The organism is Streptomyces marincola, from assembly GCF_020410765.1.
In the GTDB taxonomy this organism is placed as follows: Bacteria; Actinomycetota; Actinomycetes; order Streptomycetales; family Streptomycetaceae; genus Streptomyces; species Streptomyces marincola.
Genome location: NZ_CP084541.1, coordinates 6,131,558 through 6,187,958, shown reverse-complemented (window position 1 = coordinate 6,187,958; position 56,401 = coordinate 6,131,558). Strand labels below are relative to the sequence as shown.

Genomic DNA, 56,401 nt, shown 5'->3' with positions numbered 1-56,401 from the left:
TCCGGACCGCCTCGATCTGGACCGGCCGCCCGCACCGCACATGACGTTCGGCTGGGGCGCCCACCACTGCATCGGCGCGCCCCTGGCCCTGATGGAGCTCCAGCTCGCCATCGGGAGTCTGCTCGCCCGCTTCCCGGGACTCGCGCTCGCCGTCCCGGCCGCCGACATCCGCTGGAACGACGAGTCGATCTGGCGCTATCCGTACGAGCTTCCGGTCACCTGGTGACCGGATGCGCCCACTGACACAGCCATCGGTACCGCGCGGGTCACGGACGTGGCCCCGCGGAAGGGGAGGGGATCATGGCAACTCTGTGCAGGCCGGCCATCGCCGTGCCCGAGCACGTGCTCACGCTGGAGCAGACCCTGGAGCTGGCGCGCACGCTGCACGCCGACCATCCGCAACTGGCGCTGGCCCTGCGGCTCATCGAGAACACCGGGGTCCGCACCCGGCACATCGTGCAGCCCGTCGAGGAGACGCTGCGGCACCCCGGCTTCGAGAAGCGCAACCAGGTGTACGAGGCCGAGGCCAAACGACGCGTGCCGCAGGTGGTCTTCAAGGCCCTCGACCACGCAGGGCTCGGCCCGCGCGACATCGACCTGATCGTCTACGTGTCGTGCACCGGCTTCATGATGCCGTCGCTGACGGCCTGGCTCATCAACACCCTCGGCTTCGACGACGACACCAGACAGCTCCCGATCGCGCAGCTGGGCTGCGCAGCCGGCGGGGCCGCGATCAACCGCGCCCACGACTTCTGCCTGGCCTACCCCGAGGCCAACGCGCTGATCGTGGCCTGCGAGTTCTGCTCCCTGTGCTACCAGCCGACGGACCTGGGCGTCGGCTCACTGCTGTCCAACGGCCTGTTCGGTGACGCGGTGGCCGCGGCCGTGGTGCGCGGCAGGGGCGGCACCGGGGTACGCCTCGAACGCAACGGCTCGCACCTGGTCCCGGACACCGAGGACTGGATCTCCTACGCGGTGAGGAACACGGGATTCCACTTCCAGCTCGACAAGCGGGTCCCCACCACCATGGAACTGCTCGCGCCCGCCCTGCGCACCCTGGCGAGAGCACACCAGTGGGACGTCTCGGGCCTGGACTTCCACATCGTGCACGCGGGCGGCCCCCGCATCCTGGACGACCTGTGCCGCTACCTCGGCGTCGCCCCGGAGATGTACCGCTACAGCCGGGCCACGCTCGCCGAGCGCGGCAACATCGCCAGCTGCGTGGTCTTCGACGCCCTTGAGCGGCTGTTCGCCGACGGCGGCGCCGGGGATTCCGCCCGCGGCCTGATCGCCGGGTTCGGACCCGGCATCACCGCCGAGATCTCGCTCGGCAGGTGGTCCTCGGGCGAGTCGGTGCCGAGACCGGGGCGGAGCCGGGCGGAGGCGGGGCCGCGCGCCGCGGTCGGCTGACCGGCCGCGGGCGGCCCGGCGCCCGGGGCGAGGGCCCGGTCAGCGACCGGCGAACCAGGTCTCGACCACGGCGGTGTGGGTGGGGAAGGCGAGCGGCGCGGGCGCCGTCAGCACGAGCCATTCCGTGGCCTCCGGGGTGGCGGCCGGCGGCGGCAGGGTCCCGGCCGCCACCGGCGGCAGCAGGGCGAACACGTTCAGCGTGTGGTCACCGGTCCGCACGTCGAAGAGCGTGACCTCCGCCGGGGAAGCCGTCAGCCCGGTCTCCTCCCCCAGCTCGCGGACGGCGGCCTGCTCCCAGGTCTCGCCCAGTTCCATGTAGCCGCCGGGCAGGGCCAGTTCGCCGCGGCACGGCTCGATGTCGCGGCGGACGACCACGAGACCGCGACGTTCCCCCTCCAGCACCGGCAGCAGCGCGACGGCCACGGGGAGCGGGTTGGCCCAATGGGTCTCCCCGCACCCCGGGCAGTCCCGGGGCCACGCGGCGTCGGCCGCGTAGCCGACCCCGCAGAACGGGCAGTGTGTGACGGTACGTCCGTACGTGTAGGCCATCAGCGGCTGGCACCCACCTTTCGAGTCGTGCGAGCTTAGCGAAAGCGCACCGGCGCGGAACGGGACCGCTCAGGGCTTGCGGCCCACGCCGCCGAACACGTCGAGGTCACCCGTGGCCGCCGGGTCGCCGTCCGGCCCCGGGCGCCAGCGGGGGCAGGAGACGACGCCGGGATCGATCAGGTCGAGGCCGGTGAAGAAGCCCGCGATCTCCTCACGGGTGCGCAGGTGATAGGGCGCGGCGCCGCTGTCGTTGTACGCCCGCTGGGCGGCCTCGAACCGGCCGCATCCCGCGCCCGCGCCCCCGTCGTTGAGGGTCAGATGGCTGCCCGCGGGCAGCCCGGCCAGCAGGCGGCCGACGATGGACCTGGCCTCCTCGTAGGTGCCGACGTGGCCGAGCACGCCGCTGAGCACGAGCGCGACCGGCCGGGACAGGTCGAGGGTGCGGGCCGCGCCGCGCAGGATGGCGTCGGGGTCGTGCAGGTCGGCGCGCAGGAAGTCGGTGACGCCCGGCGGGCCGACGGCGAGGAGCGCGCGGGCGTGCGCGATCACCAGCGGGTCGTTGTCGACGTAGACGACGCGCGTGTCGGGGGCGATGTCCTGGGCCGTGTCGTGGATGTTCTCCGCCCCGGGCAGTCCGGTGCCGATGTCGAGGAACTGGCGGATGCCCACGGGCCCGGCGAGATGGCGGACCGTTCTGAGCAGGAAGCCGCGCGAGGCGCGTGCCACCTCCACGACGCCGGGGAAGACACTGCGGTACCGCTCGCCCGCCACCCGGTCGACCTCGTAGTTGTCCCGCCCGCCGAGCCAGTAGTTCCAGATCCGCGCCGAGTGGGGCACCGTCGTGTCGATCAGGGGTGCTTCGTCGGTCACGTGGTGAGTCTCCTGTTGCTGCTGTGCGGGGAGGTGGCCTGGGGCGATGAGGACGCGTCCGGGGGCGGGGAAGGGCGCGCCGCGCCGCGGGGCGGCTCAGCGGCGGGATAAGGCGCGCGGGGCCCGGCGCGGCGGGCGGCCGGGACCTGCCGCTGGCCTCCGGGTCCTGTGCTCGGCCCTGGCTGCGACCGGCTCGGGCGGGGTGGCCGCGCAGACCGGGTGACACAGCTCGCGGAGGTTCATAACAGCACCGCATCATAGACGCCACCTATCGTTTCGTCGACAAAGTGTCGTCAGGGAGTGAAGACGGGGCGCCGTTCGCCGGGAACCGGCATGCCCGGCAGCGCGCACACCTCCAGGACGGCGGCGCGCCCCGCGCGGTTGGCGCCGATGGTGCTCGCGGAGGGCCCGTACCCGACGAGGTGCACGCGGGGGTCGCGCGCCGCGCGCGTGCCCTCAAGCCGGATGCCGCCCCCGGGCTCCCGCAGCCCGAGCGGGGCGAGGTGGGTGATCGCGGGTCTGAAGCCGGTCGCCCACAGGATGGTGTCGGCGGCCACGGTCCGTCCTCCGTCCCAGACCACGCCGTCCGGGGCGACGCGGTCGAACATCGGCTGCCGGCGCAGCACGCCCTCCTCCCTCGCCCGGCGCAGCGCCTCGGTCATGGGCAGCCCGGTGACGGACACGACGCTGCGCGGCGGCAGGCCGTCCCGCACCCGCTCCTCGACCATGGCGACCGCGGCCCGGCCCTCGACCTCGCCGAAGCCGCCCTCCCTGAAGACGGGCGGGCGGCGGGTCACCCAGGTGGTGGCCGCGGCGACCGGCGCGATCTCCAGCAGGTGCTGCACGGCGGACGTGCCGCCGCCGACGACGACCACCGAGCGGCCCGCGAACGCGTCCGGCCCCGGGTATCCGGCCGTGTGCAGCTGCCACCCGCGGAAGGCCTCCTGCCCCGGCACGCGCGGCCAGAACGGGCGGTCCCACGTGCCGGTCGCGTTGATCAGGGCGCGGGCCCGCCACGTGCCGGCCGAGGTGGTGGCCAGGAGGAACCCACCGCCGTCGTCGCGCACCGCGCGCACCTCGACCGGCCTGAGCACCGGCAGCCGGAAGGCCCGTTCGTAGTCCGCGAAGTACGCGCCGATCACCTCGGCGGACGGGCGTTCCGGGTCGGCGCCGGTCAGTTCCATGCCGGGCAGGGCGTGCATGCCGTGCAGGCGGCCGTAGGTGAGGGTGGGCCAGCGGTGCTGCCAGGCCCCGCCGGGGCGCGGCGCGCGGTCCAGCACGACGAAGTCGGCGCCGGGGCGCAGACCGCGGCGGGCGAGGTGGTGCGCGGCGGACAGCCCGGCCTGCCCCGCTCCGATGACGAGAACGGCCACGTGATTCATGCCCTGGTCAACCACACGGTCCGCCCGGGGCTTCCCTCGGCAGGACCCGGGCTCTGCGCCCGGGACGCGGACCGCTCCCCGGCCTCGTCTCATGAAGTCCGCCGGATCTCGTCGAACGCGTCGCCGTACGTCCGTACCTGACGGCCGCGGGCCGGTCCGGGCGACCGGCAGGCCGGAACGTTGTTGACTGGCGGCTGTGAGTGGACCGGAGACGTGTGTGTTCTGTTCGATCGTGGACGGTGCGGCGGACGCGCACCGGGTGTACGAGGACGAGGAGGTGATGGCGTTCCTCGACGTGCGGCCGGTCTTCCCCGGCCACGTTCTCGTGGTGCCCAGGCGGCATGTGGAGACGCTGACGGACCTGCCGGGCGAGGCGGTGGGCCCGTTCTTCCTGCGGGTGCGGCTCGCGGCCGGGGCCGTGGAGCGCGGGATGGGGGCCGAGGGGACGTTCGTCGCGGCGAACAACCGGGTCAGCCAGTCCGTGCCGCACTTCCACGTGCACGTGGTGCCGCGCCGCCGCCGGGACGGGCTGCGGGGGTTCTTCTGGCCGCGGACCCGGTACGAGGACGCCGCCGCGGCGGCCGAGGTGGCGGACCGGGTGCGGGCGGCGTTCACCGATCCGGCGGGCGGTCGGTGAGGACGTCGCCGAGGTCGAAGCCGACCGGCTCCTCCAACTGGGCGTAGGTGCAGTCGCGCGGTTCGCGGTCGGGCCGCCAGCGGCGGAACCTGGCGGTGTGCCGGAACCGGTCGCCCTGCATGTGGTCGTAGGCGACCTCCACGACGCGCTCGGGACGCAGCGGCTGCCAGGACTGGTCCTTGCCCGCGTTCCAGCGGCTCGGCCCGCCGGGCACGCGCGCGTCCTCGCCCGCCGCCTCGCGCGCCCCGCCCGTCCAGGGGTGGTCGGCCGCGGGGTCGAGGAAGAGCGGGCGGAGTTCCGCCATCAGCTCCCGCCTGCGCCGCATGGTGAACGACGCGCAGACCCCGACGTGCTGGAGCCGCCCGGCGTCGTCGTGGAGGCCGAGCAGCAGCGACCCGACGACATCGCCCGAGGCGTGCCTGCGCAGCCCGGCGAGCACGCAGTCGGCGGTGCGTTCGTGCTTGACCTTCACCATGGCCCGTTCGCCCGGCCGGTAGGGCAGGTCGAGCGGTTTGGCCACCACGCCGTCGAGGCCGGCGCCCTCGTAGGCGTCGTACCACTCCTTCGCCACGTCGAGGTCACGGGTGGCGGGGGTGACGAACAGCGGCGGGCGGCCGTCGCGCAGTGCCGCGAGCAGTGCGGCGCGCCGCTCGTGGAACGGCGCGGCGAGCAGCGCGTCCTCGCCCAGGGCGAGCGCGTCGAAGGCGACGAAGCCGGCCGGGGTGGCCGCGGCGAGGGTGCGCACCCGTGACGCGGCGGGGTGGATGCGTTCCAGCAGGGCGTCGAAGTCGAGCCGCCCGCCCCGGGCGACGATGATCTCGCCGTCGATGACGCAGCGGCGCGGGAGCGTGGCGCGCAGCCCGTCGACGAGTTCGGGGAAGTAGCGGGTGAGGGGCTTGGTGGTGCGGCTGTGGATCTCCACCTCGTCGCCGTCCCGGAAGACCAGGGCGCGGAAGCCGTCCCACTTGGCCTCGTAGTGCATGCCGGGCGGGATGCGGGCCACGGCCTTGGCGAGCATGGGTTTCACGGGCGGCATCACCGGCAGATCCATGCCCGGATTGTCCGCTTCCGGGCCCGTCCGGCGCCTGCCGGCGGGCGCGTTCGGGTGCCGCGTCCTACGGTGGCCCCATGGGCGCCAAGGCCGGGAAGAACGTGCTCGAACTCGACGTCGGGGGCCGCACGGTACGGCTGTCGAACCCCGACCGGGTCTACTTCCCCGAGCGCGGTTTCACCAAGCTGGACGTGGCCCGCTACTACATGGCGGTCGGCGAGGGCGTGGTGCGCGCGCTGCGGGACCGGCCCACCACCATGGAGCGCTACCCGCGCGGTGTGACGGGCGAGTCGTTCTTCCAGAAACGCGCCCCGAAGAACCTGCCGGACTGGATTCCGACCGGCAGGATCGCGTTCCCCAGCGGCCGGTACGCGGACGAGATCTGCCCGAACGAACCGGCCGCCGTGGTGTGGGCGGCGAACCTGGGCTGCCTGACGTTCCACCCGTGGCCGGTGCGCCGCGACGACACCGAGCACCCGGACGAACTGCGCATCGACCTCGACCCGCAGCCCGGCACCGACTACGCGGACGCGGTGCGCGCCGCCGGGGAGCTGCGCGGGCTGCTCGACGAGCTCGGCCTGCGCGGCTGGCCGAAGACGTCCGGGGGCCGCGGGGTGCACGTGTTCGTGCCGATCGAGCCCGCGTGGACGTTCCCGCAGGTGCGGCGGGCGGCGATCGCGATCGGCCGGGAGCTGGAACGCCGCGCGCCGGACCGGGTCACCACCTCGTGGTGGAAGGAGGAGCGGGGGCGGCGGATCTTCGTGGACTACAACCAGACCGCGCGGGACCGCACGATCGCCGGCGCCTACTCGGTGCGGCCCCGGCCGCGGGCCCCGGTGTCGGCGCCGCTGCGGTGGGACGAGCTGGCGGAGGCCAGGCCGGAGGACTTCGACCTGGTCACGATGCCCCGCCGGTTCGCCGAGGTCGGGGACGTGCACGCGGACATGCGCGAGCGGCTGTGCCGGCTGGACGCCGCGCTCGAACTGGCGGAGCGGGACGAGCGGGAGCACGGTCTGGGCGACCTGCCCTACCCGCCCGACCACCCGAAGGCCGAGGGCGAGCCGAAGCGGGTGCGGCCGAGCCGCGCCAGGGGGCGCGGCGGGCCGGGCGCCGCGGGGCCCTGACCCGGCCCCGGCCGCGGCGCCGGGTCAGGGCTTGCGGGCGACCCCGCCGGCCTGGCCGATGCCGGGCCGGTCGCCCGGTTCGGTGAAGTCGGGCCGCCACCGCGTGACCGGCACGACCCCGGGTTCGAGCAGGTCGAGGCCGTCGAAGTACTCGGCGATGCGCTCCACCGGGCGCAGGTGGTAGGGGACCGCGCCGGACGCGTTGTAGGCGGCCTGGGCGCGCGTATAGGTCTCGTCGGTGTCCGTGCCCTCGTTGAGCGACAGGTAGCTGCCCGACGGCAGTCCTTCCATCAGCCGGCGCACGATCTCCTTGGCCCGTTCGTGCGTGGGGACGTGCCCGAGGATGCCGCTCAGCACCAGGCCGACCGGCTGCGACAGGTCGAGCGTCCCGGCCGCGGCGGCCAGGATCGCGGCCGGGTCGCGCAGGTCCGCCTCGCGGTAGTCCGTGGCGCCCTCGGGCGTGGAGGTGAGCAGCGCGTGGGCGTGCATCAGGACCAGCGGGTCGTTGTCGACGTAGACCACGCGGCTCTCGGGCGCCACCCGCTGCGCGATCTGGTGCGTGTTGTCCGCGGTGGGCAGCCCTGTGCCCACGTCGAGGAACTGCCGGACGCCGGCTCGCAGGACCAGCGTCCGCACGCTGCGGGCCAGGAACGCGCGGGAGGCGCGGGCGATGTCGACGATGCCGGGGAACGCCTCCCGGTACTGGTCCCCGGCCATCCGGTCGACCTCGTAGTTGTCCGTGCCGCCGAGCCAGTAGTTCCAGATGCGCGCCGAGTGCGGCACGGATGTGTCGATCTTCGAGACCGGCTCGTCGCCCGGTCCCTGCGGGCCCGAATCCGGCGGGGTGGGGTCGTCGGTCACCTTCGGCCTCCTGTCGTCCGCGGTCGACGGCCGTTCCTCAACGTAGCGGCCCGGCGCTCGCGCCGCGCGCCGTGGCCGTCCGTCCGGCGCCCACCGCCGCGCGCGGCGATCACCGGCCTGTCGTGACGGAGCGTGGTGCTCATAGGCAAGCATCACCTCAGGGGCGGGAGGGCGCGGCGCCGCCCCGGGCCGGCTCGCACACCTGACGGCCGGCCCGCACCTGCCGGGTGCGGCAGCGGGAGCCGGTCCGCGCCGTTCGCCGCCGCGCGCGGGCGGGCCCGGTCGACCGCCGGACGGGGCGCGGCTACCGGTCGGCGGGTGCGGCGCCCGCGATGCGCCGCACCGCGTCCTCCACCTGTTCCGCCGTCAGGTCCGCGCGCGCGGTGAGCCGCAGCCGCGAGACGCCGTCGGGCACCGACGGCGGCCGGAAGCAGCCGGCCAGGACGCCCGCCGCCCGGCAGTCCGCCGCCCACCGCACGGCGGCCTCGGCCGAGGGGGCCCGCACGGACACCACGGCCGCGTCCGGCCTGGTCGCGTCGAGACCGGCGGCCGTGAGGCACCGGTACAGCAGGGCGGCGTTCGCGCGCACCCGCCCGGCCAGCCCCGGATCGCCGCGCAGCAGCCGCAGGGCGGCGAGCGCGGCGCCGGCCGCCGGCGGCGCGAGACCGGTGTCGAAGATGAACGGTCTGGCCTCGTTGACCAGGTGGTCGATCACCCGGGCCGGGCCGAGCACGGCGCCGCCCTGGCTGCCGAGGGACTTGGAGAGGGTGACGGTCGCGACCACGTCCCGGTCCCCGGCCAGTCCTGCGGCGGCCGGGGCGCCGCGGCCCCCGGCGCCGAGCACGCCGAGGCCGTGCGCGTCGTCGACGACGAGCGCCGCCCCGGCCGCCCGGCACGCGCGCGCCAGCGCGCCCAGCGGCGCGGCGTCTCCGTCCACGGAGAACACCGAGTCGGTGACGGCGAACGCGGGACCCGCGCTGCCGTCGAGTGCCTTGGCGAACGCCGCGACGTCGCGGTGCGGGACGACCTCGACCTCGGCCCTGGCCAGGCGGCAGCCGTCGATGAGCGAGGCGTGGTTGCCCGCGTCGGAGACGATCACCGAGCCCGGGCCGCCGAGCGCGGTGAGGGCGGCCAGGTTCGCGGCGTAGCCGGAGGCCAGGACGAGGGCCGACTCGAACCCGCAGAAGTCGGCGAGCGCGGCTTCGAGGTCCGCGTGCAGCGCGGTGCTGCCGGTGACCAGCCGGGAGCCGGTCGCGCCGGCCCCCCAGGTGCGCGCCGCTGCCGCCGCCGCGGCGGTCACCTCCGGGTGGCGCGCCATCCCGAGGTAGTCGTTGCCCGCCAGGTCGAGCGGCGCGTCGGGGCCGGCGGCGGACGGAGCGGGGCGCGGGCGCAGGGTGCGGACCAGCCCGGCGGCGCGGCGGCGCCGCGCGGCGGCCTCCAGCCGGCCGAAGGCGCGGACGCCGTCGTCGTCGTGCACGGGTACGCCTTTCCTGGCGGCGGGCCGCGGCCCCGGAGAAATCGGAGAAAGGGGCCGCGATTGTGGGCTGCGCACGAAGGTAGTGGCCCGCGGGGCGTCGCGACAGTGGCGATGACGACACCGGGCCCCTGGGGCTGTTGTAGCTTTCTGCCTCGACCGGGTCGCTCGCGCTGGGTCAGGATCGCAGACATGGATCTGCTGAACGCCCTGGTGGACAAGGGCATCCGCCGCGAAGTGCCCACCCGCGAGGAGGCGCTGGCAGTGCTGGCCACCTCCGACGACGAACTGCTCGACGTGGTCGCCGCGGCCGGCAAGGTGCGCCGCCAGTGGTTCGGGCGACGGGTGAAGCTGAACTACCTGGTGAACCTGAAGTCCGGGCTGTGCCCCGAGGACTGCTCCTACTGCTCCCAGCGCCTCGGGTCCCGGGCCGACGTGCTGAAGTACACGTGGCTGCGTCCCGGCGAGGCCGCCGAGGCGGCGAGCGCCGGAGTCGCCGGCGGCGCCAAGCGCGTCTGCCTGGTGGCCAGCGGCCGGGGGCCGACGGACCGGGACGTGGACCGGGTGGCCGAGACGATCTCCGCGATCAGGGAGCGGCACGCCGACGTCGAGGTGTGCGCGTGCCTCGGGCTGCTGGGGCAGGGGCAGGCGGAGCGGCTGCGCGCGGCCGGCGCCGACGCCTACAACCACAACCTCAACACCTCGGAGGCCACCTACCGCGACATCTGCACCACGCACGGCTTCTCCGACCGGGTGGACACGGTGCGGCAGGCGCAGGCGGCCGGCCTGTCCGCGTGCTCGGGCCTGATCGCCGGCATGGGTGAGAGCGACGAGGACCTGGTGGACGTGGTGTTCGCGCTGCGCGACCTGGACCCCGACTCGGTGCCCGTGAACTTCCTGATCCCGATGGAGGGCACACCGCTGGCCGGCGAGTGGAACCTGACGCCGCAGCGCGCGCTGCGCATCCTCGCGATGGTGCGCTTCGTGTGCCCCGACGCGGAGGTGCGCCTGGCGGGCGGGCGCGAGGTCCACCTGCGGACGCTCCAGCCGCTGGCCCTGCACCTGGTCAACTCGATCTTTTTGGGCGACTACCTCACCAGCGAGGGCCAGGCCGGGCAGGCCGACCTGGAGATGATCGCCGACGCCGGGTTCGAGGTGGAGGGCGCCGGGACCAGCACGCTGCCCGAGCACCGCACCGACCTGGTCGCCGTGCGCCGCCGGGGAGCGGGCACCGACCTGCCGCCGAATGCGTGACGGCATGAGCGAGCGCACACCGACGCACCGGGGGCCCGCGCCGCACGCCGGCGGGCCGCCGGGCGGCGGGCTCCCGACCGACGAGCTGCTGGCGCTGGACCGCGAGCACGTCTGGCACCCGTACGGGCCGATGCCGGGCCGCCAGGCGCCCCTGGTGGTCGACTCGGCGGCGGGCGTTCGGCTGCGGCTGGCCGAACCGGCCTTCGGTAACGACGAGTTGGTCGACGGCATGGCCTCGTGGTGGTCAGCGGTGCACGGCTACAACCATCCGGTGCTCAACGCGGCGGCGCGCGGCCAGCTGGACCGGATGAGCCACGTCATGTTCGGCGGTCTGACGCACGAGCCCGGGGTGCGGCTGGCCAAGCGCCTGGTGGACGTGACGCCCGAGCCGCTGCGGCACGTGTTCCTCTCGGACTCCGGTTCCGTCTCGGTCGAGGTGGCCGTCAAGATGTGCCTCCAGTACTGGCGCTCGGTCGGCCGCCCGGGCAAGCGGCGCCTGCTGACCTGGCGCGGCGGCTACCACGGCGACACCTGGCACCCGATGTCGGTGTGCGACCCGGACGGCGGGATGCACCACATCTGGTCGGGCGCCCTGCCGCGGCAGGTCTTCGCGGACGCGCCGCCCGCCGGCTTCGACGCCGAGCCCGACCCGCGCTACGCGGCGGGCCTGCGCGCGCTGATCGGGCGGCACGCCGCCGAGGTGGCCGCGGTGATCGTGGAGCCGGTCGTGCAGAACGCGGGCGGCATGCGGTTCCACTCCCCCGGCTACCTGCGGGTGCTGCGCGAGGCGTGCGACGAGCACGACGTGCTGCTCGTCTTCGACGAGATCGCGACCGGGTTCGGCCGCACCGGCGCGCTGTTCGGCGCCGACCACGCGGGCGTCGCGCCCGATGTGATGTGCGTGGGCAAGGCGTTGACGGGCGGCTACGTCTCGATGGCCGCCACCCTGTGCACGCCGCGCGTGGCCCGGGGCATCTCGGGCGGCGAGGTCCCGGTGCTCGCGCACGGGCCGACGTTCATGGGGAACCCGCTGGCCGCCGCGATCGCCGACGCCTCGGTCGAGCTGCTGCTCGCCGGGGACTGGGCGGGACGGGTGGCGCGGATCGAGACCGGGCTGCGCGAGGGCCTGGCCGGCGCGGAACGGCTGCCCGGCGTGCTGGGGACCCGCGTGCTCGGCGCGATCGGCGTGATCGAGCTGGACCATCCCGTCGACATGGCGGCGGCGACGGAGGCGGCGGTGCGGACGGGCGTGTGGCTGCGGCCGTTCGGGCGGCTGGTCTACACGATGCCGCCGTACGTCACCGACGACGCCGACCTGGCGCTGATCTGCCGCGCGATGCGCGCGGCGGCGGAAGCGGGCTGAGCGCCGTGCGGAGGGAAGGCGACATCCTCGTGGTGTCGGGCACCGGCACCGAGGTGGGCAAGACCGTGGTGACGGCGGCGGTCGCGGCACTCGCCGCCGCCGCGGGCCGCTCCGTCGCGGTGCTGAAGCCCGCGCAGACCGGGCTCGGTCCTGGCGAGAGCGGCGACGCGGCGACCGCGGCCCGGCTGGCCGGACCCGTGACGGTCCGTGAACTGGCCCGCTATCCGGAGCCGTTGGCGCCCGCGACGGCCGCGCGCCGGGCCGGGCTGCCGCCGGTGCGCCCGGCCGACGCGGCCAAGGCCGCGCAGGAGCTGGCGCACGGCCACGACCTGGTGCTGGTCGAGGGGGCGGGCGGGCTGCTGGTCCGGTTCGACGACATGGGCGGGACGCTCGCGGACACGGCCGCGCTGCTGGACGCCCCGGTGCTGCTGGTCGTGGCCGCGGGCCTCGGAACGCTCAACGCCACGGCCCTGACGGCGGAGGCCCTGGCCCACCGGGGGCTGCGCTGCCAGGGCGTCGTCATCGGCAGCAGCCCGGCCGTGCCCGACCTGGCGGCCCGGTGCAATCTCACGGACCTGCCCGAGGTGGCCGGCGCGCCCCTGCTCGGCGCGGTCCCCGCCGGGGCGGGCGCGCTGGCGCCCGCGGCGTTCCGCGACCGCGCGCCCGGCTGGCTCGCCCCGGTGCTCGGCGGGCGCTGGGCCGGCCCGGGCGGCTGACCGCGAGGAGGCGCCTCGGCGCCTCCGGCGGCGCACCCCCGATCCGTCACGCAGGGTGACGGAGGCGGACGGAAAACGACTCTTGTCGGGATCGCCCGCCTGTGCATACCATTCCGTCGAATCGATTCGACGAAGCGCTTCGACACCGCGCGTTCGCCGGACGTTTTCCACAGAAGCCGCAGCACACAGGGCCATCCGGCCGGGTGCGCGCCCCCGGGCGCGGGCACCGGCACGGCCCACCGCGAAGGAGCGGGCATGGTGACCATCAAGGACGTCGCGGAACGGGCGGGCGTCGCGCCGAGCACCGTGTCCTACGTCCTGAGCGGCTCCCGCAAGATCTCCGCGGAGACCGCGGAGGCGGTCCGCGCCGCCATAGCCGAACTCGGCTACCACCCGCGCGCGAGCGCCCGCACGCTGCGCAGCGCGCGCAGCGAGGTGCTGGTGCTCGCCGTGCCGAGGGACCCGGGCAAGTACCGCGCGATGGACGGCAGGTTCGCGATCGAGATCAGCGACGCGGCCCGGGTCCACGGCTACGACGTGCTCCTGATGACGGAGCCGGGCGGCGTCGACGGCCTGCTGCGCGTGGCCCGCAGCGGCCTGGCCGACGCGGCCGTCCTCATGGCCGTGGCCGAGGCCGACCCGAGGCTCGCGGCCCTGCGCGCGCTCGACTTCCCCGTGGTGCTCCTCGGACACGGCGACGACCGCGAGGAGGCCGGGGTGTCCTGGGTCGACCTCGACTGGGCCGCGGCCGTGGCCCTCGCCGTGCGGGAGACGGCCGCCGCCGGTCATCGCCGCATGGTGTTCTGGGCCTCGGCCGACCACGAGATCGCGGCCCGCCGCGGCTACGCGATGCACGGCCTCGCCGGCGCGCGCGCCGCAGCGGCAGAGACGGGCGCGGACGTCCGCGTCCAGCCGTCCACCTCGGACCCGCGCGAGCTGCGGGCCCGGCTGCGCGCGGCGCTGACCGCCGAGCCCCGGCCCACCGCGCTCGTGATCCAGCACCTCATCCCGCTGCCGCTGCTGCTCGCGGAGGTGTCCGCGCTCGGTCTGCGCCTGCCGCGGGACCTCCAGGTGGTGCTCGTCGGCAGCCTGCCCGACGAGCCGGGCGGTCCCGAGGTGCCCCGCATCGACCTGCCCGTGGGGCAGATGTCGGCCGCCGTGGCCGGGCTCGCGGCCGAGGCCATCGGCGGCGCCGCCCCCCGGCACGAGTTGATCGCGCCGCGGCTCGCCACCGCCCCCGGCATCCTGCCGCCGGCGGACGTCGACGGCGGGGACGCCGGCGCTCGGGACGCCCGGCGCCACACCCCGCGATTGGAGAACACGAACCGATGCGACTGAGAACCGGGCGGATACCGAAGTCCGCCACCGTAGTGGCCCTCGCGGGGACGGTGGGCGCGATCGGCCTGACGGGCTGCGCCGCCGAGCCTGACCCGGGGACCGTCACGGTGCTGAACTCGGCGACGGACACCGCCGAGCACGAGGCCAACCAGGACTTCTTCGACCGCTGCGCCGCGCCGCTCGGCCTTGAGGTCGAGCAGATCAGCGTGCCGGCCGACCAGGTCGCGTCCAAGGCGCTGCGCATGGCGTCCTCCGACTCGCTGACCGACATCCTGGAGCTGGACGGCTCGGAGCTGCCGCAGTTCGCCGGGACGGACGGCCTGCGGCCCATCGAGGAGGCCGGCGTGGACACCTCGGAGTTCTCCGAGAGCGCGAACACGCTCGGCTCCTACGACGGCGTCCAGTACGGCGTGGCCCGCTCGGTGAACTCGCTCGCGCTGATCTACAACACCGAACTGCTCGCCGAGGCCGGTCTCGAACCGCCGGCCACGTGGGACGAGCTGAAGGAGACAGCGGCGGCCCTGACGGCAGGCGACACCTACGGCATGGCGTTCAGCGCCTCGCCCAACGCCGACGGCGTCTACCAGTTCCTGCCGTTCTTCTGGTCCGCCGGCGGGGACGAGGCGGAGCTGGACGCGGGCGAGGGCGGCGCGGCCGCCCTCCAGCTGTGGAAGGACCTCGTGGACGCGGGGTCGGCCTCGCGTTCCGTCGTGAACTGGAACCAGCAGGACGTCAACGACCAGTTCATCTCCGGCCGCGCCGCCATGATGATCAACGGTCCGTGGCAGGTGCCGGTGCTCAGCGAGCAGGACGCCGTGGACTGGGCCGTGGCCACCATCCCCGTGCCCGAGGCGGGGCAGGACGCGATCCCGCCGATCGGCGGGACGGTGATGACCGTGCCGAAGAACGAGGACGACCGCGAGCGCGAGGAGAACGCCGCGCGCATCCTCCAGTGCCTGAACTCCGAGGAGAACCAGCTCGCCTGGGGCGAGCGGGTCAACAACGTGCCGACGCGCGAGGCCGCGGCGCAGACCTACCGCGAGCAGAACCCGCGGCTGGCGCCGTTCGCCGACCTGGTGGCCACCGCGCGGTCGCGCACCGCCGAGGTCGGCACCCGGTGGCCGGTGATCGGTGACGCGCTCGCGGGCGCGTTCCAGTCGGTGCTGACCGGCCAGTCTTCCCCGCAGGAGGCGCTGGCGAACGCGCAGCGCCAGGCCGCGGCGGGCGAGTGAGGTGAGCGGGATGAGTGAGACGACCACGAGAACCGAGCCGGCGGCGGCGACAGCCGAACGGGCGCCGCGCGAGCGGAAGGGCGTGGGGCGCAGGCGCCTGTACCAGTGGCTTTTCGTCGCGCCCGCGCTGGTCTACATGCTGGCGTTCTTCGGCTATCCGCTGGTGCGCAACGTGCTGATGAGCTTTCAGGAGTTCACCCCGCGCACGTACTTCACGGGCGAGTCGCCGTTCAACGGCCTCGACAACTGGCGCGGCGTGTTCGACAACGAGCTGTTCGGCGACGCCCTGTGGCAGACGATCCTGTTCACCATCGGGTCGCTGGTGGGGCAGTTCACCATCGGGCTCGCGCTCGCGGTGTTCTTCTCCCGCAGGTTCCACCTGTCGGGGTTCGTCCGGGCGGTGCTGCTGCTGCCGTGGCTGGTGCCGATGGTGGTCTCGGCCGTGGTGTGGCGCCGGATCATGGACGAGGACCACGGCATCCTGAACAGCTTCCTCGGCACCATCGGGCTGTCGGGGGACGGGGTGCCGTGGCTGAGCAGCCCGAGCGTGGCGCTGCTTTCGGCGATCCTGGTGAACATCTGGATCGGCATCCCGTTCAACATGGTGATCCTGTACGGCGGCCTCCAGGAGATCCCCCGCGAGCTGTACGAGGCGGCGTCGCTCGACGGGGCCGGGCCGTGGCGGACGTTCCGCAGCGTCACGCTGCCGATGCTGCGGCCGGTCGTGACGGTGGTGCTCGTGCTCGGCTTCATGTCGACGATCAAGATCCTCGACCTGATCCTCGCGCTCACCGGGGGCGGGCCCGCCGACTCCACCCAGACGCTCGGCACGCTGACGTACCAGCTGTCGTTCCTCCAGCTCGACTTCGGCCAGGGCGCCGTGGTGGGCAACGTCCTCATTCTGATCAGTGCCGCCTTCGCGGTGCTGTACCTGCGCGTCAACCGCGCCGACTCGCCGGGGAAGTGACGAGATGAACCGCACGGAAGGCCGCTCCCGCGCGCGCGGCGCGTGGAACACCGCGGCGGCGCTGCTGATCCTCGCCGTGATGCTGTTCCCTGTGTACTGGATGATCAGCACGGCGCTCCAGCCGCACACCAGCATCGCCTCGACCGATCTGATCCCGTCGGCGCCGAGCTTCGACAACTTCAGCAACGCGCTGGACACCCAGGGCGGCTCGCTGGTCACCAGTCTGATCGTTTCGATCGGCGCGGTGATCGTGTGCCTGACACTCGCCGCGCCGGCCGCCTACGGGCTTGCGCAGTTCGGCCTGAAGGGCGGCCGGGCGATCGTGTTCGGCACGCTGATCACGCAGATGGTGCCGGGCATCGTGATCGCGAACGCCCTGTACAGCGCGTACGCGGAGCTGAACCTGGTCAACTCCTACATCGGGCTGATCCTCGCCGACGCCTCGCTCGGCCTGCCGTTCGCGATCGTGCTGCTGCGGGCGTTCATGGTGTCGATCCCCACGGAGGTCGTGGAGGCGGCGATGGTCGACGGCGCCAACCGGTTCACGGCGTTCGTCCGGATCGTCCTGCCGATGAGCCGGAACGCGCTGATCACCTCGGGGCTGTTCGCCTTCCTCTTCGCGTGGGCGGACTTCATCTTCGCGCTGACGCTGAACACCACAGATGATGTGAAGCCGGTCACTCTCGGCATTTATCAGTTCATCGGCGCGCATGTCAGTGACTGGGGCGCGGTGATGGCCACCGCGGTGCTCTCCGCGATCCCCGCGGCGATCCTGCTGGTCGTCGCCCAGAAGTACATCGCCGCCGGAATCGCCGGCGGGTCCATCAAGTAAGGCACAGGCACCACATATGACTGCCACCGAAACGACCGGCTTCCCCCGGTTCCCGCGCGGCTTCTTCTTCGGCGCCGCCACTGCCAGCTACCAGATCGAGGGCGCCTTCGACGAGGGCGGCCGGGGCCCGTCGATCTGGGACACCTACTGCCGCGAGCCCGGCCGGGTGGCCGACGGCGCGACGGGGGACGTCGCGTGCGACCACTACCACCGCTACCAGGAGGACGTGGGGCTGCTGCGCGACCTCGGCGTGGACAGCTACCGGTTCTCCATCGCGTGGCCGCGCGTCCAGCCCCAGGGCAGCGGCAAGGCGAACGCCGAGGGGCTCGACTTCTACGACCGCCTGGTGGACGAGCTGCTGGCCAACGGCATCGCCCCGGCCGCCACCCTGTACCACTGGGACCTGCCGCAGGCCCTTGAGGACCGCGGCGGCTGGCGGGTGCGGGAGACGGCCGAGCGGTTCGCCGAGTACACCCGGCTGGTCGTGGACCGGCTCGGCGACCGGGTGCCGCGCTGGATCACGCTCAACGAGCCGTTCTGCTCGGCGTTCGTCGGCTACGCCATCGGCCGGCACGCGCCCGGGGCCCGCGAGGGCCGCGGCGCGCTGGCCGCCGCGCACCACCTGCTGGTCGGCCACGGGCTCGCGGTGCGGGTGCTGCGGGAGGCGGGCGCCACGGACGTCGGCATCACGCTCAACCCGGACCGGCTGCTGCCCGCCACGCAGTCCCCCGCCGACCTGGCGGCGGTGCGGCGTGCGGAGACCCTGCACAACGACGTGTGGCTCGACCCGCTGTTCGCGGGCCACTACCCGCGGGACGAGGCGGACACCTGGGGCGGGATGGCGGACGGCTCCTACCGCGAGGAGGGCGACCTGGAGCTGATCGGCGCGCCGCTGGACTTCGTCGGCATCAACTACTACCGCCCCATCACCGTGGCCGCCGCGCCGTACCAGGAGGAGGACCCCGCGGCGCGGACCGCGGTGGACATCCGCGTGCGCGAGACCTGGCGGGAGGACGTGCGGCACACCACGATGGGCTGGCCCGTCGTGCCGCATACGTTCACCGACCTGCTGGTCGACCTGAAGCGCCGCTATCCGGAGCTGCCGCCCGTGGTCATCACGGAGAACGGCTCGGCCGAGGACGACACGGTCGCCGAGGACGGCCAGGTCCACGACGCCGACCGGGTCGACTACCTGCGCGACCACCTGCACGCGCTGGCCGACGCCATCGAGGCCGGGGTCGACGTCCGGGGCTACTACGTGTGGTCCCTGATGGACAACTTCGAGTGGGCGTTCGGCTACGCGAAGCGGTTCGGCATCGTCCGCGTCGACTACGACACGCTCCAGCGCCTGCCCAAGGACAGCTACCGCTGGTACCGGGACCTGCTCACCGACCACCGGCAGGCCCACGCGTAACGGCCCACAGGCCGCCCGGCCCACCGGGCCGGCACCCCCGCCCCCACCGACCCGCGACCGCACGCGACTGCACCGTCCGCGCGGCGCAGGGAAATCTGGAGTAACTGTGAAGTTCACCGACGGCTACTGGCTGATGCGCGACGGCGTCACCGCGTCCTTCGCGAAGCAGGTCGCCGACACACAGGTGTCCGACGACCGCCTCACCTTCCACGCGGCGGTGCGGCCCGTCGAACGCCGCGGCCACACGCTCAACAGCGCCCTGCTGACCGTGGAGTGCTTCTCCCCGGCCGAGGGCGTCATCGGCGTGCGGACCACGCACCACGCGGGCGGGGAGGAGCGCGGCCCCGGCTTCGCGCTGCGCGAGGAGCCGGGGCACACCGCCAAGACCAGGCTCGACGGCACCGTCGCCGAGCTGAGCAGCGGCGCGCTCACGCTGCGCGTGGACACCGCGGAACCCTGGCGGATGGACTTCGCCGCCGAGGGCAGGACCCTCACCTCCGCGGGCAAGCGCGGCAACGGCTTCGTCACGGACGGCGAGGGGCGGCACTTCACCCTCGGGCAGCTGTCCCTCGGCGTGGGCGAGCTGGTGTACGGGCTGGGCGAGCGGTTCACCCCGTTCGTCAAGAACGGCCAGGTCGTGGACATCTGGCAGGCCGACGGCGGTACGGCCAGCGAACAGGCGTACAAGAACGTCCCGTTCTACCTGACCAACCGCGGCTACGGCGTGTTCGTGAACCACCCGGGCGCCGTGTCCTTCGAGATCGCCTCGGAGGCCGTCGGCCAGGTGCAGTTCAGCGTCGAGGGCCAGTCCGTCGAGTACCTGGTCATCCACGGCCCCACGCCCAAGGAGATCCTCGACCGCTACACGGCCCTCACCGGGCGGCCCGCGCTGCCGCCGGCGTGGTCGTTCGGCCTGTGGCTGTCGACGTCGTTCACCACGGACTACGACGAGGCCACGGTCAACCGCTTCGTCCGCGGCATGGCTGAACGCGACATCCCGCTCAGCGTCTTCCACTTCGACTGCTTCTGGATGCGCGAGTACCAGTGGTGCGACTTCACCTGGGACCCGGCGGTCTTCCCCGACCCCGAGGGCATGCTGACCCGGCTGAAGGACCAGGACCTGCGGATATCGGTCTGGATCAACCCCTACATCGGGCAGAAGTCGCCGCTGTTCGCCGAGGCCAGGGAGCAGGGCTACCTGGTGCGCAAGGCCAACGGCGACGTGTGGCAGTGGGACCTGTGGCAGGCCGGCATGGCGCTGGTCGACTTCACCAACCCGGGCGCCCGCGCCTGGTTCGCCGGCAAGCTGCGCGAGCTGACCCGCCAGGGCGTGGACTGCTTCAAGACCGACTTCGGCGAGCGGGTGCCCACCGACGTCGTGTGGCACGACGGCTCCGACCCGGAGCGCATGCACAACTACTACACGCAGCTGTACAACCAGACGGTGTTCGATGTGCTCACCGAGGAGCGCGGCGAGGGCGAGGCGGTCCTCTTCGCCCGTTCCGCGACCGCGGGCGGGCAGCAGTTCCCCGTGCACTGGGGCGGCGACTGCGAGTCGACGTTCGAGGCGATGGCCGAGTCGTTGCGCGGCGGCCTCTCCCTGGGCCTGTCCGGCTTCGGCTTCTGGAGCCACGACATCGGCGGCTTCGAGGGCACCCCGACGCCCGCGGTGTTCAAGCGGTGGGTGCAGTTCGGGCTGCTGTCGTCCCACAGCAGGCTGCACGGCAGCAACTCCTACCGCGTGCCGTGGGACTACGACGACGAGGCCGTCGAGGTCACCCGCGACTTCACCCGGCTCAAGCACCGCCTCATGCCCTACCTGTTCCGGGCCGCGGAACAGGCCCGTGAGCACGGCACCCCCGTGATGCGCGCCATGGTCCTGGACTTCCCCGACGACCCGGCGGCCCACGGTCTCGACCGCCAGTACATGCTGGGCGACGACATCCTCGTGGCCCCCGTCCTGTCCGAGGACGGCGTCGCCGAGTACTACGTGCCCGAGGGCACCTGGACCCACCTGCTGTCCGGCGAGCAGGTGCGGGGCCCGGGCTGGCGCCGCGAGCGGTTCGGGTTCGACAGCCTGCCGCTGCTCGCCCGCCCCGGCTCGGTGATCCCGTTCGGCGCCGAGGACGACCGGCCGGCGTACGCGTGGGCGCACGGGGTGACCCTGCGGGTGCACGCCCCGGCCGAGGGCGCGGAGACCGTCACCCGCGTACCGGCCTCCGACGGCGGGCAGGCCGCGGTCTTCCGCACCACCCGGCGCGGTGACGTGGTGACCGTCGAGGCCACCGGGGCCCAGGGCCCGTGGCAGGTCGTCGTGGCGGGCCCCGGCGGGTACGGCGACCCGGTGGGCGTCGCGGACGGCGCCTCGTCGGTGACCGTCACCCTGCCCGCCGGCCAGGACGGCTGACGCCTTTGCGGTGCGGTGGCCGCCCGTGCGGCGGCCACCGCACCGCGGACCCCTGCCGGGGACGTTTCGCCCGGGGCCGGTGGGGAACCCGGCGGCGCGAGGTGATAAGGATGCCTGAACCGGGCAGCAAGAAGTACGACATTCACCGCGCACACCTGCGCAAGGACGCCGAGAACCACGGCGTCCCCGACCGGCACGCCGGGGCACGCGCCAACGAGGAGTTGCAGCGCGACCCCCACTGGCAGTCCCGGGGACCGCGCACCGAGCGCGGTCTCGGCCCGGAGTCGGAACGCGGCGGCTTCGAGGAGCAGCGCCCCGAGACCGACTGAACCGGGCGCACGGGAAGGCGGGTGCATCCGCATGAGCAAGCAGACCGAGAAGACCGCCCGGGTCCTGCTGGACCGCTGCGGGCAGACGTACGCGGAACAGGCCGGCATCCGGCTGCGGAACACCCCGGGCCCGCTCTACCGGCTGCTGGTCCTCTCCCACCTGCTGTCCGCCCGGATCCGGGCGGACGTCGCCGTCGCCGCCGCGCGGGCGCTGTCGGAAGCGGGCCTGCGCGACGCGCGGCGCATGTGCGAGGCCACCTGGCAGCAGCGCGTGGACGCGCTCGGCGCGGGCGGCTACCGCAGGTACGACGAGCGGACGGCCACCCAGCTCGGCGACGGCGCGCGGCTGGCCCTCGACCGCTACGGGGGCGACCTGCGGCGGCTGCGCGGCCCCGACGCGGCGCGCCGGCTCCGGGAGTTCCCCGGCATCGGCCCCCTGGGCGCCGACATCTTCCTGCGCGAGGCGCAGGCCGTGTGGCCCGAGTACGCCCCCTACATCGACGGCAAGGCCAGGGCCGGCGCCGAGCGGGTCGGCCTGCCCCGTTCCCCCAGGACGCTGGGCGGGCTCGTCGGCGGCGGTGACGTGCCGCGGCTGACCGCCGGGCTGGTCAGGGTCGCGCTCGACAAAGGGCTGGCGCGGGACGTGCGGGCCCGCGCGGGGGCGTGAGCGCCCTCGCCCCGTGACGCGAAGGAACCATCCCATCCCCACCAGGGAGACCCACGATGACCGACTCCGACGCCCTCGAACTGGACGCGTTGTGGGCGCAGTTCCACTCCGTCGTCAACATGACCTCCCAGGAGCTGGCCGCGTGGCTGCGCACCAGCAGCGCCGGCGAGGAAACGGAGGAGCCGCCCGAGGAGTCGGGCCCGGAACAGGGCCGCGGCGTCCTCGCGATCCTCAGGAAGCGGCAGACGGACCTCACGCGGGACGACATCGGCCTGATGTACGACGTCGTGGAGATGGTGCGCAACGAACGGGCCGCGGGCCCGCGCGCCACCGTCCCGGAACCGGCGTGGCGGCACCAGCTGATGAGCCTGGGCCACGACCCGCTGCGCGCGGAGGGCGAGGACGTCTGAGGCCTCAGAGCCCGCGGCGGCCCGCGTCCGCCGCGGCCCCGGAACGCCCGCGGGCGTTCCGGGGCGCCCTGCCGCCCGGGGCCTCCCCCGCCGGGCGCGGTCCTGGGGGAGGTCAGCGGGCCAGCAGGTCCCGGATCACCCCGACGATCTCGCCGGGTGCCTCCTCCGCCATGAAGTGCCCCGCCCGGGTCAGCCTGTGGTCCAGGTCCGGCGCCCACGGCCGCCACACCCCCGCGGCGTCGTAGCCGAGTCGCGCGCCCCAGTCCTGCTGGACGACCGCCACGGGCATGGCCAGGCGCGAGCCGGCGTCGAGGTCCGCCTGGTCGTGCGCGACGTCGATGCCCGCGGAGGCCCGGTAGTCGGCGACGATCGACGGCACGGCCGCCGCGCTCGCGCGCAGGTACGCCGCGCGCACCTCGTCGGGCATGGCGGTCGCGTCGTCGGCCCAGGCGTCGAGGAACGAGCCGAAGAACGCGTCCGCGCTGTTGGCGATCATCGTCTCCGGCAGGCCCGGGGGCTGCGCCATGAGGAAGAGGTGGTAGCCGACCGCCGCGGGAACACCGTGCAGGACGTTCCACATGTCGAGCGTCGGCACGACGTCCAGGACGCCCAGATGCGTGATCGTCTCCGGGTGGTCGAGACCCGCCCTGAAGGCGACCAGGGCGCCCCGGTCGTGGCCGACGAGTGCGAAGCGCTCGTGGCCGAGCGCCGCCGCCAGGGCCACGATGTCGGCGGCCATCGCGCGCTTGGCGTACACGCCGGGTCCTGTGGCCGCCGGCTTGTCGCTGGCTCCGTAGCCGCGCAGGTCGGGGCAGATCACCGTGTGCTCGGCGGCGAGCCGGCCCGCGACGTGCCGCCACATCAGGTGCGTCTGCGGAAAGCCGTGCAGCAGCACGACCGGGCTGCCGCTGCCGCCGATGGCGGCGGCCAGCTCCACGCCGTCCGCGCCGGGCAGGCGGACATGGTCGAAGCCGGGAATGGTGGGGGTCATGGAAGGGCCCTTCCTCGCGTCGGATGACTGAACGGGTTCAGCGTCGGCGAGGGCGATCAGCAGCCGATCAGTACGGTGCGGTCCAGTGGCCTCGCGGCACGGAGGATGGAGGCATGCGAATCGACGTGCTCGGCGCCGTGCGGGCCTTCCGCCCCGACGGTAGCCCGGTCCCGCTGGGCGGGCCGAGGCACCGCGAGGTACTGGCCCGCCTCGTCGCCGCCGAGGGGCGGCTGGTCACCACCGACACCCTGGTCGACGACCTGTGGACGGCGCCGCCGGCGCGCGCCGTGGGCGCGTTGCGCACGTTCGTCGCCGCGCTGCGCCGGGCACTCGAACCCGACCGGCCGCCCCGCAGCCCGCCGCGCGTCCTCGTGACGGAGGGTCCCGGCTACGCGCTGCGCCTGCCGCGCGAGGACGTGGACGTGCACCGCTTCGAGGACGCCCTGGCGCGCGCCCGGCGCGACCCGGGCGCGGCGGACCAGCTCGGCGCGGCGCTCGCGGCCTGGCGCGGGCCCGCCTACTCCGATGTGCCCGACGCCCTCTGGGCGCGCCGCGAACGGACGCGGCTTGAGGAGGCGCGCCTCGAAGGGGTGGAACTGCGCGCCCGCATCCTCCTCGACGCGGGCGAGGGCGCCGGCCTCGTCCCCGAGCTGCGCGCCCACACCGCGGAGCACCCCTGGCGCGAACCCGCCTGGGGGCTGCTCGCCCGCGCGCTCCACCACGCGGGCCGCAGGGCCGACGCGCTGGCCGCGCTCCGCCGCGCCCGCAGGATGCTCGCCGACCAGCTCGGGCTCGACCCCGGGGCCGGCCTCCGGCGGCTGGAGACGGACATCCTCAACGAGACCCTCCCCCCGGCGGGCGCGCCCACCGGGTGGGCCGGGCCCGGCGTCCGGCTCGGCCCGCGCACCACCGTCGACCTGGCCCGCACCCTCGCCCTCGCGGGCGGCGACGCCCTCGTCCACTCGCGGCGCGACCGCCTCGCCGCCGTCCTCGCGGCCGAACGCACCGGGGACGTCGCGCTGACCGCCCGCGTCATCGGCGCCTACGACGTGCCCGCCGTCTGGAGCCGGGCCGACGACCCCGAGCAGTCCCGAGCCGTCGTCGCGGCGGCGGAACGCACGCTCGCCGCGCTCGGCCCCGGGGCCCCCGCCGACCTGCCCGTCCGCCTCCTGGCCACGATCGCCGTCGAGAGCCGCAGCGCCGGCCTGTCCCCCGCCGAGCGGGAACGCGCGCGGCAGGCGGCGCGGCGGGCCGAGGCACTGGCCCGGGACCTCGGCGATCCCGCGCTGCTCGCGTTCGCGCTCAACGGGGTGTTCCTGCACTCCTTCACCCGCCCGGGACTCGCACCGGTACGGGACCGGATCGGCGCCGAGATCCTCGACCTGGCCGTCCGGCACGAGCTGCCCGCCTTCGCCGTGCTCGGCCGGCTCGTCCGCCTCCAGTCCGCCTCGGCCCTCGGCGACCTCGACGCGGCGACCGGGCACGCGGAGGCCGCGGAACGGACCGCCTTCACCGCCGAGTCGCCGCTCGTCCCCGTCCTCACCCGGTGGTTCGGGGCGCGGGTCACCGCCGCGCGCAGCACGGAACCCGGCGGACCGACCGCCGCCACGGCCGCGGCGGAGTACCGGGCCGCCGAGGACGCCCTGCGGACGGCCGGCATGCCGGGGCTGCACCGCGGCCTGTTCCCGCTCGCCCTCCTGGGGCTGCGCCTGCTGCACGACCGGCCCGCGCCCACCGACCCGCACCTGGACTGGGGTCCCTACCTGCCGTGGGCGCGCCCCCTCGTGCTGCTCGCCCGGGACCGGGCCGCCGAGGCGCGTGCCGCACTCGCCGCGGTGCCGGAACCACCGCCTGACCACATGCAGGAAGCCCTGTGGTGCCTGACCGCGCGGGCCGCCGCGCGGCTGGGCGAACGCGCCGTCGCCGCACGCGCCGGAGCCGCCCTCCGCGGCGCCCGCGCGGAAGTGGCCGGCGCCGCCTGCGGAATGCTGACCCTGGGCCCTGTGGCTCGGTACCTGGCCGAGGCCGAGGACTGCGCCGGGGCGGGGTAGGCGGACGCGCGGGCCTCACGCACGGCGGGGCCCGACGCCGGTGGCACCGCACGTGGTGCACACACCGCGGCGGTTGGGCGTGTGCTCGGCGTTGGGAATGCCGGCCATGTCGAGGCACGGCTCGGCGGAACGCCCCTCGGAGGCGGGCCCGGGCTGGACAACTGGGTGGAGAACGGGTCTCGGTCCGTCCGTGAGTGCTACCATGCATTGCATGGTAGCTGGCAATGCAAGAGACAGCGCCCAAAGTCAGGTGACCAGCCAACTGCGCAAAGGGGTACTGGAGTTCTGCGTCCTGGCCCTGCTGCGGGACGGTCCCCGCTACGGGGTCGAGCTGGTGGATCACCTGGCCAGGACCCCGGTGATGGCCACCAGCCAGGGCACGATCTACCCGCTCCTGTCACGCCTGCGCCGCTCCGGGCTCGTGGACACCGAGCTGCGGGAGTCAAGTGTGGGGCCGTCCCGCCGATATTACGACCTGACCGACGCCGGGCGAGCCGCACTCGAACAGTTCTCGGACGGCTGGCCGGCGTTCCGTGACGCCGTCGACCACTTCCTCACCCCAGGAGACAGGCCATGAACCCGCTCGTCCGGTCCTACCTCTCCTCCGTCGAGCGGGAGGCGGCGGCGCTTCCCACGCCACGGCGCGAGGAGCTGGTCGCCGACCTGCGTGAGCACATAGAAATCTCTCTCGCGGAGAGCGGGAGGGGAGACGACGCGCAGGTGCGGGACATCCTGAACCGGCTCGGCAGCGCGCAGGAAGTCGTGCGTGCCGCGCTGGAGGAGGAGCCGGTACCGCCCCTCACCTCTCCCGAGAGCAGGCGCCGCACGGCGGTGACCCTCACGCTCGCCCTGCTGCCCGTGCCGCTGTACTTCGCCACGTGGGTGGGGCTTCCGCTGGCCCTGGCGACCGGAACCGCCGCCGTCCTCCGCCTGCGGCGGTCAACGTCGTGGACGCCCGAGGAGAAGCGGGAGGCCACGAGGCTCATCCTCTCCCCCCTGCTGGTGCTCCCCCTCACCCTGTTCGTCGTCCGGCTCCTCTTCTACTGGAACTTCTCGCTCACCCTCGTCGCCGCCCAGACCTCGCTCATCCTGCCCATGATCGGTGCCGCGCGGCTTGCGCGGTCCGCCAAGCAGCTCCGCGACGCGAAGCCGGGCGAGCTGCCCGCGGGCCGCGGCACGGCGGCGACGGCCGTTCGCCCCGACTGAACCGGGCGCCCTCGGACCGCTGTCCCGGAACGGTCAGCACTCCCCCGGATTGCCCGACGGGCCGCCGACGCTCTGCTCAATGCAGCCGCTGACACCGGTGGTGTTGTTGGTGATGCGGAACCAGTACGTCCGGCGAAGCGGAGCCGGGCGCACGCGCTGCCGCTCCGGGCCGACGGCTCGTGCGGCGGGCCTGCGGGCGCCGCGCGCCGCGGCTCAGCCCTCGGCCTGCCCGACGCCCGCCGCCGGGCCGGGGGCGGGGCGGTCGGCGCCGGGGCGGACCGCCAGCGGGCGCCACCAGGGGTCGGTGGGCAGCTCGGCCGCCGGTTCGAACGACTCGCCCGGGCGCGGCAGCGCGAGCGTCACCCCGCGGCCCGCGGCCGCGCGCAGCGTGCGTTCGACCGGCTCGTCCCAGGGGTGCGGCGCCAGGTTGAACGTGCCCCAGTGGATGGGCAGCAGCACGCCGTGCGACGTACCGCCCGAGGCGTCGAGGTGCGCCGTGATGCCCTCCTCGGGCGTCATGTGGATGTCGGGCCAGTGCTCGCTGTAGGCGCCTATCTGGATCATCGTGGCGTCGAACGGGCCGTGCGCGCGGCCGATGTCCGCGAACCCGGGGAAGTAGCCGGTGTCGCCGCTGTGGTAGACGCGGTGCTCGGGCCCGGCCACCACCCAGGACGCCCACAGGGTCTGCCAGCGGTCGCGCAGCCCCCGGCCGCAGAAGTGCCGGCCCGGGGTCGCCGTCAGCGTCAGGTCGCCGACCCGTGCCGACTCGTGCCAGTCCAGCTCGGCCAGGCGCGCGGCGGGCACCCCCCAGCGTTCCAGGTGGGCGCCGACGCCGAGCGGCACGGCGAAGACGGTGCCGCTGCCGGCCAGCCGCCGGATCGTCGGCATGTCCAGGTGGTCGTAGTGGTCGTGCGAGATGACCACGGCGTCCACGGGGCCGAGTTCGGAGAGCGCGGCGGGGACCGGGTGCAGGCGGCGCGGCCCGGCGAAGGAGAACGGCGAGCAGCGCTCGCCCCAGACCGGGTCGAACAGCACCCGGGCGCCGTCGATCTCGACCAGCGCGCTCGCGTGCCCGAGCCAGGTCACGCGCAGCCCCGTCGCCGGCGGGCCGCCGGTGAGGACCTCGGGCACGGCCAGCGGCACCGGTCCCGACGGCGTCCTGCGCCGCCGCCCCGAGGGGCGCAGCGTCTCCCGCAGGACCGCCGCCGCCTCCCGGGCCCCGACCATGCGCACCGGCTCGGCGTTGCGGAACACGCCGTCGCGGTACTGCGGGGAGCGCCGGACGTGCGCCAGCCGCTCCCCCGCCGGCCGGGCGCCGAAGGAGGCCGGCCACAGGCGGCCGGCGAGCGGGGTCCTGGGCCGTGCGGCCGTCGTCGAAGGGGAGGGATGGGTCACGTGAACCTCCACAGGCGCGTTGACCGACACCTTAGACCACGCGGGTGACAACCGGTCACTGTGCGTCGAGCGCGGGCCCAAGGGCCCGGCCCGCGGCCCCGGGGGGCCCTCCTCGCACCGGCGGTGGCCGCCGTACGCTGACGGCCATGATTGCGGCCGGCGCGCGGCGCCCGTTCCTCTCCCGGTACCGGTGCCTGGCCGTCGACTGCGCCGCGGCTGCCGTGCTGTTGGCGCTCTCGGCGGCGAACATCGCCGCCGACCCCGCGCTCCGCGGCTGGGCCGGGGCGGTCTCGGCCGTGACCGCGCTGTCCCTCTCGGTGGGCGTCGCGCTGCGCCGGCGGGTGCCGGAGCGCACCCTGCTGCTGGCCCTCGCGGTGTGCCTGGCGCAGATCGTGTGGTCGGACGGCCTCGTCACCGTCGCACTCGCGGTGTACGCCATCGTCTCGGCGGCGGCCGACCTGGGGGACGCCTGGGCGATGCGGCTCGCGCTGTTCGGCGGGCTCGCGGCGGCGGTGCTCACCGCCGTGCGGGAGGGCTGCGGCGTGGGCCCGGGGCTCGAACTCGCCCTGGCCCTGGCCGTTCCCGTGACGCTGAGCTGGGCGATCGGCTACCGGGCCAGGTGCCGCCGGCGCTACCGCGCGCAGCTGGCCGAGCGGGCCGACGGACTGGCCCGGCTGCGGCACGAGCGCGAGCGCGCGGCGGTGGCGGCCCAGCGCGTGGAGATCTGCCGGGAGATGTACGACCTCACCGGGCACCGCGTGGCGGGGATGGTGGTGCACGCGCAGGCGGCCGACCGCGTGCTGGACGCCGCGCCCGGCGGGGCGCGGCGGTCGCTCGAACTGATCGGGACGCTCGGCCGCGAGTCGGAGGCCGAACTGCGGCAGGTGAGGGCGCTGCTGCGGGAGGGCGACTGACCGCGGGCCCCGGCCGAACGGGGGCGTGGCGGGTGGCTGTTTGGCGACGTGGGCACGGGCCCCGGATAGTGGGGGCATGGCTCATCGCACCGTCGTTGTCATGGGTGTCTCCGGCGTGGGCAAGACGACCGTCGCGCGGGCGCTGGCCGATCGGCTCGGCCTGCCGTTCGCCGAGGCGGACGACTTCCACTCGCCCGCCAATGTCGCCAAGATGTCGTCCGGCGTCCCGCTGGACGACGCGGACCGCGAGCCGTGGCTGGCGTCGCTGCGCGCGTGGCTCGGCGAGCGGGAGCGGCGGGGCACCGGCGGGGTGATGACCTGCTCGGCGCTGAAGCGGTCGTACCGGGAGACGCTGCGCGCGGACGCCGCGGGAACGTTCTTCCTGCACCTGGTCGGCAGCAGGGAGCTGATCCAGGAACGCGTCGGCGGGCGCTCGGGGCACTTCATGCCGGCCGAGCTGCTGGATTCGCAGTTCGCCGAGCTTGAGCCGCTCGCGGCCGAGGAGAACGGCGCGGAGCTCGATGTCGGCCCGCCGCCCGACGTGCTGGTGGAACGGGCGGTCGCGCTGCTCGACGGCGCGTGACCTGCCCGCTCCCGGCGCCGCGCCCCGCGGGGCGCGGCGCCGGGAGCGGCGGTGCTCACTCGCTGCCGAAGGCCGCGTCGAAGGACGCGGTGGGCGGCGGGTAGTCGTAGGCCCGCAGCCGGGCCAGCGCCTCGGGGGCGCCGGCGAGCCGGTCCATGCCCGCGTCCTCCCACTCGACGGACACCGGGCCGTCGTAGCCGATGGAGCGCAGCATCCGGAAGACGTCCTCCCAGGCCACGTCGCCGTGCCCGGCGGAGACGAAGTCCCAGCCGCGGCGCGGGTCGCCCCAGGGCAGGTGGGAGCCGAGGCGGCCGTTGCGGCCGTCGAGGCGGCGGCGGGCCTCCTTGCAGTCCACGTGGTAGATGCGGTCCCTGAAGTCGTAGAGGAAGTTCACCGGGTCGAGGTCCTGCCACACGAAGTGGCTGGGGTCGAAGTTGAGCCCGAACGCGGGCCGGTGGTCGACGGCTTCGAGGGCGCGCTTGGTGGTCCAGTAGTCGTAGGCGATCTCGCCCGGGTGCACCTCGTGCGCGAAGCGCACTCCCTCGGCGTCGAACACGTCGAGGATGGGGTTCCACCGCTCGGCGAAGTCCTCGTAGCCGCGTTCGATCATCCCGGGCGGGACGGGCGGGAACATGGCGACGAGGTGCCAGATCGAGGAGCCGGTGAAGCCGATGACGGTCTGGACGCCGAACGCGGCGGCGGCGCGCGCCGTGTCGGCCATCTCCTTGGCCGCCCGGGTGCGGACGCCCTCGGGGTCGCCGTCGCCCCAGATGCGCGGCGACAGGATGCCCTGGTGGCGCTCGTCGATGGGGTGGTCGCAGACCGCCTGGCCGAGCAGGTGGTTGGAGATGGCGAAGCACTCAAGGCCGTACTTGTCGAGCAGCGCGTGCCTGCCGGCGATGTAGTCGGGCTCGGACAGCGCCCGGTCGACCTCGAAGTGGTCTCCCCAGCAGGCGAGTTCGAGGCCGTCGTAGCCGAAGTCGCGGGCGAGCCGGCAGACCTCCTCCAGGGGCAGGTCCGCCCACTGGCCGGTGAACAGGGTGAACTTGCGTGGCATGGCGGGTACTCTCCTGCCTCTCGTCACTCGGGGGCGGGGACGGGGGTGAAGACGGCGTTCTTCTGCGCGCTCTCCTCGATGGCGGCCAGGACCCGCTGGACCTGGAGCCCGTCGTCGAACGTCGGTTCCGGCTGGATGCCGGAGGCGATGGCGAGCACCAGGTCCCTGGCCTGGTGGGTGAAGGTGTGCTCGTAGCCGAGCCCGTGGCCCGGGGGCCACCAGCCCTCCAGGTAGGGGTGGTCGGCCTCGGTGGCCAGGATGCGGCGGAAGCCGCCCTCGCTCGCGGGCAGGGTGTGGTCGTGGAACTCCAGCTCGTTCAGCCGTTCGAGGTCGAACGCGACGGAGCCGGCGGCCCCGTTCAGCTCGATCCGCAGCTGGTTCTTGCGGCCGGCGGCGAGCCGGCTGACCTCGAACGAGGTGAGGGCGCCCGAGGCGAGCCGGCCGGTGAACACGGCCGCGTCGTCCACCGTCACCTCGCCCGTCTGCCCGGCCTTCCCGCCGGGCAGGGCCCGCTCCTTCACGAACGTCTCGGTCTGCGCCGAGACGCCGGTCAGGAGTTCACCCGAGAGGTACTGCGCGAGGTCGACGATGTGCGCGCCGAGGTCGCCGAGCGCGCCCGAGCCCGCCTTGTCCTTCTGGAGCCGCCACACCAGGGGGAGATCGGGGTCCTCGCCCCAGTCCTGGAGGTAGCTGACGCGGACGTGGCGCAGCGTTCCGATGCGGCCCTCGGCGATCAGGCGGCGCGCCAGGGCCAGCGCGGGGACGCGCCGGTAGTTGAAGCCGACCATGGCGAGCTGCCCGCGTTCCGCGGCGGCCCGCGCCGCCTGGGCCATGGCCTCGGCCTCGGCCACGGTGTTGGCCAGCGGCTTCTCGCACAGCACGTGCTTGCCCGCCTCAAGGGCGGCGATGGCGATTTCCGCGTGGCTGTCGCCGGGTGTGCAGATGTCGACCAGGGACACGTCGTCGCGGGCGATCAGCGCCCGCCAGTCGGTCTCGGCGGCGGCCCAGCCGAGCCGGTCGGCCGCCTGGGAGACGGCCGCCGGGTCACGACCGCACACGGCGGCGAGCACGGGCGTGAGCGGCAGGTCGAACGCCCTGGCCACGGTGCGCCAGCCCTGCGAGTGGGCGGCTCCCATGAAGGCGTATCCGACCATGCCGACGCCGAGCGGAGGGGCGGAGGTGGAATGCGGCATCTGGTTCCCTGTCAGTTCGTGTGGTGCGTCAGTTGAAGCCGGTCGGCAGGTACTGCTCGACGTTCTCCCTCGTGACGACGGCGGAGTAGAGGGTGATGGAGGACGGGATCTCGAACTCGGCGAGGCCGCCGACGCCCCGGGACTGGCCGAGCGCGCGGGCCAGGTCGATGGCGGAGGCGGCCATGGTGGGCGGGTAGAGCACGGTGGCCTTCAGCACCGAGTTGTCGGCCTGGATGGCCTCCATCGCGGACCGCGCGCCCGCCCCGCCGACCATGATGAACTCGTCGCGTCCCGCCTGGTCGATGGCGCGCAGGGCGCCGACGCCCTGGTCGTCGTCGTGGTTCCACAGGGCGTCGAACTCCGGCTGGGCCTGGAGCAGCCCCGACATGACCTCCTGCCCCGACTCGACGGTGAACTCGGCGGCCTGCCGGGCGACCTTCTCGATGTTGGGGTAGTTGGCCAGCGCGTCGTCGAAGCCCTGGGTGCGCTGCCCCGTCAGTTCCAGGTTGTCCGGGCCCGACAGCTCGACCACGCGGGCGTTCTGCACGTCGCGGAGCTGCTCCCCGATGAAGTGTCCGGCGTTGAGACCCATGCCGTAATTGTCGCCACCGATCCAGCAGCGGTACGCCTGGGGGTTGTCGAAGATCCGGTCGAGGTTGACCACCGGTATGCCGGCCCGCATGGCGGTGAGCCCGATCTGGGTCAGGGCGATGCCGTCGGCCGGGAGGATCACGAGCACGTCGACCTGGCTGTTGATCAGCGTCTCGATCTGCCCGATCTGGGTCGCCGTGTCGTTGGAGCCCTCGGTGATCTCCAGGGTGACGTCCGCGTAGGTCTCGGCGCGCGACCGCGCGTTCTCGTTGATCGCGTTCAGCCAGCCGTGGTCGGCCTGCGGTCCCGCGAAGCCGATGGTCACCGGCGGGCCCTCGCTCTCCTCCGCGACCGGTGCCTGCTGGCTGTCCTCCTCGTCGTCACCGGTGTCGTTGCTGGTGCAGCCGGCGAGGAACACGCCTGCGGAGGCGGCGGCGCCGCCGAACAGCAGGCCTCTGCGACTGGCGAAACGCCTGGCGGGTGAAGCACTCATGGGATGGACCTTCCATTGATCGACATTGATCGGGAGCGGGCGTCGGGTCAGGTGTGCTGTGCGGCGGAGCGCCGCTGGAGGAGAACGGCGGCGACGATGATCGCGCCCTGGGCGATCTGCTGGCCGGCGCTGTCCAGGTTGTTGAGCGTGAACAGGTTGGTGATCGTGGTGAAGACCAGCACACCGAGGACCGACCCGATGATCGTGCCGCGCCCGCCGCTGAGCAGGGTGCCGCCGATGATGGCCGCCGCGATGGCGTTCAGCTCGTAGAGGTTGCCGTTGGTGTTCTGTCCCGAGCCGCTGAGCACGACCAGCATGAAGGCGGCGATGCCGCAGCACAGGCCGGACAGGGCGTAGAGCATCAGGCGCTGGCGCTTGACGGCGATCCCGGCCAGCCGGGCGGCCTCGGGGTTGCCGCCGATCGCGACGGTGCGGCGGCCGAACGTGGTGCGGTTGAGCAGCACCCAGCCGATCACGGTGACCACGGCGAAGATGATGACGAGCGGGGGCACCCCGAGCACGTAGGCGTCGCGCCCGCCGAGGTCGAGCACGCTCTCGACGCTGACGACCTGGGTGCGCCCCTCGGTGATGTGGAGGGCGAGGCCGCGCGCGGAGGCCAGCATCGCGAGGGTCGCCACGAACGGGACCATCGGCCCGTAGGCGATGAGCACGCCGTTGACCAGGCCGCAGCAGAGGCCGACGAGGAGGGCGGTGAAGATCATGCCGCCCATGCCGAACTCCTGGGTGGCCACGGTCGTGCACCACACCGAGGCGAGGGCGACGATGGCGCCGACCGACAGGTCGATGCCGCCGCCGATGATGACGAACGTGACGCCGACGGTGACCACGCCGATGACGGACGCCTGGGTCAGGATCAGCTGGAGGTTGTCCGTGCTGAGGAACTGGTCCGGCTTGGTGGCGGCGCCGATGACGGCCAGCACGGCGAGCACGCCGATCAGCGAGACGCTGTGCACGTCGGTGAGGCGGCCGAGCAGGAGGCGTCCGGCGGGCCGCTTGGCCGGCCCGGGCGGCGGGGCGCCGGGCCGCGGCTTGTCGAGTGAGGGCGATGCGGGTTCGGAGGTGGCGCCGTGGGTCACGCCGGGCTCCCTTCCATGACGAGATCGAGGACCCGGTGCTCGTCGAGCTCCCGGGCGGGGGCGGTGTGCACGACCCGGCCCTCCCGCAGCACCAGCACCCGGTCGGCGAGGCCGAGGACCTCCGGGATCTCACTGGAGACCAGCAGAACGGCCACGCCGTCGTCGGCCAGGCGGCGGATCAGGGCGTACAACTCGGCCCGCGCGCCGACGTCCACGCCCCGGGTGGGCTCGTCGAGCAGCAGGACCTTGCAGTGGCGCAGCAGCCAGCGGGCCAGCACGGCCTTCTGCTGGTTGCCGCCGGAGAGGGTGCGGATCTGGACGTCGGGGTCGGCGGGGCGCAGCGAGAGTTCGCGGGTGAAGCCGGCGGCGGCCTCACGCTCCCCCGGCCTGTCGATCCAGCCGCCGCGGGAGAAGCGGGGCAGGGAGGAGATGGAGACGTTGCGGGTGACGGACTCCAGCAGGAACAGCCCCTGGCCCTTGCGCTCCTCGGGGGCCAGGCCGAGCCCGGCGCGCACGGCTGCGGTGACGTTCCCGGGACGCAGCGGGCGGCCCTCGACCAGCACGCGGCCGGTGTCGGGGCGGCGGGCGCCGTAGATGGTTTCCAGCACCTCGGAGCGCCCCGAGCCGACCAGGCCCGCGAGCCCGACGATCTCGCCGGCGCGCACCTGGAGGTCGAGCGGTTCGAACTCGCCCTTCCTGCTGAGCCCTTCGACCGCCAGGAGCGGGGCCGCCCCGGATTCTTCGGCGGCGGGCGCGGGCCGTTCGGGGAAGGCGTACTCGATGTCGCGGCCGGTCATCAGCGAGACGATGTCCTGGGTGGCGGTGGTGCCCGCGGGCAGTCCGCGCGCGACGGCGCGGCCGTCCTTGAGGACGGTGACGCGGTGGCCGATCTCGCGGATCTCCTCAAGCCGGTGGGAGATGTAGACGATGGCGACGCCGTCGGCGATCAGGTCGCGCACGATGCGGAAGAGGTTGCCGACCTCGTCGGGGTCGAGCACGGCGGAGGGCTCGTCCATGACGATCAGCCTGGCGTCGTGGGACAGGGCGCGCGCCATGCTCACGATCTGCCGGCCGGCGGCGGAGAGGGTGCCGACGATGCGGTCCGGCGCTATCTCGGGGTGCCCGAGGCGCTCCAGCAGGGTGGCGGTCCTGGCGCGGGCGACCGACCTCCGGATGAAACCGGCGCTGGACGCCTCGTGCCCCAGGTGGACGTTCTCCGCGACGGACATGTGGGCCACCAGGTCGAGTTCCTGGTAGATGGTGGCGATCCCGAGCCGCATGGCGGCGGTGGGCGAGCCGATGCGGACCTGTTCGCCCTGCCAGGCGACTTCTCCTGTGTCCGGTTGGTGGGCGCCGGAGATCACTTTGATGAGGGTGGACTTCCCCGCGCCGTTCTGGCCCAGGAGGCAGTGCACCTCGGCGGGTTTCACGTCGAGGTCGACGCCGTCCAGGGCGCGGACGCCGGGGAACGATTTGGTGATGCCGGTCAGGGTGAGAAGCGGCGGTTGCGCGCTTTCCATGGCTGGCCTCCTCGGCGGCGATGCCGATGCGGACGCGCGCGGGCGTGCGCGGGCGTGCGTGGGTAGGGACGTGGCGTGCGGTGTGGCGGCTGTGCGCGGTGTGGGGGCGCGTCGGGGTGTGGTGCGCGGTGCCGGACGCGCGCGGGCACCGGGCGGGCCGTACTGCTCGGTGGGGGCGGCCCCGGGTCGGTCAGGTCGGGGTGTAGCTGAAGAGGTGGTCGCTGATCAGTCGGGCCGCGCCGGTGACGCCGGCGACCGGCCCGAGTTCGCCGAGGACGATGGGCAGGTTGCCGGTGGCCAGCGGGAGCGACTGCCGGTAGACCTGGGTGCGGATGGCGGCGAGCAGGGTGTGCCCGAGGCCGGTGACGCCGCCGCCGATCACGACGAGCGCGGGGTTGAAGAAGCTGACGAGGCCGGCGATGACCTGCCCGGCGCGGCTGCCGCCCTGCCTGATGAGGTCGAGCGAGGCGACGTCGCCCGCGGAGGCCGCGGCGGCCACGTCGGCCGCGGTGAGCGTGCCGGTGACGGCGAGGCGGGCCGCCAGTTCGGCGGAACGCCCGTCCCTGGCCGCCGCTTCCGCGTCCCTGGCGAGGGCGGCCCCGCCGAAGTACGCCTCCAGGCAGCCGCGGTTGCCGCAGGGGCACTGGCGGCCGTCGGCCTCGACCCGGATGTGCCCGATGTCCCCCGCGCTGCCGGTGGCGCCCCGGTGCACGGTGCCGCCGGCGACGATGCCGCAGCCGATGCCGGTGCCGATCTTCACGCAGATGAAGTCCTGCACCGAGTGGGCGACGCCGGCGTGCTGCTCGCCCAGGGCCATCAGGTTCACGTCGTTGTCCACCATGACCGGGCAGCCCAGCTCCTGGCCGAGCGCCTCGCGCACGGGGAAGCCGTCCCAGCCGGGCATGATCGGCGGCGCCACCGGGACCCCGTCGGGGAAGCGGACGGGTCCGGGGACGCCGATGCCGGCCCCGTCGAAGCGGTCGGCGAAACCGGCGTCGCGCAGCTTCGCGGCCATGGCGAGGACCTGCTCGAAGACCGCGACCGGGCCTTCCCTGACATCCATCGGCTCCGTCAGGTGGCCGAGGATGTCGAGTTCCGGTCCCGTGACGGCCACGTCGACCGACGTCGCGCCGATGTCGACACCGAGGAAGCGCAGGTTCGGGGCGAGCCGGACGTTGTGCGACCTGCGCCCGCCGCGGGAGGCGGCGAACCCGTCCCCCACCACGAGGCCGGTCTCCAGCAGCCGGTCGATCTCGACCGCGAGCTTGGACCGGGACAGCTCGATCAGGTCGCCGAGCTGGGCGCGGGAGCTTGGCCCGCCGTCGCGCAGCAGCCGAAGCAGCCGCGCCTGGTGCGCGTTCCCGGGCCGAGCCGTCATGCGCCTCACGCTGTCCCTCCCGCCACCGTCGGCATCGGGCGCCGGCGCGGGGCCCGCGCCGGGCTTGGGTGGGGAATCTAGCAGCGGCCCCGCGGGGTGGGAAGAAGTTCTGCACGGATCGCTTGAACTTTTCCCTCAACGAGGACAAAGCGGTGGTCATGATTCCGTGACCGCAGCGTGACCTGGGGCAACGCCCGCCCGCACACGCCCCCGGCGGACGACGGCGGCGCGCCTGCCGGAACGGGCCCACCCCGGCGCACACCCCCCGGCCTCCGGGGCGGAACGGGCGCGTGTGGCGGGGCGGGAGGCAGGGAAGGCGCACCGTAAACTCCATGCGGGGAACAGAAGATCGAAGCATGAACGACTGGGGTGTTCATGCCTTCATGACCGCGGTCCGCCAACCCCGCCACCGGGAACCAGCGCCTATGCCACGTACACGCGCGTTTCAGCGCCTCCTCACCACGCGCGCCGGGGAACGCCCCGCGCCCGCCGCCCGGCCGCCACTCATCCGCGAACTGCCGCTGGTCATCGCGCTCTACATGGCGTACAAGTTCGGCAGACGGGTCGCCAACGGGCAGTTCCAGGACGCCTACGACAACGCCGAGCTGGTGTGGGACCTGGAGCGCGCGCTCAGACTGCCGAGCGAGGCGTGGATACAGGACCTGGTGCTGAACAGCGAGCCGTTGATCCGCGCCATCAACGTGTACTACGCGACCGTGCACTTCCCCGCGATCGTCGTCTTCCTCATCTGGATGTACTGGCGCCGGCCGGGGCACTACCTCTGGGTGCGCTGGGTGCTCACCTGGCTCACCGCCGGCGCCCTCGTGCTCCACCTGCTGGTCCCGCTCGCGCCGCCCCGGCTGTTCGGCACCGCCGACATGATCGACACCGGCGAGGTCTACGGGCCCGCCGTGTACGACAAGCCGGAGCCGGACTCCATGGCCAACCAGTTCGCCGCGATGCCCTCGCTGCACGTCGGCTGGGCGGTCTTCATCGCCGTCGCGCTGATCGTGTCCTCCCGGGGCCGCCTGCGCTGGCTCTGGCTGCTGCACCCGCTGATCACGATCCTCGCGGTCGTCGCCACCGCCCACCACTACTGGATGGACGGCATCGTGGCCTGCGCGATCCTCGCCGCGGTCCTGCTGGTGCTGCGGCCCCCCGCCCTTCCCCCGGCCGCCGGCGCGGCCGTCCCCGCCGGGGCGGCTGTTCCCACCGGCGCGCCCGGGCCCGCGCAGCCGCCGGAGGCCGGGGAGCGGGACGGCGCCGCCCCCGGCGCGCGGGACGGGACCGCGGCCGGCTCGGGCGGCACCCGGGTGTCCGCGGGCACGGGCGACGCCCCGGGCGCTCCGGCGCAGAAGGATCCCTGACCCGCCGTCACACGTGACTCCCGGCTCCCTTGCCGCGCGCGACCCGGCGCCCATATCGTGGTGCCGCCGCACGACGCGCCCGATCCGCACGTGGGCCGACGGGGCGTCCCAGCACTCGGCCAGGGAGGGGACCCGCCCATGACCTCACGTGGACGTCACCGTCGTTACCGACCGAGTGCGGTGTCCCGCGCCTCGCTGACCGTCACCGCCTCGGGCGCGGGGCTCGCCATCCCGCTGCTGGGCGCCGGCGTCGCGGCGGCGGCCCCCGTCGACACCTGGGAGGAGGTCGCCGAGTGCGAGAGCAGCGGCCGGTGGGACATCAACACGGGCAACGGCTTCTTCGGCGGGCTCCAGTTCCAGCAGAGCACGTGGGAGTCCTACGGCGGCACCGCGTACGCGCCGCGCGCCGACCTCGCCACCCGTGACCAGCAGATCGCCGTCGCGGAAGAAGTCCTCGACGGGCAGGGCCCGCGGGCGTGGCCCGCGTGCGCGGCCGAGGCCGGCCTCACCCGTGACGGCGTGCGCCCCGACATCGCGCCCGCCGACGCTCCAGGGCCCGCCCCCACCGCGGAACGGGCGCCCGCGGCCGAGGAGTCCGCGACGCGGACGAGCACCCCGACCGGGCGCGGCGAGCGGGCGGGCGACCTGTACGAGGTGGTCCGCGGCGACACCCTGTCCGGCATCGCGAGCGCCAAGGACGTGCGCGGCGGCTGGCAGTCGCTCTACGAGCTCAACCGCAGGACCGTCGGCAGCGACCCGGACCTCATCCTGCCGGGGCAGCGGCTCGCGCTGCGCGCACCGGCCGACGGCGGCACGGAGGAGCAGGAGCGGGAGGCCGCGGAGCCGCGCGAGGAGCCGGCCGCCGAGGAACCGCGCGAAGCACCGGAACCCGAGCCGGCGCCCGAGCCGGAACCCGAGCCCGAGCCCGAGCCGGCCGAGCAGCCGCAGGGCGAGCGCGAGGAGCAGCCCGCCGAGGCGGCCCCCGCCTACACCGCGCCGGTCAGCGCGGGCACCGGCACCGCGTACCGATCCTCGGGCGGCTCCTGGTCCCTCGGCTACCACACGGGCGTCGACTTCCCCGTGCCGACGGGCACATCCGTGAAGTCGGTGGCGGCCGGCACCGTCGTCTCGGCGGGCTGGGCCGGCTCGTTCGGCTACGAGGTCATCGTCCGGCACCCCGACGGCCACTACAGCCAGTACGCGCACCTCTCGGCCATCTCCGTGTCCGAGGGCCAGTCCGTCACCACGGGCCGGCAGGTGGGGCGCGCCGGTTCCACGGGCAACTCCAGTGGCCCGCACCTGCACTTCGAGATCCGGACGGGAGAGGGCTTCGGTTCAGACGTCGACCCGGTCGCCTATCTGCGCGGACACGGCGTCTCGCTCTGACGACCGATCACATCGCGCCACCCGTGGCGTGATCACGGCGGTCGGGCGCGCACCCATTACCGGACAGATGGACAGGTAACCGTCCCGCAGAACGATGTTGCTCCGCTGTTTCCTTCCCCGATCTGCCGCCGGGTCAGTAGTCTCGACCGCCTGAGGCCACATCGAGCATATGCAGGGGACATTGGAGACGCCGATGGAACGTTCCGCCTGGGCGCCGCCCGGCGTCGGTCCGTCCGGCCTCCTCCCGCCCCGCACGCGTGCCCTCCCCCCGGGCGGGCCCGGCGGCTCCCTGGCCCGCCGCACGGCGGCCCCCGCGCTCCCCGGCCCGGTGGGCGGCGCGCCCGCCCACCGGCAGGACCGCGCCGCCCGGCAGGTCGCCCCGCCGCCGGCCGCCGTGCCGCACCGCCCCGGCGGTGAACGCCGCCGGAGCGACGCGACGCCGCGCTCGCGCTCCCGCGCGCGGTCCGCGCGCTTCTTCGACCGTTTCCATCACGACGCCCCGGGCGTGGTCCCGTTGCCCGAAGGGCGGCCCGACGCGCCGCCCGACGAGGAGGGTCCCATGGCCCACGGCGGTTTCGCGGAAGTAGGACGCACAGGGTGACATCCTCGCCACCGGGGCCGACCGGCCACCATCGCACCGGAACGGGTCAGGAGCCGTCCGCCGGCCTGCGCCGTTTCACCGCCCTCTGGGCCCGCGCCGTCCATCCCCGCGCCCTCACGTCGCTGCCGGTACCGGAGTTCGAGGCGGTGCTGCTGCCGCTCGCCCGCCGACTGGCCGACGCGCTGGGCGCCGCGCGCTTCGACCCCGCGCCCGGCCGGGCCGTCGGCGCCGCGCTCGTCGACGCCCGCTGCCCGGCCGACGCGCTCCCGAGCGTTCTCGGCGTGATCGACTCGGGGCTGGTCGCGCACTGCGGGCCGCCGCCGGGGCCGGACCGGCCGGCGCCCGAAGAACTGCGCGCCCGCTGCACACGGCTCCAGCACGCCGTGTCCGCCGGCTTCGCCCGGGCCCTCCAGGAGCGCACGAGGACCGAGCAGGAGGCGGTCTCGCGCGCCGCGCTCGCCGCGCGGACGGAGATGACCGACGCGCTGCACGAGAGCGAGGCCCGGTTCCGCGCGGTGTTCAAGGGCGCCGCGCTCGGCATCGGCATCGCCGACATGGACGGCACGATCATCGACGTCAACGACGCGCTCGGCCAGATGTTCGGCAGCACAGAGGAGCAGGTGCGCAGCCGCAACGTGCTGGAGTGGGCGAGCCCGGACGACCGCCCCGAGGCGTGGCGCATGCTGGAGGAGCTGATGCGCGGCACCCGGGACCACTACCAGGTCGAGAAGTCCTACCACCGTTCCGACGGCACGATGCTGTGGACGAACCTGACGGTCTCGCTGCTGCGCGACCCGGCCGGCGGACCCCGTTACCTGCTGGCCATGATGGAGGACGTCACCGAGCGGCGCCTGCTGACCCTCCGCCTGCGCTACCAGGCGACCCACGACGCGCTGACCGACCTGCCCAACCGCTCCCTGTTCTTCGAACGGCTGGAACAGGCACTGGACCGCGGCGGGCAGGGCACGGCCAGGATCGGCCTGTGCTACCTGGACCTCGACGGCTTCAAGGCCGTCAACGACAGCCTCGGCCACGCCGTCGGCGACCAGCTGCTGATCGCCGTCGCAGAGCGCCTCCAGCGCTGCGCCTCGGGGCCCGGGCAGCTGCTCGCGCGCATCGGCGGGGACGAGTTCGTCGCGCTGGTGATCGACCCGCCGGACCGGCGGGCCGTCACCGACCTCGCGGAGCGGGCGCTCGACGCGCTCTCCTCGCCCGTCGAGGTCGGCGGCCGGGAGCTGCTGGTGCGGGCCAGCATCGGCGTCGTCGAGGGCCCGGCACGCCACCTGACGTCGGCCGAGGTGCTGCGCAGCGCCGACATCACGATGTACCGCGCGAAGGCGGAGGGCGGCAACCGCTACGCCGTGGCCGACCCGGACTCCGACGCCAGGGCGATCAGCCGCCACCACCTCACGCACCACCTGCCCGCGGCGCTCAAGGGCTGCGAGTTCTTCATCGAGTACCAGCCGCTGGTCAGGATGGGGGACGGCAGCCTCGAAGGCGCCGAGGCCCTGGTGCGCTGGAGCCACCCGCGGCACGGCGTGCTGGGCCCCGACCGGTTCATCCCGCTCGCGGAGCACACGGGGCTGATCGTGCCGCTGGGCCAGTGGGTGCTCAAGGAGGCCGTGCGGCAGGCGTGCCAGTGGCAGGTCCGCGGCATCGGGGGCACCAGGCCGCTGAAGGTGAACGTCAACCTCTCGCCGCGCCAGCTGCACCACCCCGACCTGGTCGACGACACGGTCACGGTGCTTGAGGAGTCCGGGCTCGACCCGAGCGCGCTGTGCCTCGAAGTCACCGAGACGGCCATGGTCAGCGCCGACGAGAGCGAGCTGCGGCCGTTGCGCGAGCTGGCCGAGTACGGCGTCGGGATCGCGCTCGACGACTTCGGCACCGGCTACTCCAACCTGGCCAACCTGCGCCGCCTGCCCGCCAGCACGCTCAAGCTGGACCGCTCCTTCACCCAGGGCCTGCAACGGGACCCCGCGGACCCGGTCGACCTGAAGATCGTGGAGGGCATCGTCTCGCTGGCCCACACGCTCCAGCTGTCCGTCACCGTGGAGGGCGTGGAGACCTCCGTGCAGGCGGAGCAGCTGCGCGACCTCGGCTGCGACTCGGCCCAGGGCTGGTACTACGCCCGCCCTGGGCCGCCGGAACGCCTGCCGGAAGCCGTCTGAGCCCGGCCGTGCCGCGCGACCGGAGCCGTCAGGGCACCACGCGCAGTCGCCGCGGCGGCTCGGCGCGCGGCCGGGGCAGCACCAGCGGTCCGGCCCCCGGGGTGAGGGAGCCGAGCAGCGCGGGCGCCGCCGCGCCGGTGGCCGAGGGCACGGAGCCGGCCAGGCCGTGGGCGGTGAGGAAGCCGAGCAGCGCGAACAGGTACGCCTCCTTCGCCTGCCCCGGCAGGCCGAACCGCTCGACGGGAACGACCCGCGCGGGCGCCGCGAGCGCCCGGACGCGGTCCATCAGGACCGGGTTGCGCACCCCGCCGCCCGAGACGACCAGTTCGGTGAGCCCGTGCGTGCGGCAGGCGGCCCCGACCAGGCGCGCGGTGAGCTCGGTGACGGTGGCGGCCAGGTCGTCGTCCGCCGGGCGCCGGCCGAGTCGGCGCAGCAGGCCCGCGAGGTACCCGGCGTGGAACAGCTCCTTGCCGGTCGACTTCGGCGGCGGCAGCCGGTAGTAGGGCTCGGCGAGGAGCAGGGCGAGCAGGCCGGGGTCGGCGGTGCCGCGCGCGGCGCGGGCTCCGCCGGTGTCCATGCGTTCGGCTCCCCCGCTCGCCTCCGCGGCCACCGCGTCGATCAGCGCGTTCGCCGGGCCGATGTCGTAGGCGACGATGCCGCCCGCGGCGTCTCCGACCGTGATGTTGGCGATGCCGCCGAGGTTCAGCGCACCGCGCCCCGTGCCGTCCGTGCCGGTCAGCAGGAGCAGGGCGTCGAGCGTCGCGGCGAGCGGCGCGCCCTGCCCGCCCCCGGCGATGTCGCGGGTGCGCAGGTCGGAGACCACGGGCAGTCCTGTGGCCTCGGCGATCCAGGCCGCCGCGCCGAGTTGGAGCGTTCCGCGGGCGCGGCCGCCGGCCACCCAGTGGTAGACGGTCTGGCCGTGCGAGGCCACGAGATCGGCGCGCCCGCGCGCGAGCCCGTCGTTGGCGCGGGCGGCGACCCGGCCGAAGAACTGGCCGAGCCGGGTGTCGAGGCGGCAGACCTGTTCGAACGTGGTCGCCGCGGGCGGCAGGCAGGCCGCCAGCTCCTCCCGCAGCCGCGCCGGGTAGGGCTCGGTGTGCAGTCCCGCGGGCCGCAGGACGAGGTCATGGCCGTCGAAGGCGAACTCCGCGACGGCGGCGTCCACGGCGTCCAGCGACGTGCCGCTGAGCATGCCGATCACCCGCCACGGCCGGTCAGGGGAAAACCTGGTGGGGCCGCCGTCCGGCGGCTCGGTAGGATGAGTGAAGCCCATAAACGTGATCCGTCGCCCTTCGCGGCCTTCTCACGGCACTCACGGCTCATTGTCTCTTCTCACCCCATTGGAGCATCCGAGGATGGCCCGACACCTCATCACCAGTGCGCTGCCCTACATCAACGGGATCAAGCACCTGGGGAACATGGTGGGCTCGATGCTCCCCGCCGACGTGTACGCGCGCTACCTGCGCGGGCGCGGTCACGACGTGCTGTACATCTGCGCGACGGACGAGCACGGCACGCCCGCCGAGCTGGCCGCCAAGGCGGCCGGTCTGCCCGTCGCGGAGTTCTGCGCGCGGCAGCACGAGGCGCAGAAGGCCGTGTACGACGGGTTCGGCCTGCGTTTCGACCACTTCGGCCGGACCTCGTCCGCGCAGAACATCGAGATCACGCAGCACTTCGCGCGCCGGCTCCACGAGAACGGGTTCATCGAGGAGCGCTCCACGCGCCAGGTGTACTCGCTCGCCGACGGCCGCTTCCTGCCCGACCGCTACATCGTGGGCACGTGCCCGTACTGCGGCTACGAGGCGGCGCGCGGCGACCAGTGCGAGAACTGCACCCGCGTGCTCGACCCGACGGATCTGCTGGAGGCGCGCTCCGCGGTGAGCGGCAGCACCGAGCTTGAGGTGCGGGAGACCACGCACCTGTTCCTCCTCCAGTCGAAGCTGGAGCGCGAGGTGGAGGCGTTCGTGGACGCCGCGGGCGAGGAGTGGCCGACGCTGTCCTCCTCGATCGCGCGCAAGTGGCTGACCGAGGGCCTGCACGACCGGGCGATCACGCGCGACCTGGAGTGGGGCGTGCCGGTCCCCGCGGACGTGTGGCCCGAGCTCGCGGCCGAGGGCAAGGTGTTCTACGTGTGGTTCGACGCCCCGATCGGCTACATCGGCGCCACCAAGGAGTGGGCGGACGCGGCCGGCGCGGGCGAGGAGCGGGACTGGCGCGCGTGGTGGTACGACGCGGACGCGTCCGTGCGGTACACGGAGTTCATGGCCAAGGACAACGTGCCGTTCCACACGGTGATGTTCCCCGCCACCCAGCTGGGCACCCGGGAGCCGTGGAAGAAGGTCGACGTCGTCAAGTCGTTCAACTGGCTGACGTACTACGGCGGCAAGTTCTCCACCTCGCAGAACCGGGGCATCTTCGCCGACGCGGCGCTCGACGTGCTGCCGGCCGACTACTGGCGGTACTTCCTGATCGCGGGGGCGCCCGAGTCGGACGACGCGTCGTTCTCCTGGGAGCTGTTCGCGTCCGTCGTCAACAAGGACCTGGCCGACACCCTGGGCAACTTCGTCAACCGGGTGCTGACGTTCTCGCGCAAGCGCTTCGGCGACCAGGTGCCCGCGGGGCACGCGGCCGGCGAGGCCGAGGAGCGGCTCGGTGCGGAGATCGCCCGGCTGCTCGCCGAGTACGAGGAGCACCTGTCGGCGCTCCAGTTCCGCAAGGCGGCGTTCGCGCTGCGCGCGCTGTGGAGCGCGGGCAACTCCTACCTGGAGGAGAAGGCGCCCTGGCAGCAGATCAAGACCGACCAGGACGCCGCCGCGCTCACGCTGCGCACCGCGATGAACCTGATCGACCTCTACGCGGTGGTCTCCGCGCCGGTCATCCCGTTCACCTGCGAGACGCTGCGCTCGGTGTTCGCCACGGGCGCGGGAGGGGACGGGGAGCGCACGGACGGCTGGGTGACGGCGGAGGCCGCGCGTTCGCTGGACAGCGTGCCGGCCGGGACGGACTTCACGGTGCCCCCGGTGCTGTTCGCCAAGATCACCGATGACGACCTTGAGGGCTTCAGGCAGCGCTTCGGCGGCGAAGCCGGCTGACACGGCGCCCACGGGGCACCGGGCCTCCTCCGCGCGGCCCGGCGTCCCGCCGCGGCACCGGCCCGAGGACGCCGCCGGCCGGTCAGGCCTCGGCGTCCTCCGGCCGTCCCGCGGGCCCGGGCGACGCGGCGATCAGCCCGGGGGCCGGGTCCTCCTCGTCCCCGCCCGGCCCCGGCACCAGCGAAGGACGGCGCGTCAGGGGCGCGCGCGGCAGGCCGTCCCGCGGTGCCGCCTCGATCGCCCGGATGGCACGCCCCCGCACGTGGCCGGCATCGGAGTCGTCGCCCAGCAGGTCGGACGGCAGCATGAGAACGGCCTGCACGCCGCCGTAGACGTTGCTCTGGAGCTGCACGACGATGTCGTGGCGCCGCGCGAGGGTGGCGACGACGAACAGGCCCACCCGGCCGTCCTCAAGCAGGTCGGTCACGTCGGCCCGCTCGGCGCCCGCCAGCACCGCGTTCATCCGCACCTGCTCCGCCGGGGTCATGCCCAGGCCCCGGTCCTCGACCTCGATGGCGATCCCGGCGGCGACGCGCTGCACGCGCAGGAGCACCTGGGTCTGCGGGGCCGAGAACTCCGTGGCGTTCTCGACCAGTTCGGCCAGCAGGTGGATGACGTCGGCGACGGCGTGACCGCGCACACTGCCCTCGATCGGTGGCACCAGCTTGACCCGGGAGTAGTGCTCGACCTCGGCGACGCAGGAACGCAGCACCTCCGACATCCCGACCGGGCGGCTCCACTGGCGGCGCGGCACCGCGCCGCCGAGCACGGCGAGATTCTCGGCGTGCCGGCGCACGCGGGTGGCCAGGTGGTCGACGTGGAAGAGGCCTTTCAGCAGTTCCGGGTCCTCGACCTCCTCCTCCAGCTCCTCCAGGTACTCGATCTGCCGGTGCACGAACGACTGCAACCGCCGCGCCAGGCTGACGAACACCTCGACGCGCTCGTCCTCCCCGCCTCTGACCAGGGACGATGCTTGGAAGACGGCGGACTCGGCGGCGTGCTGCGCGGCCTCGATCTCGTGCCGCAGCTGATCGAGCTGGTCCTCGGCGGGCTCCGCGGGGGCCGGGCCCTCCGGCGGCTTGATGCGTTCGCCGCGCTCCACCTTGACCAGCAGCGCCTGGAGTTCCACACGTCCGCGGGCCGCCTGGCGGCGCAGGCCGGTCAGCCGCGCGCCGTGGGCCCGTGCCTCGCCGGCGGCGCGGATCGCCGCTCCGGCGACGACGGCGCAGACCAGCACCAGGGCCGTGGCGAGCACCGTCCAGACGGGGCAGCTGCCCCGCCCGGTCCCCGGGCCGCCCCGGGCCAGCACGTAGACGAGGGCCGCGGTCGCGATCACGGCGACCAGCACGGCGGGGAGCACGGCCAGGCGCAGCAGGCGGCGTCTGGTTCCCGGCTCCCCGCCGCCCGGCTCGCCGAAGGCCAGCCGACTGTGGCGGGGCGCGCCTGCCCCGTGGCGTGGCTGCTCAGGCATGGGTGTCCTTATCGGGCGGGTCAAGTGGGTGCAAGGCCACGCTATGCGTCAACAGGTAGGCGAACGGGCACAGTTCCGGCAATCGCCACCCCACGCCAGCTCCCAACGAGTGAATGCGCCGGGCCCGGCCTTGACCGGCTTCACGCCTGGGGGACCCCGTCCTCCGGGGCGCCGAATCCGGAGACACGCACAGTGACGTTGAGCCTGCCGCTGAGCCCGAGGCCGGCCGGCGCGCTGCCCGGCCGGGTGCGCGGCACGCCGTGGTAGGCGAGCCGGGACGGCCCGCCGAAGACGAACGCGTCGCCGCTGCGCAGCTCGATGTCCTGCCACGGGCGGCCGCGCCCCTCGGGGGTGCCGAACCGGAAGACGCACGTGTCGCCGAGGCTGAAGGACACCACGGGCGCCGACACCCGTTCGTCGCTGTCGCGGTGCATGCCCATCCGGGCGTCCGGGCCGTAGAAGTTGACGAGGGCGATGTCGAACGGGAGGGCGGCGGGGGCGTACGCGGCGGCGTCCACGCCCGGGCCCGCGTCGGCGACCGCCCGCGCGGCCCAGGCGCCGAGCCAGGCGGGGAACGGCTTGACCGGCGCGCCGTCGCCGTCGACGACGGTGCGGGCGTAGCCGTAGGGGTACCAGTGCCAGCCGAGACTGACCTGCTCGACGGACATCCGGCCGCCGTTCGGCATGAGGACCGTGCGCAGCCCGGCGGGCGGCAGGGCCCACGCGCGGCAGGCGGCGAGCAGGTCCGCGGAGCGCTCCCGGCCGAGCCAGCCGGGGAGGTGCACGGCGCCCGGGGCGATCTCGACCCGTTCCCGCGGGAACAGCGTGTCTTCGTCCATGTGTTCATCCTCGCCCATGGGCCCGCGTACCGGCCGGCCGTGCCATGGGGGCGGGCTCGATCACCGGCGGCGGGCCGCCCGGGGCGCGGTGCCGCTGGGGGCACCCGGCGCGTGCGGGCACTCGGCTTCGGCAAGGCCGCGAACCGGGAACGCGGAGGGACGACCGTCGGCCTGGCCGGCGTGCGGCACGTGGACCTGCCGCCGCACGGGCGGCGGAACGGGGGCGGCCGTGCGGCGCCCCGCTCAGGGCCCGGGCCGACCGGCCCGCGCGGCCGAACGGGCGGAGTGCGTCACTTCTGGCGGACCACGACGAAGTCGGCGAGCGCGGTCAGCCGCTCCCTGACGGGGGCGGGCACGTCGACGCGGTGCAGGGCGGCGACGGCCGCGTCGTACTGGCGGCGCGCCTCGCCCTCGGTCCAGACCCGGCCGCCGGCCTCCTCGATCAGCGCCGCGCGGGTGGCGAACTCCGCCTCGTCGAAGTCGTCGAACTCCTCCTGCGTCTTCTTCGCGTCGGCCGTGAGCAGCGCCGTCAGCCGTTCGGCCGCCGGGCCCCGCGCGGCCTGCGCCGCCACCACGGGCAGCGACTTCTTGCGCTGCCGCAGGTCGCTCCAGGTGCGCTTGCCCGTGCTGCGCGGGTCGCCCCAGATGCCGAGCAGGTCGTCGACGGCCTGGAAGGCCAGGCCGAGGTGCTGGCCGTACAGTTCGAGGCTCTCGGCCAGGGCGTCGTCGGCGCCGCCCAGGATGGCGCCGATGGAGGCGGCGCAGGCCAGCAGCGCGCCGGTCTTGTTGCCCTCCATCTCCAGGCACTCGGCGACGGTGACGTGCTCCCTGTGCTCGAAGGCGATGTCCTGGGCCTGGCCGTCGACGAGCCGGCGGCTGGCCGCGGCGAGCCGCCGGGCCGCGCGGGCGGCGCCGGCGGTGCCGGGGGCGAGGATCACCTCGTTGGCCAGCGCGAAGAGGGCGTCGCCGACCAGGATGGCCTGCGCGGGGCCGTGCACCTTCCACACGGTGTCGCGGTGTCTGCGCTGCTCGTCGCCGTCCATGAGGTCGTCGTGCAGCAACGAGAAGTTGTGCACCAGTTCGACCGCGACGGCGCCGGGCACGCCGGTCTCGGGCGCGGCGCCCGCGGCCTCCGCGGACAGCAGGGCGAGCGCGGGCCTGATGGCCTTGCCGCTGTCGCTCGCGGCGGGCCTGCCGTCGGCGTCGATCCAGCCGAAGTGGTAGGCGGCGACGGTGTTCATCGGCGGGGCGAGCCGGCCGACGGCCTCCCGCAGGGCGGGCGCGGCCAGGGCCCGCCCGCGTTCCAGCAGCGCCGGTACGGCGCCGTCCGTATGGGCTGGCTGGTTCACGCGCTCTCCTCAGCAGTGGTGTGTTCGGGGGCCGGGCCGCCGGCGAGCACCGCCCTGGCCGCCGCGTGGCCGCTGCGGACGGCGCCCTCCATCGTCGCGGGCCACCCCGTGGCCGTCCACGCGCCGGCCAGGTAGAGGCCGGCGGCCCGGGTCCGCGGCCCGGGCCGCAGCCGCCCGACCCCGGGGGCCGGCGCGAAGGTGGCGGCGCGCTCCCGGGTGACGAAGAAATCGGTGACCCGCGCCCGCGCCGCACGCGGCAGCAGCCTGGCCAGTTCCGGCAGGTAGCGCTTGCGCAGCACGTCCGTGGGCAGCTGGATCTCCTCGCCCGCCGCCGACTGCGACAGCGCGAGGTACTGGGGCCGCCCGGGCCCCGGCGCGCCGAGCCCCGCGGGGCCGCCGCGGTCGAAGATCCACTGCACGGGGCTGCCGAGCGCGGCGAGGAACGGGCGGCGCAGGACCTGCCGGTCGTAGACGACATGGACGTTGAGGATCGGCGCGGTGCCGATGTGCCGCAGGCCGCCCGGGTCGGTCATGGCGCCCGCGGGCAGCAGGCGGGCGGCGACGTCGTGGGGCGCGGCCAGCACGACGGAGTCGGCCGTCAGCTCGTGCGCGGCCCGCGGCAGGCCGCGCGGCGCGGCGACGGTGACGTGCCAGCCGCCGCCGCGGGCGGGGGCGAGGCGGCGGGCGCGCGTGCTCAGCAGGGTCGTGACGCCCGCCCGGTCCAGGGCGGCCCTGGCCCTGGTGTCGTGCAGCTCGCCGAGCGGTGCCCGCGGGATGCCGAGGTCGGCCGCGCCCGGCGCGGTGAGCAGGCCGGTGCGGAAGACCATCGCGGCAAGACCGAGCGAGACGTCGCCGGCGCGGGCGTTGAGGGTCGCGACGCCGATGAGGTCCCACAGCGCGGCCACGGCGCGGTCGGTCTGGCCGTGCCGGCGCAGCCAGGCCGCGAAGTCCTGCCGGTCCAGCCGCGGGTCGTCCGGGTCGAGGGCGCGCAGCGCGAGCGTGGCGCGGGCCGCGGCGGCGCGTTCCCCCGGGGAGAGGTGCGGGTAGCGGGCGAGGCTGCCGGCCAGGTGCAGCGGAACGGGCAGCCCGGTGCGCCGGATGCGGCCGAGGCGGCCGGTGGCGGCGTCGAGCACGGGCACGTCGAGGCGCGGTTGCAGCGGGGCGAGCGCGGCGGCCCCCACCCGCTGGAGGAAGCCGCGGTAGGCGGTGCAGCAGCGCAGGTAGACGTGCTGGCCGTTGTCGACGGTGAGCGGTCCGGCCGGCGAGTCGCGGCGGAAGGAGAACGCGAGCCCGCCCAGCCGCGGCCGTGACTCGACCAGCGTGACGGCCCGCCCGGCGTCGGCGAGCGCGAGCGCCGCGGTGGTACCGGCGAGGCCGCCCCCGATCACGATGGTGTGCCCGGGGCGCCGCGTGCTGGTCACAGCGGCTCCCGCCGGGCGGCGCGGCGTGCGTCGAGGCCGGTGAGGCCGCGGGCGGCGACGAGTGCCTTGTGGCCCGCGGGCAGGGTGACGCGACCGCGCAGCACGGCGCGCGGCTCGGCCTCGATGCGGTCCAGGAGCCGGTGGTAGATGCCGGCCATGGTGGTGACGCAGGCGCCGGAGCGGCGGTCGAGCAGGGGCAGCAGCCGGGAGCCCCGGACGAACAGCTCGCGGGCCCTGCGGACCTCGAAGCGGATCAGCCCGGTGAAGTCGGCGTCCCGGCCGGGGGCGACCACGTCGGGCCCCTCGGGGCAGCCGAACTTCCGCAGGTCCTCGGCGGGCAGGTAGACGCGACCGCGCTCGGCGTCCTCGCGGACGTCGCGAAGGATGTTCGTGAGCTGGAGGGCCAGGCCCAGGGTGTCGGCGTACTCCTCGGCGCGTTCCGTGCCGGGCGCGCCGGGCCTGACGCCGAAGACGCCCAGGGAGAGGCGGCCGATGGTGCCGGCCACGCGGGTGCAGTAGAGCCGCAGGTCCTCCCACGTCTCGTAGGTGTGGCCGCGCACGTCCATCAGGACGCCGTCGATCAGCTCGTCGAGCGCGTCGAGCGGGATGGGGAAGCGGCGGCCCGCGTGCGCGAGGGCGACCGCGACGGGGTCGGTGTCGTCCTCGGGCACCGCGCCGTCGCGGACCCGGGCCAGCATGGCGCGGCCCGCGGCGAGCCGTTCCTCCTTGGCCTCGGGTGCCAGGTCGCCGTCGCCGATGTCGTCGACGCGGCGGGCGAAGGCGTACACCGCCGTGAGGGCCCGCCGCTTGGGCGCGGGCACGAGGCGGGCGCCGTAGCTGAAGTTCCGCGCGTGCTGCTCGGCGATGCTCTCGCAGTACCGGTAGGCGGCGACGACGGCAGGAGGCAGGGGTGAACGGGTGGTCACGGCCTCGAAGCTCACGTTCCTCTTCGCAGTGTCGTGGCCGCCGCGTACAGCAGTCCGCCCTTGGACGCCCGCGGTGGCCCGGCCAGGACGTCGTACCCGGCGTCCTCGATGGCCCGCGCGGCGGCGTGGCCGCCGCCGATGAACCCGGCGAGCAGCAATCGCAGCCGCCCGGACACTCCGGACATCAGGGGCGCGCCCTCTTCGAGCAGCCTACGTGCCCGGTCGGTCAGGTATGCCACCAGGGTGCGCACGGAAGCGTTCGCGGTGGGCGCGGCGAGGTCGGCTTCGGTCACAAAGAAGCGGTCCATGACATCGGCGGGAAGGTAGATCCGGTCCCTCGCGAGGTCCTCCGCGACGTCCTGGAGGTGCTCGATCAGCTGGAGCGCGGTGCACACGGCGTCGGAGCGGCGGATCCGCTCGGGCGTGGCGGTGCCGGTGACGGCCAGCACGAGGCGGCCGACGGGGTTGGCGGAGAGTTCGCAGTAGCCGAGGAGGTCCGCGTACGTGGCGTAGCGGCGGACGCGCTGGTCGACGCGGTTGGCCTCGATGAGGTCGAGGAACGGCCCGGGGGCGAGCCCGGAGCGCCGCACGGTGGGGATCAGTTCGCGCAGCAGCGGGTGCCGGGGCGGGGTGCCGCCGGTGGCGCTGGCGAAGACGCGGCGGAGGTCGGCCTCGACGGCGTCGAGCAGGAGCAGGCGGTCCGCGGCGCCCGCCGGGTCGACGCCCAGGTGCGCCGCGTCGGCGCCGCCCGGGGCCAGGTCGCCGTCGCCGATGTCGTCGACGAGGCGGGCGAAGCCGTAGAGGGCCATCAGGTCCTCGCGCCAGGCCGCCGGCAGGAAGCGGGGCGCCACAGGGAAGTTCTCGTGCGCGGCCTTGGCCAGGACGGCTCGGCCGCCGTCCGGCCCGGCGTCGCTGTGCTCGGCCGTCAGCACGGGCGGTCCGTCGTCACCATTGCCCTCATGCCTACTCTTTTACCCTATGGTCGGACAATCGCCCGTGCCGGACACGCGTTCCGGCACGGGCGGTGACCGCGTGCCCGGCCTACTTGCCGGTCTCTTCCTCGTACGCCTTGAGCACCTGGTCGGTGGGCCCGTCCATGACCAGTTCACCCTTCTCCAGCCACAGCACCCGGTCGCAGGTGTCCCTGATCGACTTGTTGTTGTGGCTGACGAGGAAGACGGTGCCGGCCTCGGCGCGCATCTCGCGCACCTTGGCCTCCGAGCGGCGCTGGAACTTCTTGTCGCCGGTGGCCAGCGCCTCGTCGATCATGAGCACGTCGTGCTCCTTGGCCACGGCGATGGAGAACCGCAGCCTGGCCTGCATGCCGGAGGAGTAGGTGCGCATCGGCAGGCTGATGAAGTCGCCCTTCTCGTTGATGCCGGAGAAGTCGACGATCTCCTGGTAGCGGCCCTTGATCTCGTCCCTGGACATGCCCATGGCCAGGCCACCGAGGATGACGTTGCGCTCGCCGGTGAGGTCGTTCATCAGGGCGGCGTTGACGCCGAGCAACGAGGGCTGCCCGTCGGTGTAGACCTTGCCGCGCTCGGGCGGCAGCAGGCCCGCGATCGCGCGCAGCAGGGTCGACTTGCCCGAGCCGTTGCTGCCGATGAGGCCGATGGCCTCGCCGCGGTAGGCGACGAAGCTGACCCCGCGCACCGCGTGCACCTCGCGCATCTTGAAGCCGCGCTCGCGGCGCACCATCCGGCGCAGCGCGGCGGTGGCGGTGCCCCGGCCGCCGCCGCCGTGGACGCGGTAGACGATGTGGAGCCCGTCGGCGATGACCGTGGGCACGCGCTGCCCGCCCGGTCCTCCGGTGGAGATGTCCTGTTCAGCCACGACCGTACCGCTCCTCCGCCTTCCAGAAGTACACGAAGCCGCCGATGCCGACGACGAGCGCCCAGCCGAGCCCGAAGAGCCAGGTGACCGGCTCGATGCTGTCCCGGTAGGTCCCGTCGATGAGCGCGTAGCGCACCAGGTCCATGTACACGGCCGCCGGGTTGGCCGCGAGGACGTCCGCGACCCAGAGCGGCCACTCGGCGCGCTTCTCCACCATGTAGGCCAGGGGGAACATCACTCCGGAGGCGTACATCCAGGTGCGCAGCACGAACGGCATCAGCTGGGCCAGGTCGGGGGTCGCGCTGCCCAGCCGGGCGAAGAACAGGGCGAGACCGGTGTTGAAGACCAGTTGCAGCAGCAGCGCGGGGATGACCAGCAGCCAGTTGAACTCGGGGAAGTGCCCGAACGCGACCACGATGGCGAACAGGATCACCATCGAGAACAGCAGCTGCTGGAGCTGCTGGAGGGACAGCGAGATCGGCAGCGAGGCGCGCGGGAAGTGCAGGGCCCGCACCAGGCCCAGGTTGCCCGAGATGGACTTCACTCCCGACATCACGGAGTTCTGCGTGAAGGTGAAGACGAAGACCCCGGTCACCAGGAACGGGACGTACTCGTCGTTCTCCATGTCGCCGCGCCCGTCGAGCAGCAGCCCGAAGATCAGGTAGTACACCAGCGCGTTGAGCAGCGGGGTGAGCACCTGCCAGATCTGGCCGAGCTTGGCCTGGCTGTACTGGGCGGACAGCTTCGCCTGGGAGAAGGCGACTATGAACTGCCGCCGCCCCCACAGCTGCCGCACGTACCCCGGCAGGGAGGGCCGGGCACCACTGACGGACAGGCCGTGACGGGCCGCGAGTTCGGCCAGTGGTACATCACGGGGGGGCGCACTGTCGTGCGTGGTCTCACTCACTTGAACTCTCGTCCTCGCAGGGCACAAGCTGGAAGATGCCGCGGTGCGGCGGCTACTGGATGTTCTCAGACCCGAGCTTGTCAGATGACAGGAGGTCGTCCGAGCCGGGTCAGGCGCCATACCGTACGCCAACGCATCGGCCTGCGGGGCCCGCAGGGCGTCCGCCAGCCTTCCACGAAGCCGCCGAACCACGCGGCGAGCGCCGGCCGCGACGGCCTGCGCAGCAGGGTCAGCAGCAGCCAGTTCATGAGGTAGACGGGCACCAGGGGCAGGGGCAGGTTGCGGCGGGCCAGCCACACCCGGTTCCTGGCGATCATGCGGTGGTACACGGCGTGCCGGGACGGCGCGGTCGCGGGGTGGTGCAGCACGAGGTCGGCGCGGTAGTCGATGTGCCAGCCGGCGTCGAGCGCCCGCCAGGCCAGGTCGGTCTCCTCGTGCGCGTAGAAGAAGTTGTCCGGCAGGCCCCCGACCTGCTGGAAGACGTGGGTGCGCACGGCGTTCGCGCCCCCGAGGAAGGTGGTGACCCGCGAGGAGCGCAACGGGTCGGAGGCGCGCAGCCGCGGCACGTGCCGGCGTTGCGTGGTACCGCTCTCGGGATCGGTGATGCGGAAGCTGACGATGCCGAGCTGGGGATCGGCCTCGAAGGCGGCCCGAACCGTCTCTGCCACGTTTTTGTCTGGAAGTCGACCATCGTCGTCCAGAAACAGCAGCACGTCGACCTCGCTGCCCCCGGGGCCGAACGCCTCGATGCCGACGTTGCGCCCGCCGGGGATGCCGAGGTTCTGCGGCAGTTCGAGACTGCGCACGCCGGGTGGCAGGCCGGGCAGCCGGGCACCGTTGCCGACGACGACCACGTCGATGGCCGCGCCGTCCTGTGCGGCCACCGAGTCGAGCAGCGCCCGCAACGCCTCGGGCCGGTCGCCCATGGTCAGGATGACCGCGCCGAGTCTGAGCTGCGCCGTACCCACCACACTCACCTCAGCCTGCTCGACGCCAGGACGGACACCAGGTGCAGGAGAGTCTGCACGAGCGCGACGGCGGCCAGCAGGGCCACGCCGAGGCGGGTGAAGAACAGGTCACCCCTGGCCAGGTCGAGTACCGCCACCAGGAGGATCAGCAGCGACGCCTCGACGCCGCCGACCAGCCGGTGGAACTTCAGGGCCGCGGCGGCTCTGCGCGCCAGCGCGAGCCCCGAGGAGCGGGGTATGGCCGCGTCGTCCCGGGCCGCCGGGAGCCCGCCGCGGGTCCGCGCGACATCGACCAGGTCGGTCTCGGCCTTGATCAGGATGGCGCCGAGCGCGGCGAGCGTGCCGAGGAACGCCCAGAGCCAGTTCGGGGCGGCCTCCTCGGCGGCGAACACGTCGGCGGCACGCACCCCGAAGCCCACCAGGAGCGCCGCCTCGGCCAGGTAGTGGCCGACCCGGTCCAGGTAGACACCGGTGATGGAGGTCTGGCCGCGCCAGCGCGCGACCTCGCCGTCGACGCAGTCGAGCAGGAGGTAGAGCTGGATGAGCAGCGCCGCGGCCACCGCCCCGGCGAGGCCGGGGACCAGCAGCGCGGCGCCGGCCGCGACGCCGGCGACGACCATCAGGTAGGTGAGCTGGTTCGGGCTGATCCGGGTGTTCACCAGGTGCCGGGTCCAGCGCAGCGAGATCTCCCGCATGTACAGGCGCCCGGCCCAGTGCTCACCGCTGCGCCGGTCCTTCACCCCCGGGGGGTGCACGACCGGCCGGAGTTCAGCTACCGATGGTTTTGACATAGTCCGCGTACGCGTCCCTGATCTGGTCGGTGGACAGGTCGAGGTGTTCGAGAATGGTGTAGCGGCCGGGCCTGGTCTGCGGGGCGAACGCCACCGCGGCCACGAATTCGTCGGTGCTGAACCCGATGTGGCCCGGCAGCACGGGCAGCCCGTGGCGGCGCAGCGTGTCGGCGATCAGGCCGCACTGGTCGACGGCCCCGCGCAGGTGCATCGCGAACGCGGCCCCGAGCCCGACCTGCTCCCCGTGCGGCGCGGAACGCCGCGGGTGGAGTACGTCGAGGGCGTGCGAGATCTCGTGGCAGGCACCGGAGGACGGCCGGGTGTGGCCGGCGATGGACATCGCGATACCGGAGAGCACGAGCGCCTCGGACAGCACGGTCAGGAACGCGTCGTCGCCGCAGTCGCCCGGGTGCCGCAGCACGGCCTCGCCCGCCTGCCTGGCCATGGCGGCGGCCAGGCCGTCGATCTGCTCCCCGGTCTCGCGGTGGGACAGCTCCCAGTCGGCGATCGCCGAGATGTT

The 56,401-nt window shown here is 74.2% G+C and carries 51 protein-coding genes (2 of these 51 cut by a window edge); 25 read left to right on the top strand and 26 right to left on the bottom strand.

From position 1 onward, the window contains the following. Together LC193_RS27350 and LC193_RS27345 are read left to right on the top strand one after the other, a co-directional pair. Positions 1-226: the 3' portion of a cytochrome P450 gene (locus tag LC193_RS27350; RefSeq protein ID WP_226078046.1), read on the top strand. The gene continues 980 nt to the left of window position 1, outside the view; the window shows 226 of its 1,206 coding nt (coding positions 981-1,206); its start codon lies off the left edge, out of view; the stop codon is at positions 224-226. A 74-nt stretch (positions 227-300) separates the two neighbouring features. After that, positions 301-1,410, top strand: a complete 1,110-nt coding sequence (locus LC193_RS27345; RefSeq protein ID WP_226078045.1) for a type III polyketide synthase — start codon at positions 301-303, stop codon at positions 1,408-1,410. Positions 1,411-1,449: 39 nt separating this feature from the next. Here the strand turns inward: LC193_RS27345 and LC193_RS27340 are convergent, their stop codons facing one another. From LC193_RS27340 to LC193_RS27330, 3 genes are all read right to left on the bottom strand, one after another. Then, the gene (locus LC193_RS27340; RefSeq protein WP_226078044.1) at positions 1,450-1,959 is read right to left on the bottom strand and encodes an NUDIX domain-containing protein; all 510 of its coding nucleotides are present in this window, start codon (positions 1,957-1,959) and stop codon (positions 1,450-1,452) included. A gap of 69 nt (positions 1,960-2,028) precedes the next feature. After that, positions 2,029-2,829, bottom strand: coding sequence for an SAM-dependent methyltransferase (locus tag LC193_RS27335; protein WP_226078043.1), 801 nt, complete (start codon positions 2,827-2,829; stop codon positions 2,029-2,031). A 293-nt stretch (positions 2,830-3,122) separates the two neighbouring features. Beyond that, positions 3,123-4,211, bottom strand: coding sequence for an FAD-dependent oxidoreductase (locus LC193_RS27330; protein WP_226078042.1), 1,089 nt, complete (start codon positions 4,209-4,211; stop codon positions 3,123-3,125). Between the two features lie 217 nt (positions 4,212-4,428). Between LC193_RS27330 and LC193_RS27325 the strand changes: the two genes are divergently transcribed. Next, entirely contained in the window at positions 4,429-4,848 is a 420-nt protein-coding gene (locus LC193_RS27325) for an HIT family protein (RefSeq protein ID WP_226078041.1), read from the top strand. Here the strand turns inward: LC193_RS27325 and LC193_RS27320 are convergent. After that, positions 4,823-5,899, bottom strand: coding sequence for an ATP-dependent DNA ligase (locus LC193_RS27320; protein ID WP_226078040.1), 1,077 nt, complete (start codon positions 5,897-5,899; stop codon positions 4,823-4,825). The genes LC193_RS27325 and LC193_RS27320 overlap by 26 nt on opposite strands. 77 nt (positions 5,900-5,976) lie before the next feature. On the opposite strand from LC193_RS27320, the gene ligD reads away from it, so the two are divergent. Continuing rightward, complete coding sequence (ligD, locus tag LC193_RS27315; protein ID WP_226078039.1) at positions 5,977-7,023, top strand: non-homologous end-joining DNA ligase; 1,047 nt, start codon at positions 5,977-5,979, stop codon at positions 7,021-7,023. 24 nt (positions 7,024-7,047) lie between these two features. Here ligD and LC193_RS27310 read toward each other — a convergent pair whose 3' ends face one another. After that, positions 7,048-7,884, bottom strand: a complete 837-nt coding sequence (locus tag LC193_RS27310; RefSeq protein ID WP_404819497.1) for an SAM-dependent methyltransferase — start codon at positions 7,882-7,884, stop codon at positions 7,048-7,050. Between the two features lie 304 nt (positions 7,885-8,188). After that, the gene (locus LC193_RS27305; protein WP_226078038.1) at positions 8,189-9,361 is read right to left on the bottom strand and encodes an aminotransferase class I/II-fold pyridoxal phosphate-dependent enzyme; all 1,173 of its coding nucleotides are present in this window, start codon (positions 9,359-9,361) and stop codon (positions 8,189-8,191) included. A gap of 189 nt (positions 9,362-9,550) precedes the next feature. Between LC193_RS27305 and bioB the strand changes: the two genes are divergently transcribed. The 12 genes from bioB (at position 9,551) to LC193_RS27245 (ending at position 22,287) form a co-directional block, all read left to right on the top strand. After that, positions 9,551-10,612: a biotin synthase BioB gene (bioB, locus tag LC193_RS27300; protein WP_226078037.1), complete on the top strand. Its 1,062-nt coding sequence runs from the start codon at positions 9,551-9,553 to the stop codon at positions 10,610-10,612. 4 nt (positions 10,613-10,616) lie between these two features. Continuing rightward, positions 10,617-11,975, top strand: coding sequence for an adenosylmethionine--8-amino-7-oxononanoate transaminase (locus LC193_RS27295; protein ID WP_226078036.1), 1,359 nt, complete (start codon positions 10,617-10,619; stop codon positions 11,973-11,975). 5 nt (positions 11,976-11,980) lie between these two features. Next, positions 11,981-12,691 carry a dethiobiotin synthase gene (bioD, locus tag LC193_RS27290; protein ID WP_226078035.1) on the top strand — a complete coding sequence of 237 codons (711 nt, stop codon included), beginning with the start codon at positions 11,981-11,983 and terminating at the stop codon, positions 12,689-12,691. Positions 12,692-12,781: 90 nt separating this feature from the next. Continuing rightward, complete coding sequence (locus tag LC193_RS27285) at positions 12,782-14,029, top strand: LacI family DNA-binding transcriptional regulator (RefSeq protein WP_318842210.1); 1,248 nt, start codon at positions 12,782-12,784, stop codon at positions 14,027-14,029. Then, positions 14,020-15,261, top strand: coding sequence for a sugar ABC transporter substrate-binding protein (locus LC193_RS27280; RefSeq protein WP_226078033.1), 1,242 nt, complete (start codon positions 14,020-14,022; stop codon positions 15,259-15,261). The genes LC193_RS27285 and LC193_RS27280 overlap by 10 nt, the downstream gene beginning before the upstream one ends. A gap of 10 nt (positions 15,262-15,271) precedes the next feature. Then, on the top strand, positions 15,272-16,228 hold the full coding sequence (locus tag LC193_RS27275) for a carbohydrate ABC transporter permease (RefSeq protein WP_226078032.1): 957 nt from the start codon (positions 15,272-15,274) through the stop codon (positions 16,226-16,228). 4 nt (positions 16,229-16,232) lie between these two features. Next, positions 16,233-17,060, top strand: a complete 828-nt coding sequence (locus LC193_RS27270) for a carbohydrate ABC transporter permease (protein ID WP_226078031.1) — start codon at positions 16,233-16,235, stop codon at positions 17,058-17,060. A gap of 16 nt (positions 17,061-17,076) precedes the next feature. Next, on the top strand, positions 17,077-18,474 hold the full coding sequence (locus LC193_RS27265; RefSeq protein ID WP_226078030.1) for a GH1 family beta-glucosidase: 1,398 nt from the start codon (positions 17,077-17,079) through the stop codon (positions 18,472-18,474). A gap of 106 nt (positions 18,475-18,580) precedes the next feature. Continuing rightward, positions 18,581-20,881, top strand: a complete 2,301-nt coding sequence (yicI, locus tag LC193_RS27260) for an alpha-xylosidase (protein ID WP_226078029.1) — start codon at positions 18,581-18,583, stop codon at positions 20,879-20,881. A gap of 110 nt (positions 20,882-20,991) precedes the next feature. Beyond that, positions 20,992-21,210: a hypothetical protein gene (locus tag LC193_RS27255; RefSeq protein WP_176582844.1), complete on the top strand. Its 219-nt coding sequence runs from the start codon at positions 20,992-20,994 to the stop codon at positions 21,208-21,210. A 31-nt stretch (positions 21,211-21,241) separates the two neighbouring features. Further along, on the top strand, positions 21,242-21,877 hold the full coding sequence (locus LC193_RS27250; RefSeq protein ID WP_226078028.1) for an endonuclease: 636 nt from the start codon (positions 21,242-21,244) through the stop codon (positions 21,875-21,877). A gap of 56 nt (positions 21,878-21,933) precedes the next feature. Further along, positions 21,934-22,287 (top strand): DUF3140 domain-containing protein, encoded by a 354-nt coding sequence (locus LC193_RS27245; protein ID WP_226078027.1) that lies wholly within the window; start codon positions 21,934-21,936, stop codon positions 22,285-22,287. A 112-nt stretch (positions 22,288-22,399) separates the two neighbouring features. On the opposite strand, the gene LC193_RS27240 is transcribed toward LC193_RS27245, so the two are convergent. Beyond that, a complete protein-coding gene (locus LC193_RS27240; protein WP_226078026.1) occupies positions 22,400-23,278 on the bottom strand; it encodes an alpha/beta fold hydrolase in 879 nt (292 codons plus the stop codon). A 113-nt stretch (positions 23,279-23,391) separates the two neighbouring features. On the opposite strand from LC193_RS27240, the gene LC193_RS27235 reads away from it, so the two are divergent. The 3 genes from LC193_RS27235 (at position 23,392) to LC193_RS27225 (ending at position 26,535) form a co-directional block, all read left to right on the top strand. After that, positions 23,392-25,329, top strand: coding sequence for a BTAD domain-containing putative transcriptional regulator (locus LC193_RS27235; protein ID WP_226078025.1), 1,938 nt, complete (start codon positions 23,392-23,394; stop codon positions 25,327-25,329). A gap of 211 nt (positions 25,330-25,540) precedes the next feature. After that, positions 25,541-25,906, top strand: coding sequence for a PadR family transcriptional regulator (locus tag LC193_RS27230; protein WP_226078024.1), 366 nt, complete (start codon positions 25,541-25,543; stop codon positions 25,904-25,906). Then, on the top strand, positions 25,903-26,535 hold the full coding sequence (locus tag LC193_RS27225; protein ID WP_226078023.1) for an HAAS signaling domain-containing protein: 633 nt from the start codon (positions 25,903-25,905) through the stop codon (positions 26,533-26,535). The genes LC193_RS27230 and LC193_RS27225 overlap by 4 nt, the downstream gene beginning before the upstream one ends. Positions 26,536-26,748: 213 nt before the next feature. Here the strand turns inward: LC193_RS27225 and LC193_RS27220 are convergent, their stop codons facing one another. After that, entirely contained in the window at positions 26,749-27,930 is a 1,182-nt protein-coding gene (locus LC193_RS27220; protein ID WP_226078022.1) for an MBL fold metallo-hydrolase, read from the bottom strand. A gap of 146 nt (positions 27,931-28,076) precedes the next feature. Here LC193_RS27220 and LC193_RS27215 point away from each other — a divergent pair, with 146 nt between their 5' ends. Next, positions 28,077-28,844: a DUF7134 domain-containing protein gene (locus tag LC193_RS27215; RefSeq protein WP_226078021.1), complete on the top strand. Its 768-nt coding sequence runs from the start codon at positions 28,077-28,079 to the stop codon at positions 28,842-28,844. Positions 28,845-28,920: 76 nt separating this feature from the next. Then, positions 28,921-29,427, top strand: a complete 507-nt coding sequence (locus LC193_RS27210; RefSeq protein WP_226078020.1) for a gluconokinase — start codon at positions 28,921-28,923, stop codon at positions 29,425-29,427. Positions 29,428-29,482: 55 nt separating this feature from the next. Here LC193_RS27210 and LC193_RS27205 read toward each other — a convergent pair whose 3' ends face one another. The 6 genes from LC193_RS27205 to LC193_RS27180 form a co-directional block, all read right to left on the bottom strand. Beyond that, positions 29,483-30,484, bottom strand: a complete 1,002-nt coding sequence (locus LC193_RS27205) for a sugar phosphate isomerase/epimerase family protein (RefSeq protein WP_226078019.1) — start codon at positions 30,482-30,484, stop codon at positions 29,483-29,485. 23 nt (positions 30,485-30,507) lie between these two features. Further along, a complete protein-coding gene (locus LC193_RS27200; RefSeq protein ID WP_226078018.1) occupies positions 30,508-31,677 on the bottom strand; it encodes a Gfo/Idh/MocA family protein in 1,170 nt (389 codons plus the stop codon). Positions 31,678-31,705: 28 nt separating this feature from the next. Beyond that, on the bottom strand, positions 31,706-32,761 hold the full coding sequence (locus LC193_RS27195; RefSeq protein ID WP_226078017.1) for a substrate-binding domain-containing protein: 1,056 nt from the start codon (positions 32,759-32,761) through the stop codon (positions 31,706-31,708). A gap of 47 nt (positions 32,762-32,808) precedes the next feature. Continuing rightward, positions 32,809-33,858 carry an ABC transporter permease gene (locus tag LC193_RS27190; protein WP_226078016.1) on the bottom strand — a complete coding sequence of 350 codons (1,050 nt, stop codon included), beginning with the start codon at positions 33,856-33,858 and terminating at the stop codon, positions 32,809-32,811. Beyond that, positions 33,855-35,378, bottom strand: a complete 1,524-nt coding sequence (locus LC193_RS27185; RefSeq protein WP_226078015.1) for a sugar ABC transporter ATP-binding protein — start codon at positions 35,376-35,378, stop codon at positions 33,855-33,857. Before LC193_RS27185 ends, LC193_RS27190 begins: the two co-directional genes overlap by 4 nt. A gap of 190 nt (positions 35,379-35,568) precedes the next feature. Beyond that, positions 35,569-36,756 carry an ROK family transcriptional regulator gene (locus tag LC193_RS27180; protein WP_226078014.1) on the bottom strand — a complete coding sequence of 396 codons (1,188 nt, stop codon included), beginning with the start codon at positions 36,754-36,756 and terminating at the stop codon, positions 35,569-35,571. Positions 36,757-37,181: 425 nt separating this feature from the next. Between LC193_RS27180 and LC193_RS27175 the strand changes: the two genes are divergently transcribed. From LC193_RS27175 to LC193_RS27165, 3 genes are all read left to right on the top strand, one after another. Next, a complete protein-coding gene (locus LC193_RS27175) occupies positions 37,182-38,123 on the top strand; it encodes a phosphatase PAP2 family protein (protein WP_226078013.1) in 942 nt (313 codons plus the stop codon). Between the two features lie 138 nt (positions 38,124-38,261). After that, complete coding sequence (locus LC193_RS27170) at positions 38,262-39,509, top strand: transglycosylase family protein (RefSeq protein WP_226078012.1); 1,248 nt, start codon at positions 38,262-38,264, stop codon at positions 39,507-39,509. Positions 39,510-40,106: 597 nt separating this feature from the next. Continuing rightward, a complete protein-coding gene (locus tag LC193_RS27165) occupies positions 40,107-42,281 on the top strand; it encodes a putative bifunctional diguanylate cyclase/phosphodiesterase (RefSeq protein ID WP_404819496.1) in 2,175 nt (724 codons plus the stop codon). A 28-nt stretch (positions 42,282-42,309) separates the two neighbouring features. On the opposite strand, the gene LC193_RS27160 is transcribed toward LC193_RS27165, so the two are convergent. Then, positions 42,310-43,473 (bottom strand): anhydro-N-acetylmuramic acid kinase, encoded by a 1,164-nt coding sequence (locus LC193_RS27160; RefSeq protein ID WP_226078011.1) that lies wholly within the window; start codon positions 43,471-43,473, stop codon positions 42,310-42,312. A 163-nt stretch (positions 43,474-43,636) separates the two neighbouring features. On the opposite strand from LC193_RS27160, the gene metG reads away from it, so the two are divergent. Further along, on the top strand, positions 43,637-45,373 hold the full coding sequence (gene metG / locus LC193_RS27155) for a methionine--tRNA ligase (protein ID WP_226078010.1): 1,737 nt from the start codon (positions 43,637-43,639) through the stop codon (positions 45,371-45,373). Between the two features lie 82 nt (positions 45,374-45,455). Here the strand turns inward: metG and LC193_RS27150 are convergent, their stop codons facing one another. From LC193_RS27150 to LC193_RS27100, 11 genes are all read right to left on the bottom strand, one after another. Further along, positions 45,456-46,844, bottom strand: a complete 1,389-nt coding sequence (locus LC193_RS27150) for a sensor histidine kinase (RefSeq protein ID WP_318842193.1) — start codon at positions 46,842-46,844, stop codon at positions 45,456-45,458. A 140-nt stretch (positions 46,845-46,984) separates the two neighbouring features. Continuing rightward, the gene (locus LC193_RS27145; protein WP_226078009.1) at positions 46,985-47,683 is read right to left on the bottom strand and encodes an alpha-ketoglutarate-dependent dioxygenase AlkB; all 699 of its coding nucleotides are present in this window, start codon (positions 47,681-47,683) and stop codon (positions 46,985-46,987) included. A 290-nt stretch (positions 47,684-47,973) separates the two neighbouring features. Beyond that, positions 47,974-49,032 carry a polyprenyl synthetase family protein gene (locus LC193_RS27140; RefSeq protein ID WP_226078008.1) on the bottom strand — a complete coding sequence of 353 codons (1,059 nt, stop codon included), beginning with the start codon at positions 49,030-49,032 and terminating at the stop codon, positions 47,974-47,976. Further along, the gene (gene hpnE, locus LC193_RS27135) at positions 49,029-50,453 is read right to left on the bottom strand and encodes a hydroxysqualene dehydroxylase HpnE (protein ID WP_226078007.1); all 1,425 of its coding nucleotides are present in this window, start codon (positions 50,451-50,453) and stop codon (positions 49,029-49,031) included. The genes LC193_RS27140 and hpnE overlap by 4 nt, the downstream gene beginning before the upstream one ends. Further along, entirely contained in the window at positions 50,450-51,379 is a 930-nt protein-coding gene (hpnD, locus tag LC193_RS27130) for a presqualene diphosphate synthase HpnD (protein ID WP_226078006.1), read from the bottom strand. The genes hpnE and hpnD overlap by 4 nt, the downstream gene beginning before the upstream one ends. Positions 51,380-51,390: 11 nt before the next feature. Beyond that, entirely contained in the window at positions 51,391-52,308 is a 918-nt protein-coding gene (gene hpnC / locus LC193_RS27125; protein WP_404819564.1) for a squalene synthase HpnC, read from the bottom strand. A 112-nt stretch (positions 52,309-52,420) separates the two neighbouring features. Further along, complete coding sequence (locus LC193_RS27120) at positions 52,421-53,215, bottom strand: ABC transporter ATP-binding protein (protein WP_086157215.1); 795 nt, start codon at positions 53,213-53,215, stop codon at positions 52,421-52,423. Continuing rightward, a complete protein-coding gene (locus LC193_RS27115; protein WP_226078004.1) occupies positions 53,208-54,122 on the bottom strand; it encodes an ABC transporter permease in 915 nt (304 codons plus the stop codon). The genes LC193_RS27120 and LC193_RS27115 overlap by 8 nt, the downstream gene beginning before the upstream one ends. Positions 54,123-54,202: 80 nt before the next feature. Beyond that, a complete protein-coding gene (locus LC193_RS27110) occupies positions 54,203-55,048 on the bottom strand; it encodes a glycosyltransferase family 2 protein (RefSeq protein ID WP_226078899.1) in 846 nt (281 codons plus the stop codon). Positions 55,049-55,095: 47 nt separating this feature from the next. Then, the gene (locus LC193_RS27105; protein WP_226078003.1) at positions 55,096-55,881 is read right to left on the bottom strand and encodes a CDP-alcohol phosphatidyltransferase family protein; all 786 of its coding nucleotides are present in this window, start codon (positions 55,879-55,881) and stop codon (positions 55,096-55,098) included. Next, positions 55,859-56,401 carry the 3' portion of an iron-containing alcohol dehydrogenase family protein gene (locus LC193_RS27100; RefSeq protein ID WP_226078002.1) on the bottom strand. 519 nt of this gene lie beyond the right edge of the window, so 543 of the gene's 1,062 nt are visible here — the last part of the coding sequence; the start codon falls outside the window, past its right edge; it ends in the stop codon at positions 55,859-55,861. The genes LC193_RS27105 and LC193_RS27100 overlap by 23 nt, the downstream gene beginning before the upstream one ends.

Bases quoted from the DNA above. Each gene is read 5' to 3' on its own strand.
- LC193_RS27275 (WP_226078032.1), top strand. From the start codon at position 15,272: ATGAGTGAGACGACCACGAGAACCGAGCCGGCGGCGGCGACAGCCGAA.
- LC193_RS27230 (WP_226078024.1), top strand. From the start codon at position 25,541: ATGGTAGCTGGCAATGCAAGAGACAGCGCCCAAAGTCAGGTGACCAGC.
- LC193_RS27265 (WP_226078030.1), top strand. From the start codon at position 17,077: ATGACTGCCACCGAAACGACCGGCTTCCCCCGGTTCCCGCGCGGCTTC.
- LC193_RS27330 (WP_226078042.1), bottom strand. From the start codon at position 4,211: ATGAATCACGTGGCCGTTCTCGTCATCGGAGCGGGGCAGGCCGGGCTG.
- LC193_RS27320 (WP_226078040.1), bottom strand. From the start codon at position 5,899: ATGGATCTGCCGGTGATGCCGCCCGTGAAACCCATGCTCGCCAAGGCC.
- LC193_RS27205 (WP_226078019.1), bottom strand. From the start codon at position 30,484: ATGCCACGCAAGTTCACCCTGTTCACCGGCCAGTGGGCGGACCTGCCC.
- LC193_RS27195 (WP_226078017.1), bottom strand. From the start codon at position 32,761: ATGAGTGCTTCACCCGCCAGGCGTTTCGCCAGTCGCAGAGGCCTGCTG.
- LC193_RS27270 (WP_226078031.1), top strand. From the start codon at position 16,233: ATGAACCGCACGGAAGGCCGCTCCCGCGCGCGCGGCGCGTGGAACACC.
- LC193_RS27105 (WP_226078003.1), bottom strand. From the start codon at position 55,881: ATGTCAAAACCATCGGTAGCTGAACTCCGGCCGGTCGTGCACCCCCCG.
- LC193_RS27245 (WP_226078027.1), top strand. From the start codon at position 21,934: ATGACCGACTCCGACGCCCTCGAACTGGACGCGTTGTGGGCGCAGTTC.
- bioB (WP_226078037.1), top strand. From the start codon at position 9,551: ATGGATCTGCTGAACGCCCTGGTGGACAAGGGCATCCGCCGCGAAGTG.
- LC193_RS27240 (WP_226078026.1), bottom strand. From the start codon at position 23,278: ATGACCCCCACCATTCCCGGCTTCGACCATGTCCGCCTGCCCGGCGCG.
- LC193_RS27175 (WP_226078013.1), top strand. From the start codon at position 37,182: ATGCCACGTACACGCGCGTTTCAGCGCCTCCTCACCACGCGCGCCGGG.
- LC193_RS27340 (WP_226078044.1), bottom strand. From the start codon at position 1,959: ATGGCCTACACGTACGGACGTACCGTCACACACTGCCCGTTCTGCGGG.
- LC193_RS27200 (WP_226078018.1), bottom strand. From the start codon at position 31,677: ATGCCGCATTCCACCTCCGCCCCTCCGCTCGGCGTCGGCATGGTCGGA.
- LC193_RS27180 (WP_226078014.1), bottom strand. From the start codon at position 36,756: ATGACGGCTCGGCCCGGGAACGCGCACCAGGCGCGGCTGCTTCGGCTG.
- LC193_RS27215 (WP_226078021.1), top strand. From the start codon at position 28,077: ATGATTGCGGCCGGCGCGCGGCGCCCGTTCCTCTCCCGGTACCGGTGC.
- LC193_RS27185 (WP_226078015.1), bottom strand. From the start codon at position 35,378: ATGGAAAGCGCGCAACCGCCGCTTCTCACCCTGACCGGCATCACCAAA.
- LC193_RS27160 (WP_226078011.1), bottom strand. From the start codon at position 43,473: ATGCTCAGCGGCACGTCGCTGGACGCCGTGGACGCCGCCGTCGCGGAG.
- LC193_RS27235 (WP_226078025.1), top strand. From the start codon at position 23,392: ATGCGAATCGACGTGCTCGGCGCCGTGCGGGCCTTCCGCCCCGACGGT.
- LC193_RS27170 (WP_226078012.1), top strand. From the start codon at position 38,262: ATGACCTCACGTGGACGTCACCGTCGTTACCGACCGAGTGCGGTGTCC.
- LC193_RS27280 (WP_226078033.1), top strand. From the start codon at position 14,020: ATGCGACTGAGAACCGGGCGGATACCGAAGTCCGCCACCGTAGTGGCC.
- LC193_RS27250 (WP_226078028.1), top strand. From the start codon at position 21,242: ATGAGCAAGCAGACCGAGAAGACCGCCCGGGTCCTGCTGGACCGCTGC.
- metG (WP_226078010.1), top strand. From the start codon at position 43,637: ATGGCCCGACACCTCATCACCAGTGCGCTGCCCTACATCAACGGGATC.
- LC193_RS27345 (WP_226078045.1), top strand. From the start codon at position 301: ATGGCAACTCTGTGCAGGCCGGCCATCGCCGTGCCCGAGCACGTGCTC.
- LC193_RS27295 (WP_226078036.1), top strand. From the start codon at position 10,617: ATGAGCGAGCGCACACCGACGCACCGGGGGCCCGCGCCGCACGCCGGC.
- LC193_RS27255 (WP_176582844.1), top strand. From the start codon at position 20,992: ATGCCTGAACCGGGCAGCAAGAAGTACGACATTCACCGCGCACACCTG.
- ligD (WP_226078039.1), top strand. From the start codon at position 5,977: ATGGGCGCCAAGGCCGGGAAGAACGTGCTCGAACTCGACGTCGGGGGC.
- LC193_RS27225 (WP_226078023.1), top strand. From the start codon at position 25,903: ATGAACCCGCTCGTCCGGTCCTACCTCTCCTCCGTCGAGCGGGAGGCG.
- LC193_RS27110 (WP_226078899.1), bottom strand. From the start codon at position 55,048: ATGGGCGACCGGCCCGAGGCGTTGCGGGCGCTGCTCGACTCGGTGGCC.
- LC193_RS27210 (WP_226078020.1), top strand. From the start codon at position 28,921: ATGGCTCATCGCACCGTCGTTGTCATGGGTGTCTCCGGCGTGGGCAAG.
- LC193_RS27150 (WP_318842193.1), bottom strand. From the start codon at position 46,844: ATGCCTGAGCAGCCACGCCACGGGGCAGGCGCGCCCCGCCACAGTCGG.
- LC193_RS27145 (WP_226078009.1), bottom strand. From the start codon at position 47,683: ATGGACGAAGACACGCTGTTCCCGCGGGAACGGGTCGAGATCGCCCCG.